General features: G+C 31.9%; 60 protein-coding genes, 4 tRNA genes, 1 other RNA gene and 1 other annotated feature. Of the genes, 56 read left to right on the forward strand and 9 right to left on the reverse strand.

Going from position 1 to position 57,671, the window contains the following annotated elements:
• Positions 1–107 precede the first annotated feature (107 nt).
• From FD06_RS01375 to FD06_RS01400, 6 genes are all read left to right on the forward strand, one after another.
• A tRNA-Thr gene (locus FD06_RS01375) sits at positions 108–180 on the forward strand.
• A 169-nt stretch (positions 181–349) separates the two neighbouring features.
• A complete protein-coding gene (locus FD06_RS01380) occupies positions 350–1,978 on the forward strand; it encodes a peptide MFS transporter (RefSeq protein ID WP_056965718.1) in 1,629 nt (542 codons plus the stop codon).
• 182 nt (positions 1,979–2,160) lie between these two features.
• A tRNA-Tyr gene (locus FD06_RS01385) sits at positions 2,161–2,243 on the forward strand.
• 7 nt (positions 2,244–2,250) lie between these two features.
• Positions 2,251–2,322: transfer RNA gene (locus tag FD06_RS01390), tRNA-Gln, on the forward strand.
• Positions 2,323–2,393: 71 nt separating this feature from the next.
• Positions 2,394–3,179: a pyrroline-5-carboxylate reductase gene (gene proC / locus FD06_RS01395; RefSeq protein ID WP_056965673.1), complete on the forward strand. Its 786-nt coding sequence runs from the start codon at positions 2,394–2,396 to the stop codon at positions 3,177–3,179.
• A 20-nt stretch (positions 3,180–3,199) separates the two neighbouring features.
• A complete protein-coding gene (locus FD06_RS01400; RefSeq protein WP_056965674.1) occupies positions 3,200–3,901 on the forward strand; it encodes a GntR family transcriptional regulator in 702 nt (233 codons plus the stop codon).
• 19 nt (positions 3,902–3,920) lie between these two features.
• Here the strand turns inward: FD06_RS01400 and FD06_RS01405 are convergent, their stop codons facing one another.
• Positions 3,921–4,643: a WecB/TagA/CpsF family glycosyltransferase gene (locus FD06_RS01405; protein ID WP_054657965.1), complete on the reverse strand. Its 723-nt coding sequence runs from the start codon at positions 4,641–4,643 to the stop codon at positions 3,921–3,923.
• 94 nt (positions 4,644–4,737) lie between these two features.
• Here FD06_RS01405 and FD06_RS01410 point away from each other — a divergent pair, with 94 nt between their 5' ends.
• From FD06_RS01410 to FD06_RS01430, 5 genes are all read left to right on the forward strand, one after another.
• Positions 4,738–6,201, forward strand: a complete 1,464-nt coding sequence (locus FD06_RS01410) for a nicotinate phosphoribosyltransferase (protein ID WP_420834746.1) — start codon at positions 4,738–4,740, stop codon at positions 6,199–6,201.
• Between the two features lie 13 nt (positions 6,202–6,214).
• Entirely contained in the window at positions 6,215–7,042 is an 828-nt protein-coding gene (gene nadE, locus FD06_RS01415) for an ammonia-dependent NAD(+) synthetase (RefSeq protein WP_056965675.1), read from the forward strand.
• 94 nt (positions 7,043–7,136) lie between these two features.
• Complete coding sequence (locus FD06_RS01420; protein WP_056965676.1) at positions 7,137–7,571, forward strand: SprT family protein; 435 nt, start codon at positions 7,137–7,139, stop codon at positions 7,569–7,571.
• 9 nt (positions 7,572–7,580) lie between these two features.
• Positions 7,581–8,465 carry a homoserine kinase gene (locus FD06_RS01425; protein ID WP_237757217.1) on the forward strand — a complete coding sequence of 295 codons (885 nt, stop codon included), beginning with the start codon at positions 7,581–7,583 and terminating at the stop codon, positions 8,463–8,465.
• Positions 8,466–8,529: 64 nt separating this feature from the next.
• Positions 8,530–8,615: transfer RNA gene (locus tag FD06_RS01430), tRNA-Leu, on the forward strand.
• Positions 8,616–8,730: 115 nt separating this feature from the next.
• On the opposite strand, the gene FD06_RS01435 is transcribed toward FD06_RS01430, so the two are convergent.
• Entirely contained in the window at positions 8,731–9,837 is a 1,107-nt protein-coding gene (locus tag FD06_RS01435; RefSeq protein WP_056965677.1) for an LCP family protein, read from the reverse strand.
• A gap of 233 nt (positions 9,838–10,070) precedes the next feature.
• Between FD06_RS01435 and FD06_RS01440 the strand changes: the two genes are divergently transcribed.
• Both FD06_RS01440 and FD06_RS01445 read left to right on the forward strand, forming a co-directional pair.
• Positions 10,071–11,018, forward strand: coding sequence for a DMT family transporter (locus tag FD06_RS01440; protein WP_056965678.1), 948 nt, complete (start codon positions 10,071–10,073; stop codon positions 11,016–11,018).
• 41 nt (positions 11,019–11,059) lie between these two features.
• Positions 11,060–11,713 (forward strand): 2,3-bisphosphoglycerate-dependent phosphoglycerate mutase, encoded by a 654-nt coding sequence (locus tag FD06_RS01445; protein ID WP_056965720.1) that lies wholly within the window; start codon positions 11,060–11,062, stop codon positions 11,711–11,713.
• 68 nt (positions 11,714–11,781) lie between these two features.
• Here the strand turns inward: FD06_RS01445 and FD06_RS01450 are convergent, their stop codons facing one another.
• Both FD06_RS01450 and rpiA read right to left on the reverse strand, forming a co-directional pair.
• Positions 11,782–13,128 (reverse strand): C1 family peptidase, encoded by a 1,347-nt coding sequence (locus tag FD06_RS01450; RefSeq protein WP_056965679.1) that lies wholly within the window; start codon positions 13,126–13,128, stop codon positions 11,782–11,784.
• A 114-nt stretch (positions 13,129–13,242) separates the two neighbouring features.
• Positions 13,243–13,926 carry a ribose-5-phosphate isomerase RpiA gene (gene rpiA, locus FD06_RS01455; RefSeq protein WP_056965680.1) on the reverse strand — a complete coding sequence of 228 codons (684 nt, stop codon included), beginning with the start codon at positions 13,924–13,926 and terminating at the stop codon, positions 13,243–13,245.
• 249 nt (positions 13,927–14,175) lie between these two features.
• Here rpiA and FD06_RS01460 point away from each other — a divergent pair, with 249 nt between their 5' ends.
• The 17 genes from FD06_RS01460 to mprF all read left to right on the forward strand — a co-directional run bounded on the left by FD06_RS01460 (position 14,176) and on the right by mprF (position 29,001).
• Complete coding sequence (locus FD06_RS01460; protein ID WP_056965681.1) at positions 14,176–14,712, forward strand: dCTP deaminase/dUTPase family protein; 537 nt, start codon at positions 14,176–14,178, stop codon at positions 14,710–14,712.
• Positions 14,713–14,727: 15 nt separating this feature from the next.
• Positions 14,728–16,107, forward strand: coding sequence for a DNA repair protein RadA (gene radA, locus FD06_RS01465; protein ID WP_056965682.1), 1,380 nt, complete (start codon positions 14,728–14,730; stop codon positions 16,105–16,107).
• A 17-nt stretch (positions 16,108–16,124) separates the two neighbouring features.
• Complete coding sequence (locus FD06_RS01470; RefSeq protein WP_056965683.1) at positions 16,125–17,204, forward strand: PIN/TRAM domain-containing protein; 1,080 nt, start codon at positions 16,125–16,127, stop codon at positions 17,202–17,204.
• A 90-nt stretch (positions 17,205–17,294) separates the two neighbouring features.
• The gene (gene gltX / locus FD06_RS01475) at positions 17,295–18,785 is read left to right on the forward strand and encodes a glutamate--tRNA ligase (RefSeq protein WP_054657961.1); all 1,491 of its coding nucleotides are present in this window, start codon (positions 17,295–17,297) and stop codon (positions 18,783–18,785) included.
• A 127-nt stretch (positions 18,786–18,912) separates the two neighbouring features.
• A complete protein-coding gene (gene cysS, locus FD06_RS01480) occupies positions 18,913–20,319 on the forward strand; it encodes a cysteine--tRNA ligase (protein ID WP_056965684.1) in 1,407 nt (468 codons plus the stop codon).
• Between the two features lie 5 nt (positions 20,320–20,324).
• A complete protein-coding gene (locus FD06_RS01485; protein ID WP_056965685.1) occupies positions 20,325–20,747 on the forward strand; it encodes a Mini-ribonuclease 3 in 423 nt (140 codons plus the stop codon).
• Positions 20,737–21,498 (forward strand): 23S rRNA (guanosine(2251)-2'-O)-methyltransferase RlmB, encoded by a 762-nt coding sequence (gene rlmB / locus FD06_RS01490; protein WP_191980335.1) that lies wholly within the window; start codon positions 20,737–20,739, stop codon positions 21,496–21,498. The genes FD06_RS01485 and rlmB overlap by 11 nt, the downstream gene beginning before the upstream one ends.
• 17 nt (positions 21,499–21,515) lie before the next feature.
• Entirely contained in the window at positions 21,516–22,037 is a 522-nt protein-coding gene (locus FD06_RS01495) for an NYN domain-containing protein (protein ID WP_056965687.1), read from the forward strand.
• A gap of 130 nt (positions 22,038–22,167) precedes the next feature.
• On the forward strand, positions 22,168–22,749 hold the full coding sequence (locus tag FD06_RS01500) for a sigma-70 family RNA polymerase sigma factor (protein ID WP_056965688.1): 582 nt from the start codon (positions 22,168–22,170) through the stop codon (positions 22,747–22,749).
• Between the two features lie 42 nt (positions 22,750–22,791).
• Positions 22,792–22,941, forward strand: a complete 150-nt coding sequence (gene rpmG, locus FD06_RS01505; RefSeq protein WP_056965689.1) for a 50S ribosomal protein L33 — start codon at positions 22,792–22,794, stop codon at positions 22,939–22,941.
• A 21-nt stretch (positions 22,942–22,962) separates the two neighbouring features.
• A complete protein-coding gene (gene secE, locus FD06_RS01510; RefSeq protein WP_056965690.1) occupies positions 22,963–23,136 on the forward strand; it encodes a preprotein translocase subunit SecE in 174 nt (57 codons plus the stop codon).
• A 103-nt stretch (positions 23,137–23,239) separates the two neighbouring features.
• The gene (nusG, locus tag FD06_RS01515; RefSeq protein WP_054657957.1) at positions 23,240–23,785 is read left to right on the forward strand and encodes a transcription termination/antitermination protein NusG; all 546 of its coding nucleotides are present in this window, start codon (positions 23,240–23,242) and stop codon (positions 23,783–23,785) included.
• A gap of 121 nt (positions 23,786–23,906) precedes the next feature.
• Positions 23,907–24,332: a 50S ribosomal protein L11 gene (gene rplK / locus FD06_RS01520; protein WP_054657955.1), complete on the forward strand. Its 426-nt coding sequence runs from the start codon at positions 23,907–23,909 to the stop codon at positions 24,330–24,332.
• 100 nt (positions 24,333–24,432) lie between these two features.
• Positions 24,433–25,125: a 50S ribosomal protein L1 gene (gene rplA / locus FD06_RS01525; RefSeq protein WP_056965691.1), complete on the forward strand. Its 693-nt coding sequence runs from the start codon at positions 24,433–24,435 to the stop codon at positions 25,123–25,125.
• 89 nt (positions 25,126–25,214) lie between these two features.
• Positions 25,215–25,329, forward strand: a sequence feature (ribosomal protein L10 leader region).
• 24 nt (positions 25,330–25,353) lie between these two features.
• Positions 25,354–25,863 (forward strand): 50S ribosomal protein L10, encoded by a 510-nt coding sequence (gene rplJ, locus FD06_RS01530; protein ID WP_054657952.1) that lies wholly within the window; start codon positions 25,354–25,356, stop codon positions 25,861–25,863.
• A 33-nt stretch (positions 25,864–25,896) separates the two neighbouring features.
• The gene (gene rplL, locus FD06_RS01535) at positions 25,897–26,259 is read left to right on the forward strand and encodes a 50S ribosomal protein L7/L12 (protein ID WP_054657949.1); all 363 of its coding nucleotides are present in this window, start codon (positions 25,897–25,899) and stop codon (positions 26,257–26,259) included.
• A 138-nt stretch (positions 26,260–26,397) separates the two neighbouring features.
• Complete coding sequence (gene mprF / locus FD06_RS01540; protein WP_237757218.1) at positions 26,398–29,001, forward strand: bifunctional lysylphosphatidylglycerol flippase/synthetase MprF; 2,604 nt, start codon at positions 26,398–26,400, stop codon at positions 28,999–29,001.
• Between the two features lie 39 nt (positions 29,002–29,040).
• On the opposite strand, the gene nrdF is transcribed toward mprF, so the two are convergent.
• From nrdF to nrdH, 3 genes are all read right to left on the reverse strand, one after another.
• Positions 29,041–30,000: a class 1b ribonucleoside-diphosphate reductase subunit beta gene (gene nrdF, locus FD06_RS01545; protein WP_056965693.1), complete on the reverse strand. Its 960-nt coding sequence runs from the start codon at positions 29,998–30,000 to the stop codon at positions 29,041–29,043.
• Positions 30,001–30,024: 24 nt separating this feature from the next.
• Positions 30,025–32,190: a class 1b ribonucleoside-diphosphate reductase subunit alpha gene (nrdE, locus tag FD06_RS01550; protein WP_056965694.1), complete on the reverse strand. Its 2,166-nt coding sequence runs from the start codon at positions 32,188–32,190 to the stop codon at positions 30,025–30,027.
• Positions 32,191–32,299: 109 nt separating this feature from the next.
• A complete protein-coding gene (gene nrdH / locus FD06_RS01555) occupies positions 32,300–32,524 on the reverse strand; it encodes a glutaredoxin-like protein NrdH (RefSeq protein WP_056965695.1) in 225 nt (74 codons plus the stop codon).
• Between the two features lie 163 nt (positions 32,525–32,687).
• Here nrdH and FD06_RS01560 point away from each other — a divergent pair, with 163 nt between their 5' ends.
• From FD06_RS01560 to tsaD, 16 genes are all read left to right on the forward strand, one after another.
• Positions 32,688–33,299 (forward strand): class I SAM-dependent methyltransferase, encoded by a 612-nt coding sequence (locus FD06_RS01560; RefSeq protein ID WP_056965696.1) that lies wholly within the window; start codon positions 32,688–32,690, stop codon positions 33,297–33,299.
• Positions 33,289–33,789 (forward strand): tRNA adenosine(34) deaminase TadA, encoded by a 501-nt coding sequence (tadA, locus tag FD06_RS01565; RefSeq protein ID WP_420834747.1) that lies wholly within the window; start codon positions 33,289–33,291, stop codon positions 33,787–33,789. Before FD06_RS01560 ends, tadA begins: the two co-directional genes overlap by 11 nt.
• A gap of 36 nt (positions 33,790–33,825) precedes the next feature.
• Positions 33,826–33,924, forward strand: an RNA gene (gene ffs, locus FD06_RS07480) — signal recognition particle sRNA small type.
• Between the two features lie 109 nt (positions 33,925–34,033).
• Positions 34,034–35,746, forward strand: coding sequence for a DNA polymerase III subunit gamma/tau (gene dnaX, locus FD06_RS01570; protein ID WP_056965697.1), 1,713 nt, complete (start codon positions 34,034–34,036; stop codon positions 35,744–35,746).
• A gap of 15 nt (positions 35,747–35,761) precedes the next feature.
• Positions 35,762–36,073, forward strand: coding sequence for a YbaB/EbfC family nucleoid-associated protein (locus FD06_RS01575; RefSeq protein ID WP_054657945.1), 312 nt, complete (start codon positions 35,762–35,764; stop codon positions 36,071–36,073).
• Positions 36,074–36,100: 27 nt separating this feature from the next.
• Positions 36,101–36,700: a recombination mediator RecR gene (gene recR, locus FD06_RS01580; RefSeq protein ID WP_056965698.1), complete on the forward strand. Its 600-nt coding sequence runs from the start codon at positions 36,101–36,103 to the stop codon at positions 36,698–36,700.
• Positions 36,701–36,711: 11 nt separating this feature from the next.
• Complete coding sequence (locus FD06_RS01585) at positions 36,712–36,960, forward strand: YaaL family protein (protein WP_054657943.1); 249 nt, start codon at positions 36,712–36,714, stop codon at positions 36,958–36,960.
• A gap of 72 nt (positions 36,961–37,032) precedes the next feature.
• The gene (gene tmk / locus FD06_RS01590) at positions 37,033–37,677 is read left to right on the forward strand and encodes a dTMP kinase (protein WP_054657941.1); all 645 of its coding nucleotides are present in this window, start codon (positions 37,033–37,035) and stop codon (positions 37,675–37,677) included.
• Positions 37,678–37,687: 10 nt separating this feature from the next.
• The gene (locus FD06_RS01595) at positions 37,688–38,014 is read left to right on the forward strand and encodes a cyclic-di-AMP receptor (RefSeq protein ID WP_056965699.1); all 327 of its coding nucleotides are present in this window, start codon (positions 37,688–37,690) and stop codon (positions 38,012–38,014) included.
• Between the two features lie 11 nt (positions 38,015–38,025).
• On the forward strand, positions 38,026–39,036 hold the full coding sequence (holB, locus tag FD06_RS01600) for a DNA polymerase III subunit delta' (protein WP_056965700.1): 1,011 nt from the start codon (positions 38,026–38,028) through the stop codon (positions 39,034–39,036).
• Positions 39,037–39,067: 31 nt separating this feature from the next.
• Entirely contained in the window at positions 39,068–39,403 is a 336-nt protein-coding gene (locus tag FD06_RS01605) for a DNA replication initiation control protein YabA (protein ID WP_054657933.1), read from the forward strand.
• A 14-nt stretch (positions 39,404–39,417) separates the two neighbouring features.
• Positions 39,418–40,296 carry a 16S rRNA (cytidine(1402)-2'-O)-methyltransferase gene (rsmI, locus tag FD06_RS01610; RefSeq protein WP_056965701.1) on the forward strand — a complete coding sequence of 293 codons (879 nt, stop codon included), beginning with the start codon at positions 39,418–39,420 and terminating at the stop codon, positions 40,294–40,296.
• Positions 40,297–40,317: 21 nt separating this feature from the next.
• Positions 40,318–41,064, forward strand: a complete 747-nt coding sequence (locus tag FD06_RS01615) for an acyl-[acyl-carrier-protein] thioesterase (RefSeq protein WP_056965702.1) — start codon at positions 40,318–40,320, stop codon at positions 41,062–41,064.
• An 85-nt stretch (positions 41,065–41,149) separates the two neighbouring features.
• Positions 41,150–41,881, forward strand: a complete 732-nt coding sequence (tsaB, locus tag FD06_RS01620; protein ID WP_054657931.1) for a tRNA (adenosine(37)-N6)-threonylcarbamoyltransferase complex dimerization subunit type 1 TsaB — start codon at positions 41,150–41,152, stop codon at positions 41,879–41,881.
• Complete coding sequence (gene rimI / locus FD06_RS01625) at positions 41,862–42,461, forward strand: ribosomal protein S18-alanine N-acetyltransferase (RefSeq protein WP_056965703.1); 600 nt, start codon at positions 41,862–41,864, stop codon at positions 42,459–42,461. Before tsaB ends, rimI begins: the two co-directional genes overlap by 20 nt.
• Positions 42,462–42,506: 45 nt before the next feature.
• On the forward strand, positions 42,507–43,511 hold the full coding sequence (gene tsaD, locus FD06_RS01630) for a tRNA (adenosine(37)-N6)-threonylcarbamoyltransferase complex transferase subunit TsaD (protein WP_056965722.1): 1,005 nt from the start codon (positions 42,507–42,509) through the stop codon (positions 43,509–43,511).
• A gap of 19 nt (positions 43,512–43,530) precedes the next feature.
• Here the strand turns inward: tsaD and FD06_RS01635 are convergent, their stop codons facing one another.
• A complete protein-coding gene (locus tag FD06_RS01635; RefSeq protein WP_476726727.1) occupies positions 43,531–45,495 on the reverse strand; it encodes an ABC transporter ATP-binding protein in 1,965 nt (654 codons plus the stop codon).
• 174 nt (positions 45,496–45,669) lie between these two features.
• Here FD06_RS01635 and FD06_RS01640 point away from each other — a divergent pair, with 174 nt between their 5' ends.
• The 4 genes from FD06_RS01640 (at position 45,670) to FD06_RS01655 (ending at position 49,633) form a co-directional block, all read left to right on the forward strand.
• Positions 45,670–46,305, forward strand: a complete 636-nt coding sequence (locus FD06_RS01640) for a redox-sensing transcriptional repressor Rex (protein WP_054657929.1) — start codon at positions 45,670–45,672, stop codon at positions 46,303–46,305.
• A 144-nt stretch (positions 46,306–46,449) separates the two neighbouring features.
• Entirely contained in the window at positions 46,450–46,734 is a 285-nt protein-coding gene (gene groES / locus FD06_RS01645; protein ID WP_056965704.1) for a co-chaperone GroES, read from the forward strand.
• A 50-nt stretch (positions 46,735–46,784) separates the two neighbouring features.
• The gene (groL, locus tag FD06_RS01650; RefSeq protein WP_054657927.1) at positions 46,785–48,407 is read left to right on the forward strand and encodes a chaperonin GroEL; all 1,623 of its coding nucleotides are present in this window, start codon (positions 46,785–46,787) and stop codon (positions 48,405–48,407) included.
• 128 nt (positions 48,408–48,535) lie between these two features.
• Positions 48,536–49,633, forward strand: a complete 1,098-nt coding sequence (locus FD06_RS01655; protein ID WP_054657925.1) for a glycosyltransferase family 4 protein — start codon at positions 48,536–48,538, stop codon at positions 49,631–49,633.
• 21 nt (positions 49,634–49,654) lie between these two features.
• On the opposite strand, the gene FD06_RS01660 is transcribed toward FD06_RS01655, so the two are convergent.
• Positions 49,655–50,296, reverse strand: a complete 642-nt coding sequence (locus tag FD06_RS01660) for a YigZ family protein (protein WP_056965705.1) — start codon at positions 50,294–50,296, stop codon at positions 49,655–49,657.
• Between the two features lie 60 nt (positions 50,297–50,356).
• Here FD06_RS01660 and FD06_RS01665 point away from each other — a divergent pair, with 60 nt between their 5' ends.
• From FD06_RS01665 to FD06_RS01690, 6 genes are all read left to right on the forward strand, one after another.
• Positions 50,357–51,688, forward strand: a complete 1,332-nt coding sequence (locus tag FD06_RS01665) for an ATP-dependent helicase ComFA (protein ID WP_056965706.1) — start codon at positions 50,357–50,359, stop codon at positions 51,686–51,688.
• Positions 51,681–52,367 carry a ComF family protein gene (locus FD06_RS01670; RefSeq protein ID WP_056965707.1) on the forward strand — a complete coding sequence of 229 codons (687 nt, stop codon included), beginning with the start codon at positions 51,681–51,683 and terminating at the stop codon, positions 52,365–52,367. Before FD06_RS01665 ends, FD06_RS01670 begins: the two co-directional genes overlap by 8 nt.
• A gap of 157 nt (positions 52,368–52,524) precedes the next feature.
• Positions 52,525–54,888, forward strand: a complete 2,364-nt coding sequence (gene secA, locus FD06_RS01675; protein ID WP_056965708.1) for a preprotein translocase subunit SecA — start codon at positions 52,525–52,527, stop codon at positions 54,886–54,888.
• Between the two features lie 65 nt (positions 54,889–54,953).
• A protein-coding gene (prfB, locus tag FD06_RS01680) for a peptide chain release factor 2 (RefSeq protein WP_156403070.1) occupies positions 54,954–56,070 on the forward strand; the annotation gives its coding sequence in 2 pieces (ribosomal slippage) (positions 54,954–55,025 and positions 55,027–56,070; 1,116 coding nt in all).
• 20 nt (positions 56,071–56,090) lie between these two features.
• Positions 56,091–57,233, forward strand: coding sequence for a PDZ domain-containing protein (locus tag FD06_RS01685; RefSeq protein ID WP_056965710.1), 1,143 nt, complete (start codon positions 56,091–56,093; stop codon positions 57,231–57,233).
• A 97-nt stretch (positions 57,234–57,330) separates the two neighbouring features.
• The gene (locus tag FD06_RS01690; RefSeq protein ID WP_056965711.1) at positions 57,331–57,648 is read left to right on the forward strand and encodes a PspC domain-containing protein; all 318 of its coding nucleotides are present in this window, start codon (positions 57,331–57,333) and stop codon (positions 57,646–57,648) included.
• Positions 57,649–57,671 lie beyond the last annotated feature (23 nt).

The following is a 57,671-nucleotide window of genomic DNA, read 5'->3' on the forward strand; positions in this document are numbered from 1 at the left end:
AGAGCACCTGACTGTTAATCAGGTTGTCGACGGTTCGAGCCCGCCTGCCGGAGTTATATTTAAATGGAGTGCTGACTTTTTAAGTTAGCACTTTTATAGTATTATTCGCCGGCTTAGCTCAGTTGGTAGAGCATCGGTATCGTAAACCGAGGGTCACAGGTTCAAGTCCTGCAGCCGGCATACTCTTTTTAATAGAAGTACTCATGTTTTTTTAATGTGAGTGCTTTTTTATTTTAATGATTTTATTATCAAATTGATAACAAATTAAAATGAGCGTATAATCGTAATGTAATTCTATTAAAATGATTATTGTTTGGAGGAAATTTTTTTGAATAAAGATTCTAAAAAAATGGATAGTTCATTTTTTGGACAGCCTCAAGGTCTTTCAACCCTGTTTTTTACAGAAATGTGGGAAAGATTTAGTTATTATGGAATGAGAGCGCTTCTAATTTATTACATGTACTATTCTATTGAAGATGGTGGGTTAGGTTTTAGTAAAACTAATGCACTTTCTATAATGTCTATTTATGGTTCTTTAGTTTATTTATCTTCAGTATTTGGAGGATATTTAAGTGACAGAATTTTTGGTAGTAGAAAAACTGTTTTTTATGGTGGAATTCTAATAATGCTAGGACACATAGCATTATCAATTCCAATGGGCGGAATTACATTATTTATGTCCATTGTTTTGATTACTTTTGGAACGGGTCTACTAAAACCAAATGTTTCTGATATGGTTGGAGATTTATACTCTGAAAAAGATCGTCGAAGAGATTCTGGTTTTACTATTTTCGTATTTGGTATTAACTTAGGTTCGTTAATATCTCCTTGGTTAGTTGGTAGTCTTGGATTACAAGTTAATTTCCATCTAGGTTTTTCACTAGCTGCAATTGGAATGTTTTTTGGATTAGTTCAATACTATATTGAAGGTAAAAAAACTTTAAATGCTGACAGTATGTACCCAAGTAACCCTTTGGAACCTAGCGATTTTAAGAAGTTATTTATTAGATGTTTAATTGGATTAGTTGGTTTTGGATTAATTCTAGGATTAATGCTTTCAATGGGTTCTCTTAACATTGAGAACTTCATTACCTTACTAAGTGTAATTGCTATATTAACTCCGATAGTTTACTTTTGCATAATGCTAACCAGTAGCAAAGTTAATAATGTTGAAAAGTCGAGAGTTTGGGCTTATATACCATTATTCATAGCAGCTGTAGTATTTTGGGCAATAGAAGAACAAGGTGCTGTTGTTTTGGCAATGTTTGCTGGGACACAAACGAAAAATGATTTGTTCTTAAGTAAGGGAATAATAATTTCTATTCTATTAATCCTGGCTGTATTAATTTTAATCGGCTATCTTTATGGGAAAAAACGTATTAATAATCAAAAATTATTTAATCTATGCTTAATTATTCCGTTTGCATTAATAATTGCGTTTACCATATTTATTAGCTTACAAAATAATAACGTGTTCCATATCAATATTTTACCTTCTTGGTATCAATCATTAAATCCGTTATTTATAATGTTATACACACCTATATTTGCTATTATTTGGAACAAGCTAAGAGATTCTCAACCAAGTTCGCCATCTAAGTTTGTTATGGGGATGATCATAGCTGGAATTTCATATTTATTTATGGTGATACCTGTTTCATTATTTGGAACTAGTAAGGTTAGCCCACTTTGGCTAATTGGAAGCTGGGCAATTATAGAAATAGCAGAAATGCTTATTTCACCAATTGGATTATCTGTAACTACTAAACTTGCTCCAAAAGCTTTTTCATCTCAAATGATGAGTATGTGGTTTTTAGCTGATGCTGCTGCTCAAGCAATTAACTCTCAAATAGTTAAATACTACACAGGCAATGAAGCTAAATACTTTGCTTTTGTTGGATTGTTCGCAATAGTTTTTGGTCTAATACTTATTTTGTTTGTTAAACCGGTTAAGCGCTTAATGAAGGGTGTAAACTAAAAAAAAATAATTCTTAATTATAAAAAAGTGTTGACATTTATTTTACGATATTATATTATATTAATTGTTGATTAGTTATGAGATTGTTTAACAAATAAGCAGTTAAAAAAAACTTCTTGACAACAATCAATTATTTATGTATAATATTTAATTGTTAATTCGTTATAATTATGAATTATTTCGGAGGGGTAGCGAAGTCTGGCTAAACGCGGCGGACTGTAAATCCGCTCCTTCGGGTTCGGTGGTTCGAATCCACTCCCCTCCATTATTATTGGGCTATGGCCAAGTGGTAAGGCAACAGGTTTTGATCCTGTCATGCGCTGGTTCGAACCCAGCTAGCCCAACTAAATAAAAGCTGATTAATTGTTTACAGTTAATCAGCTTTTTTATTAACCAATTTTATGGAGATGTTAGTATGAATATAGGGTTTATCGGTGTTGGCAATATGGCTAAAGCTATTATTGAAGGCTTAATTAAATCAAATTCTTTTAATAGTAAAAATATTATTGTTCATAGTAGAAATAAAAAAAGTTATGAACAATTTGCTAAACGAAATAATATAACTGTAGTTGATAGTAACATCGAAGTTGTTAAAAAGAGTGAATTTATTTTTATAGCAGTAACACCTAGCGTTGTAAAAAATGTTTTGCTAGAAATTAGGGAACATCTAGTTCCAAACAAAGTATTGATATCTATTGTTTCAGGCTTAAAATTAGATAGGTTAGAAGAGCTTACCGATTATAATCAGCCAATTCTAAGAACCTTGCCTAACATTAATTCATCAATTAATGAAGGATTAACTGTATATAAATCTAATGATAATTTGTCTGGCAAAATGAAAGAAAACAGTTTAAATATTTTAAGTAGTTTTGGTGATATCATAGAATTACCTGAGGATAAATTCGAAATATCTGGAATATTAGGCGGTTGTACACCTGCTTATGCATATTTGTTTATTGATTCTTTAAGTCGTATGGGAGTAAAATATGGCTTAAATAAGAATCAGGCTACAAAAATAGCCGCAAAAGCTATCTTAGGTTCTTCTAAAATGGTTCTTGAATCCAACAAAAATCCTTATAGTTTAATTGATGATGTTTGTTCTCCCGGTGGAGATACGATTAAAGGTTTGTTATCTATGGAAGAAAATGGATTTAAAAAATCTATAAATAATGGGATAGATTCAATTATTAAAGATAAGTAATTTGTTTAAGGAGCTTTTTAATGGGTGTGCCAATTTATATAAAAATACACAATTCAATAAGAAGAAAAGTTGAACAAGGTGAATGGAAAATTGGTAGTCGTCTTCCATCTGAAAGAAAACTATCCGTTCAATTTGGCGTCAGTAGAATGACTTTACGTCAAGCAATTCAGACTTTGGCAGACGAAGGAATTTTGGAACAGCGGGTTGGTTCTGGAACATTTGTCTCTAATCAGAAAGTTCAAGAAAAGATGTCTGGAATAACTAGTTTTACTGATATAATGATAAGCCAGGGGAAAGAACCATCCAGTAAAACAATTTCTTACCATACTTTAGAGCCATCTTTAAGTGAAATGGAAAAGTTAAAAATAAACCAAGATGACAAAGTTTTAAGAATGGAAAGAATTCGTTATGGTGACGATATTCCCATATGTTTTGAAGTAGCTACTATTCCCAGAAAATTTATTCGTGGTTTAAGTAAAAAAGATGTTACAAATTCCTTATATGGTGCTTTGGAGCATAAAAAAAGTTTAATTCCTACTAAAGCTAAGCAAACAGTTTCTGCTAAGTTAGCTTCAGAACAGATATCTGATTATTTGGATATCAAAAAGGGCGATCCAATTTTATTACTCCGTCAAGTAACTTCTTTTCAAAATAATCAACCTTTTGAGTACGTTAGAACTCAATACGTTGGTGAGAGATTTGAATTTTATTTAGAAAAGTAAAAAAGATTGTAATTATTAATTACAATCTTTTTTGTTTTTTTACCAATCTTAAAAATTTAGGAATGGCCATCATTCGACCAATTCGACTAGGCTGCTTTATTAGTCGATATAACCATTCTATATGGTGTTTTATCCAAAATTTAGGTGCTCGCTTAACATTTCCAGATAAAACATCAAAGCTGCCACCTAATCCAATCCAAAGGCTGTTACTAACTTTTCGATACTTATTAATGAATTCTTCTTGTTTAGGTGAACCTAATGCCATAAAAACCATGTCAGGTTTTGATTTCTGAATTGATTTTACTAATTTTATATCGTTTTTAAAGTATCCGTCTTTCATACCTAATATTGTAAGATTAGGATATTGCTCTGCTACTTTATTGCGTAATTTAATGATTACTTCTGGTTTTGATCCAACAAAATAGGCTGATTTGTTGTTTTGGTTTCCCCATTTTAGCATTTCTAAGAAAATATCATATCCTGATATTCTTTCTTTCATAGGCAAATCTAACATTTTAGCTCCTTTGACGATTCCAATCCCATCGGGTACTACAAAGTCAGCACTTTTTACAATGTTCATAAATTTTCGGTCATTTTGCGCATTTACAGCTATTTCTGGATTGGCCGTAACCACAAAAGTATTTTCACGTTCTTCTGTACGTTTTTCTATTAATTCGCAAAAGCTTTTAAAAGAACGATTATAAAATTCAATATTTAAAATTTTAGTGGTGTTATTATTCATTTTGTTTCCTTTCAACTTTCAGTATGATTATTTATTTAATTAATGATAAAATAAAAGACAATAAAAAGCGATACATTAGGAGGAATTAATTATCTTGAGTGCGTCTAACTGCGATAATTTAACAATGCATACTGATGCTTATGAAATCAACATGATGCAAACTTATTTTGAAAAAGGTATTCAAAATAGGCGTGCAGTATTTGAAATGTTTTTTAGGAAAATGCCATTTGAAAATGGGTACGCTATTTTTGCTGGTTTGGAAAGAGTTATTAATTATATTAATAATCTCAATTTTACTGATGATGATATTGAATTTTTACGTTCAACAGGTAACTATTCGGACGAATTCTTAGAATATCTACGTAATTTTTCTTTTAGAGGTAATATTAGATCAGCTTTAGAAGGAGAACTAGTATTTAATAATGAACCTATTATGCAAATTGAAGGTACTGTAGCTGAATGTCAGCTGATTGAAACCGCCTTACTTAACATGGTTAACTACCAAACTTTGATTGCAACCAAAGCATCTAGAATAAGAATGGCTGCTAATTATGATCCTTTATTAGAATTTGGTAGTCGTCGAGCTCAAGAAACATCTGCTGCTATTTGGGGCACTCGCGCTGCTTATATTGGCGGATTCGATTCAACTTCCAATGTTTTGGCTGGTAAGAAATTTGGGATTCCAATTAGTGGAACACATGCACATTCTTTAGTTGAATTGTATGGTGATGATTATGATGCATTTAAAGCTTATGCTGAAACTCATAAGGAATGCGTATTTTTAGTTGATACCTACGATACTATTAAAAGTGGAGTTCCCAGTGCAATTAAAGTAGCTAACGAAATGGGTGATAAAATCCACTTTGCAGGAGTTAGAATTGATTCTGGAGATATGGCTTATTTATCCAAACGAGTTAGAGAAATGCTAGATAATGCAGGATATAAGGATGCTAAAATAATTGCTTCTAATGATTTAGATGAAAAAACCATTACTAGTTTAAAAATGCAAGATGCTAAAATTGATATTTGGGGTGTAGGGACTCAAGTGATTACAGCATTTGATCAACCTGCTCTAGGAGCTGTCTACAAGATGGTTTCTGTTGAAAATAACGATGGTAAAATGATTGATACCATTAAAATATCTAACAATGCTGAAAAAGTTTCGACTCCAGGTAAAAAACAGGTTTGGCGCATTACTGAAAGTGCGGATGGTAAATCTGAAGGTGATTATATTGCTTTAAGTGATGAAAATCCTCAAGCACAAGATAGCATTTATATGTTCCATCCACAATTTACTTATATCAATAAAACAATTACTGACTTCGAAGCTAAACCGCTACTAAAAGATATTTTCAAAAACGGTAAATTAGTTTATAAACAGCCTAAATTATCTGAAATTAAGCAATATTCAGCTAGTGCATTAGCTTCATTATGGCCAGAATATAAACGTGAATTAAACCCACAGGATTATCCAGTTGATTTATCACAAAAATGTTGGGATAACAAAATGGCTATTATTAAAAAGGTTCATAAATTTATTCAAAACTTAGATTATTAAAGAGATGGTTAGAATGCGAGAATTACAAAAAGAAATTATTGAAACATTAAAAGTGAAACCACAAATAGATGCTAAAGCTGAAATCAGAAACAGTATTGATTTTTTGAAAGCTTACCTTAAAAAAAATAAATTTCTAAAAAGTTTGGTGTTAGGCATTTCTGGAGGACAAGATTCTACTTTAGTGGGCAAAATATCACAAATGGCAATTGATGAACTCAGGGATGAAAGTGGCGATAACAATTACCAATTTATTGCAGTGCGTTTGCCATATGGGACACAGGCTGATGAATCTGATGCTATGGATGCAATTAAATTTATGCATGCTGATAAAATTTTGCGAGTCGATATTAAACCCATGGCAGATTCTGCAGTTAATGTTTTAGAATCAGCTGGTGAAAAAATTTCTGATTTTAATAAAGGAAACATTAAGGCTCGTGAGCGTATGATAGTTCAGTATGCTATAGCTGGGGAAGAAAAAGGGGCAGTTTTAGGTACTGACCATGCTGCAGAAGCAATTACAGGTTTTTACACTAAGTATGGTGATGGTGCTGCTGATATAACTCCAATTTGGCGTTTAAATAAGCGTCAGGGCCAACAAATGCTAGAATTGTTAAATGCTCCTAAGCATCTTTATCAAAAAACACCTACTGCTGATTTAGAAGATAATAGACCAGCACTGCCAGATGAAGTAGCGTTGGGTGTAACTTATGATGATATTGATGATTATCTTGAAGGCAAAGAAATATCGGTTAGTGCGGCTAAAAAAATTGAAAATTGGTATGTTAAAACTGAACATAAGCGTCACTTACCAATTAATATTTATGATAGTTTTTGGAAGTAGTTTTAAGTACAAGCAATTTATTTTGCTTGTACTTTTTTAATTTTTTATAGGTCTATTTTACGTAGTTTAATAAAAACAAGAAAGAAATGAAAACATGACGGATGATGAGTTAACTTTACTAGTTCAAAAAATATCTATTAAATATTTCAATAAAAAATTTAAACATCAAGCTTTTTTCAATACTCGACTAAAAACTACTGGAGGCAGGTATAGTTTAAAAGAACATTGGATTGATATAAATCCTAAAATTTTAGAAAAATATTCATGTGAAATTTTGATTGGTGTAATTAAGCACGAACTATGTCATTACCATTTGCATCTTGATGGTTATTCTGGAAAACATAGTAGTAATGAATTTAAAAGTCTATTAAAAAAAGTTGGTGGAAGTCGATATGTACCTATTTTAGAAAAACAAAAGAGTTTAAGATATGTTTGTCAAGATTGTGGTCGAGTTTATATTAGACATAAGAAGATTAATTCTTTAAAATATGTATGTAGTAAGTGCCACGGTAATATAAAGTTATCATGACAAATGGAGATGAATAAATTGGGCAAAGTTATTGTTCGAATTCCAGCTACTTCAGCCAATTTAGGGCCTGGGGTAAATTCTATTGGGATTGCGTTAAAATTATATTACACTGTAATTGTAGAAGAACCAACTAGTGAGTGGAGAGTCAATCATGCTTTGGGAGAACAAATTCCACATGATGAAAATAATCTAATAGTTAAAACTATTTTAAAAATAAATCCAGATATTAAGCCACACCAGTTAACCGTAATGTCAGACATTCCAGTTATGCATGGCCTAGGTTCTAGTACTACAGCTACTGTTGCGGGTATAAAAATTGCTAATGCTTTAGGCAAAATGAATTTATCATTAGATGAACAAATTAATTTAGGCTCTCGAATGGAAAAGCATTCTAATAATGTTGCATCAGCCATTTTAGGTGATTTAACCATTTCTACGTTTGATGGTAATTTAGCTACTACTGTAAAAACTACGATACCTAAAAATATTAAAGCTTTAGTTTCAATAAAAAATAGCTCTAACCAAAGTAAAATAATTGCTGATAACGAAATGATAAGTTATAAAGATGCAGTGAATGCTAGTAGCTTTTCTAACGTTTTTATTGCTGCAATTATGTCTAATGAATGGAGCAAAGCCACTTCGATGATGGAATTAGATCATTTTTATAAATATATTTCATCAGATGATGGTTATAATTTAAATTTAATTAGAAATATTGCACATCGGGTAGGTGTTCACAGTACTTATTTAAGTGGCTTTGGCTCTACGGTTGTTACACTGGGGACTGAATCAGAATTGAATCAAATTAGGGATGCTTTAAGTGATCAAGATTTTAAAGGTAGCTTAAGAATTATAAATATTGATCGAGATGGGGCTCAGGTTAGAGGAGAATGACTTTATAACTATATTATTGCCAATTTGAATTAAATTTGTTATTATATTAAATGTTAGTTGAATTGCGGCCATGGCGGAATTGGCAGACGCGCAAGATTAAGGATCTTGTCGGGAATTATCTCGGTGGAAGTTCGAATCTTCTTGGCCGCATATTCTTATTAGTAAAAAGGTTTCCTAAAATTAATTTTAGGAAACCTTTTTTGCTATGACTTGTATAAAAATAGCCTAAATGATTTTTAAATCATTTAGGCTATTTAATTGTTTATTAATAAGCAGGTTGACTGCTGTAGCTATTTGAATTGTAACTATTGTTTGTAGATGAATTGCTATCAGTGTTATTACTACTGTTTCCACTATCATCAGTTTGTGTTTGAGCTTCAGATAAAGAGCTGAACGTATTTAATCCTAAACTGTTTCTGATGTTATTAGTTATTTTAAGTAACTCGTCATCTGATGGCACTTCATAATCAATGCCATCAAATACTGCATTTTGACCTTGTAAGGTTTCAGATTTGATATGATGAGTAGCATTACCATATCTTTCTCTAATAGCTAACATATCATTAAATTTCATGTCGGTTTTTAAGTTACCTGAAATAGAATTTAAGATTTCTTTATATCTAGGTAGTGAAGAAATATTCATACCCTTCATTACCAATTTTTGTAAGACTTCTCTTTGACGAGCTTGACGTCCATAATCACCTAAAGGATCATCATGTCGCATACGTGAATAATCTAATGCTTGTTTACCGTTTAAAAGAACTTTTTGACCTTTTACAACGTTAGCAGCACCGTAATGGAAAGTTAATTTAGGATTAACTTCAACTCCACCAACTGCATTTACCATTTTTTCAAGACCGCCCATATTTACAATTGCATAAAAATCAATTGGGACATTTAATAGGTTTTGAACAGTTTGTACTGCCGAAGATGGTCCCCCAATAGTATAAGCAGCGTTTATTTTTTCGTATGGTTGTGAGTCTCCAGGAACTGTAACCTTAGTATCTCTTGGGATACTAGTTAAATGAATTGTTTCTTTCTTAGGGTTAACAGTAGCTAAAATTAAAGTATCAGTTCTACCAGTGTCGTGACGACCTAAGGCTCCAGTATCTGTTCCTAGCAATAGGATAGATAAAGGCTTATTTTGCGATATAACACTTGAAACGTTTCTAAGTTTATTGGTATCGCCAGCTTCATAGGCTTTATTAAATGTTTTCTCAGCTTTTTTATAAGCACCATAACCTTTAAATAACCCAAAAATTATTGCTGCTAGTACAATAAAAAATATTATCCACATTGCTTTATGTTTACGTTTTTTATAATGTGTTGAGTTGCTTCGTTTGGTTATTTCTTTTTCGTTATTGTTTTGCATATACATTCCTCGTTCTTATTTTTATATATTGTATGTACCCTAATACAATAATAACAGTAAAGTACGTTATGTTATAATTCAAATGCTACTAACTTTATTGTTATATATCAATAAAAATTATTATTATTTACTTTTTTTTAATTATAACAAATAAGTAGTAGCTTTCAGATACACTATATTATCATTTTTTTATTGTTTTTGCACAATTTATTTAGAAAAGGAGATTTTTTGTTTTGCGAAAAACGTTCTTATACATAATAATTTCAACATTTATGTTTAGTTCTATGGAAATAGCTTTAAAAAGTGCTGGTGGAGCTTTTAATCCTATTCAGTTGAATTTAATTCGATTTTTTATTGGAGGAATAGTCTTAATTCCGTTCACATTTAGTGATAAAGTTAAAAATGGTTTTAAAATAAAAAACTTATTCATATTTATGCTTACCGGATTTTTATGTGTAGTTGTAAGTATGACTTTATTTCAACTGGCAGTAGTTTATGACAAAGCTTCAACGGTAGCTGTATTATTTAGTTGTAATCCCATCTTTGCTATTTTATTTGCCTTATTAATCTTAAGGGAAAAAATTACTAGAGTTAGTTTTATATCACTAATTATTTCCTTGATAGGATTGTTAGTAATTGTTAATCCAGCCAATTTAACTAATCCTTTAGGGTTATCTTTAGCGATTGGATCTGCACTTACTTTTGGTTTATATAGTATTGTTACTAGATGGGGTTCTTTTGTGACTGGTTATGGTGGATTAAAAATGACTTGTTATACGTTTTTAGTTGGATCAGCTGAACTTTTAATTTTAATTTCTTGTTCACATATTAATTTTATATCTAGTAAAATGTCTAAAGTGGCTTGGCTAAAAGATTTTGCTAGCATGCCGATAATTCAAAATGTTAATTTACACTATTTTTGGATTCTATTTTTCGTTAGTGTATGTGTCACTGGTGGGGGATTTGCATTTTATTTCTTAACAATGGATTTATCCGGAGTTTCAATGGCATCTTTAGTATTTTTTATTAAACCCGGCCTAGCTCCAATATTAGCTATGATATTAATTGGTGAGCATATTACTTTGAATACAGTTATTGGAATTATTATAATTCTAATTGGTTCAGTCATAACATTTGTGGGTAACCAGATTGAAACAAAAAATTCAGGAATGAAAGTTTAAATTCTTTTAAAGAAGATGATTTATTGGTCAAATTAGTTATTATGAGGCATGGACAAAGTCTAGCTAACAAAAATAATATATTTACAGGCTGGAATGATGTTCCATTGACTGCTGAAGGTGAGTTACAAGCTCATTTAGCTGGTAAAAAATTATTCGATGAACATATCCATTTTGAAGATGTTCACACTTCATTGCTATTACGAGCCATTAAAACGGCTAACATTGTTTTATCAGAAATTAATCAGCTTTACATTAGAGAACATAAGTCTTGGCGGTTAAATGAACGACATTACGGTAACTTAAGAGGTAAAAACAAACAGGATATTAAAAATAAATATGGTACAGATAAATTCAATGCTTGGCGTCGAGGATTTTACGGACTTCCGCCATTGCTAAAAGCATCTGACGCGATTAATAATTATTGCAACTGTGGAATAACTGAGCCACTAGGCGAAAGTTTATCGATGGCATATCAAAGATTAATTTCTTATTGGACTGATTCGATAGCACCAAATTTAATGAATAATCATAATCAATTGATTGTTGCACATGGTTCTACTTTACGAGCTTTAATAAAATTTTTAGAAGTAATTCCTGACGAAAAAATTAATCAAGTAGAGGTTCCAAATAGTCAGCCAATTGTTTACACATTTGATAGAAATTTAAAAATATTAGATAAAAAAATAATAATATAGCAAAGTAAAAAAGCGTGGATATAATCCACGCTTTTTACTGCTTGATAAACTACAGGTACAATTATAAATTATTTTTCATTAAAAGCCAAAGTTCCCATTGGATCCCAAGGGTCTAATAAGACTGGTTTTTCGCTTTGTGCCTTTTGTAAAGCGTCTGATAAATATTTTTTATTTATGACAACTTGGTATGCAAATTTTTTAAACCAAGAGTGGCTCATTACAAAATAGCCCTTAGTACCAACTTTGTCTCCCCAGCTATTTTCAACTTTCCACTTAGTTGGTTGACCGTCAACAATGTCTACACCAGTTAAAACCATTGCATGGTCCATAACACTTTGTCCGTAATCTAATTGTTCAGCTTTAGTTAATGATAAATCTACGTCAAACATTTCATCTTCTACAAATAAATTATCATCTAGAATTCCGTTTTTACGGTCTGATTTTTGGACTACGTCGCTACCGAACCAAACACTTTCACCATTTTCAAGTTGTTTAACGGCTAACTTAGTGAATTCATCAATATCTAAGTTTAAGTGTTTAACTTGTCTACCATCTACCACATTACCTAACATATCAACTGTGTATGTTTTGTTATATGGTTTGTCATCTGTAGGTGAGTTAATGATTGATACGTAGTCATCTAGATTTACATTTACATATTTATCGAAGAATAACTTTGGAGTTAAGTTTTTATCAATATGATAGTTTTTGTCTTTATCGCGGTATTCAAAGTCAAATTCCTTAACTGGTTCACCCAATGCGTATACCAACATTCTGTAAATTTCGTTAAGCATTTCGTCTTTCTTAGCCTCGATGTCTTTATCATCAGCATCTTCACTAATCATTTTTCTTAAAACTGAAGCATCTTTTCTTAGTTTTAAGTTTAAAACTGCGTTTAGTGAGCTAGAATCATTACTGTTTGCTGTTTCAGGCATAGCTGATTTAGGCGCAACACCATATTTATCAACAATTGCACATAGCATATCCCATTGGCCACCATCTTGTTGAGGTGTTTCCATTAACCAAGCAACTTTTCTGGAAGTAAGAGGTTGATCAGCTGTTTTTAGAACATTTTCTAAGAACCAGTTGGATTTTTCAAATTTATCCCAGAAGAAAGTATAACTTTGTGAAAGTTCAAAGTCACCTTTAATGTTAAATACGTCAGCTAAATGGTGTCTCATTGTATTTAAAGCAGCAAAAATCCAGCAACGTCCACTGCGTTTTTGATTAGCAACTGCACCAGTATCTAATTCAACTGAAAATACAGGATCCATTTTGCCTTGAGCTTTGAAATCAGTGGATGCATTTGCAATACCATCATGACTAATTGCTCTTTGAAGTACTTTAGCTTCTTTTCTTTCATTAAGATTATTTTGATATTTTTGCACATCATCTAAACTAATACTTTTTCCCATGAAAATTCCTCCTTAGTTATTCTAATATTGTACATCATATCTCTAATATTACCAATAAAAAAAGCACTGAAATATAGATATATCACAGTGCTTGTAATTAGAGAAAAATTAAAATTATCTTGCTTTGAATGTTTTAGGGCCTTCACTTGTACCGGCTATTACTACATCTACAATATCCAAGAATAATCCATGTTCTACAATTCCAGTCATATTGTTTAATACTTTTTCTAATTCGTGTGGGTGTTCAATATATCCTAAGTTTAAATCAATAATGTAATTATCAGCGTGAGTCAAAACGTGTTGTCCCTTAGCGTTAGTTCTAAATTTAGGGTTAAAGCCCATCTTATCTAATCTTTTAAGCAGGTGGGTACTACCATAGGGAGTTACTTCCAACGGTAGTGGAAATGATCCTAAGTTTTTAGCCATTTTAGTATCGTCTACTATCCATAAATTTTTATCAGAGTTGATAGCAACAATTTTTTCTCTTAGATGAGCAATTCCGCCACCTTTAATGCCTTGAAAGTTTTCATCAATTTGATCAGCACCATCAATAGTTAAATCAATGTGATCAACGTCATCGATACTTCTGACCTCAATACCTAGGTCACGGGCTCTTTTAGCTGAACGGTTAGATGTTGGAACACCAATTATTCTCAAGTTTTCATTTACAACCCTTGCACCCAGTGCATCTAAAAGATATTTAACAGTGGAACCAGTGCCTAAACCAACGGTCATTCCATCTTTGATATATTTAACAGCCTCTTGACCAGCTATCTTTTTCATTGATTCTTTATCCATAGCATAAATTTCTCCTCTATATATTTTAAATACGTCTGAGTGTGTTATAAATTAAATGTTAGATATAGTATAAAAAAATTTCTTAATTTAGTATAATCCTTAATAATTAAAACATATATTTAAACCCATTACTATAATTTTCTATGCTTAATAAGTGTTTGTCAAATAAAAAAACGTATTTATGTAACAAGATATTTGTTTTAAAATAGCATATGATATTAATAAAATTTTTTGCTTAGGATGTGGATTATGAAACGTGGATTTGAAGTAGTCTCAAAGTATAAAGAACAAGGTATTAATTTGCCTCGTAGAGCAACACAACAATCAGCTGGATATGATTTTGAAAGTGCTAGCGATTTTGTACTGCCATCAATTTGGAAACTTGGCTTTTTAAAAGTTTTATGGGCATTAAAACATCAAAAATCAGTTTCAGATGATAATATGGAAAAAGCACAGAAAATTATTAAGCCTTTGTTAGTTCCAACAGGAATTAAAGCTTATATGCAACCAGGTGAAGTTTTAATTATTGCCAACCGTTCTAGCGGACCACTTAAAAGAAATATGATTTTACCAAATGGAATTGGTGTTATCGACGCAGATTATTATAATAACGATAAAAATGAAGGCGAGATATACATTCAATTAATGAACTTTGGTTTAACTGATCGTAAAATTAAAAAAGGCGAGAGAATTGGACAAGGTATATTTATGCCATTCTTAACTGTGGATAATGAAGAAACGATAAAGACTAAGCGTAATGGTGGCTTTGGATCATCAGGAAAATAAGAAAGGGGCATTTAATTGGCTAAATTAAAAACCCAATTTGTTTGTCAAGACTGTGGCTACATTTCACCAAAGTATTTAGGTCGATGTCCTAATTGTTCAAAGTGGAATACGTTCGTAGAAGAAAAAGTTCAAAGTAGTAATAATCAGAGAACTAAATCTTTTAGTGTTTCTGGTTCCAACGGTAGCCGTATAAAACCAGAATTGATTGGAAACGTTAAAGCACAAGATGAGCCTAGAATAAAAACTGAATCTGAAGAGTTTAACCGTGTTTTAGGTGGAGGAGTTGTGCCAGGCTCGTTAGTTTTAATTGGTGGTGATCCTGGAATTGGTAAATCAACATTACTATTGCAGATTTCAGGCCAATTAAGTCAAAAAAAGCAAAAAGTTCTTTATGTTTCTGGAGAAGAAAGTGCTAATCAAATTAAAATGCGCGCTGATCGTTTGGTTGTTGATAACTCACAAGTCTATATTTATCCAGAAACTGATATGCAACTAATTCGTACAGCCATTGATGATATAAAACCTGATATCGTAGTGGTGGATTCTATTCAGACTATTCAAGAACCAGAAGTTGACTCTAATATTGGATCAATTGGTCAAGTTAGGGCAATCACAGCTGAATTAATGAATATTGCTAAAAGTAATGCAATTACAGTATTTGTAGTTGGTCACGTGACTAAAGGTGGAGCAATTGCAGGACCTAAAACACTAGAACATATGGTTGATACTGTATTATATTTTGAAGGTGACATGCACCATTCTTATCGAATTTTGCGTGCGGTAAAAAATCGTTTTGGCTCTACTGATGAGCTAGGAATATTTGAAATGCGTGGCGAAGGTTTGATTGAAGTATCTAACCCGTCGGAAGTATTTTTAGAAGAACGTTTAAAGAATGCTACTGGTTCAGCAATTGTGGTTTCAATGGAAGGAACCAGGCCGATTTTGGTAGAAATTCAAGCATTGATTACTCAGTCAGTTTTTGGAAATGCTCAACGAACTGCGACAGGACTGGACCGCAATCGAGTTGCCTTATTAATGGCAGTGTTAGAAAAACGAGCGGGCCTAATGCTACAAAATCAAGATGCTTATTTAAAAGCTGCAGGTGGTGTAAAATTAAACGAGCCGGCAATTGATTTATCAGTTGCAGTAAGTATTGCATCTAGTTATAAAAACGTAGGAACTAATGCTACCGATTGCTATATTGGAGAGATTGGATTAACCGGCGAAATTAGAAGAGTTAGTCGGATTGAGTCGAGAGTGGCAGAAGCAAAGAAATTAGGCTTTAAACGAGTGTTATTACCTAAAAATAATTTAAATGGTTGGGATTATCCTAAAGATATTGAAATTGTAGGAGTTTCAACTTTGTCGGAGGCTTTAAAAGTTGCAATAGGATAGAAAGGAGTTAAATAGGGATGAAATCTTTAAATCGAACCAGAATTATCCAATCGATTTTAATAATAATTGGTGGAGCGATTGGAATTGTTTATCTTCCAGACCTATGGTTTGTAACCAATTTATATAATATTAAATTCTTGAATAATATTTTTACTGACTTTATTTTGGGATGCTTGATTTTCTTAGGATTGTCTTTTCTACTAACTAATCAAATTAAAAATATGTTAGATAGGACTGAAAAATATTTATCAAGAAAAAGTCCTTTATATTTACTAATGGGCGTTATCGGAATGATATTGGGATTAGTATTAGCAATTTTAATTTCTATCGTTTTATTTAGATCTCAAACATTCTTAATTAATACCATTATTCCAATTTTGTTAATGCTATTTTTAGGATATTTTGGATTTATTTTAGGAACGACTAGAATTAACGATTGGGGAAAACTATTTCACTTTAGTATTAAAAGAAATAATTCCAATAATGTTTCTAACTCTAAAAATAACAATTATAAAATATTAGATACTAATATTTTAATTGATGGTCGAATTTATGACCTAGTTAAAACTGGGTTTTTGGAAGGCACATTAGTTGTACCAAATTTTGTTTTATACGAGTTACAGTACATTGCTGATTCTAGTGATAGTGTAAAACGAGTTAGAGGACGAAGAGGTTTAGACATTTTAAATAAACTACAAAGCGAAAAAATTATGCCCATTGAGATGTATGATAAAGATTATAAGCAAATCTCAGAAGTCGACAGCAAGTTAATTCAATTAGCTAAAGATATTAACGGTGTAATTGTTACTAATGATTATAATCTCAATAAAGTTATTTCATTTCAAAATGTAAATGTTTTAAACATTAACGCTTTGTCTAATGCTCTGAAACAAAAAGTAATACCAGGGGAATCGATGCAAGTTACAGTTGTTAAAAAAGGAACTGAAAGACGTCAAGGGGTTGCTTATTTAGACGATGGAACGATGGTAGTTGTGGAAGGTGGTCGTGACCACATGAATCAACTATTAGATGTTACAGTTACTAGCGCTTTACAAACAGATGCTGGTAAAATGATATTTGCGAAAATTGATAAATAATAGTTTACGAACACTTTATTTTTACATTTTTTCATTGTAAACTTATATTGATATTAAAGTTTAAATTTTATTAAAAGAGGAGAATACGCATTGGCTAAGAACTCTATTCGTGTTAGATATGCACCAAGTCCTACAGGACATTTACATATCGGTAACGCAAGAACTGCTATTTTTAATTACTTATTTGCAAGACATAATAAGGGAAAGTTCATAATTCGTATAGAAGATACCGATACTAAACGAAATGTAGCTGATGGTGAAAAAAGTCAACTAGATAATCTGAAATGGTTAGGATTAGACTGGGACGAAGGTCCTGACAAACCAGGTGAATATGGACCATACAGACAATCTGAAAGAAAGTCTATTTATACTCCATTAATTCAACAATTATTAGATGAAGATAAAGCTTACTATTCATACCGTACAGAAGAAGAATTAACAGCTGATCGTGAAGAACAACGTGCACGTGGTGTTATGCCTCACTATGAATATGAATATGCTGGTATGACTGATGAAGAAATTAAACAATCAATGGCTGAATCAGAAGCTAAAGGTTTAAAACCAGTTATTCGTTTTAGAGTACCTAAGAATACTGAATATGCTTGGGATGACATTGTAAAAGGACATGTTTCATTTAATTCTGATACAATTGGTGGCGATTTTGTCATCGTTAAACGTGACGGAATGCCAACCTACAACTTTGCTGTAATTGTTGATGACCATGAAATGAAGATTTCACATGTATTCCGTGGCGATGATCACGTTGCTAATACTCCTAAACAACTAATGATGTACGAAGCTTTCGGTTGGGAAGCACCTAAATTTGGTCATATGAGTTTAATTACTAGTGCTGATACTGGTAAAAAGTTGAGTAAACGTGATGAATCGATTATTCAATTTATTGAACAATATAGAGATTTAGGTTACTTACCAGATGCTATGTTCAACTTTATTACATTACTTGGTTGGTCTCCTAAGGGTGAAGATGAAATTTTCTCTAAACAACAATTCATTAAAATGTATGATGAAAATCGTTTGAGTAAATCACCTGCTAACTTTGATAACAAGAAGCTAGAATGGATTAATAATCAATATGTTAAATCTAGTGATGAAGATGTTGTTATGGACTTGGCATTACGTCAACTTATTGCAAAGGGTAATTTACCTAAACAACCAGATGCTAAAACAATTGAATGGGCTCGTAAGTTAGTTAACGTTTATAAACAACAAATGAGTTATATGGCACAAATCAACGAAATGGCTAGTGTGTTCTTTAATGAACCGGAACAAATTGATGGTGAATCATTGGAAGAAATCGACAATGATACTGCTCCTGTAGTATTAAAAGAATTTTCCGAACGCATTAGCAAAATTGATATTTTTGATAAGACAGAAATTCTAAGTACTATCAAATCTATTCAAAAAGACACAGGCATTAAAGGTCGTAAATTATGGATGCCAATTAGAATTGCGGTTACTCATGAAATGCACGGACCTGAACTTCCTGAATCTATTGAATTGATTGGAAGACAAAAAGCTTTGGAACATATTGATCAAACTTTAAAACAAATTAATAAATAATAATTAATAAATACATTAATTGGACTGGTTCATTTGAGCCAGTCCTTTTATTATTCCTTAAAATAAATACTTAAATTATGATAAAATAAAGTGAATTGCAACATTAACAGAATTAGAGGTGCCCAATTTGCTACGTATATATAATACATTAACTAGAAAAAAGGAAAATTTTGAACCAATTCATCAAAGAATTGTTAATATGTATGTTTGTGGGCCCACAGTCTACAACTATATTCATATTGGTAATGCTAGAAGTGTTGTCGCATTTGATACGATTAGAAAGTATTTGGAGTATTGTGGATATCAAGTAAACTATGTTTCTAATTTCACTGATGTAGATGACAAAATTATAAAAGCAGCAAATGAACAAAATATCAGTGTTAAAGCATTAACCGATAAATATATAAATGCTTATAATGAAGACGTTAAAGCACTTAATGTGAAACCTGCTAGCAATAATCCTAGAGCTACTGAAAATATTGATGATATTATCGAATTTATTAAAGTACTAATTAAAAATGGTTTTGCTTATGAGAATAAGGGCAATGTTTATTATCGTGCCAGAAAATTTAAATCATATGGTTTATTAGCTCACGAAAGTATTGACGATTTAGAAGCGGGTGCTAGCGAACACGTTAACCAGGAAGAATTAGCTTTAAAAGAAGACCCTGTTGACTTTGTTTTATGGAAACCGGCCAAACCAGGTGAAATCTCATGGAAGTCGCCTTGGGGAAATGGTCGTCCTGGCTGGCATATTGAATGTTCAGTAATGGCTACTAAGTACTTAGGTAATACCATTGATATTCATGGTGGCGGTGAAGATTTAGAATTTCCACATCATGAGAATGAAAGAGCACAAAGTGAGGCTAAAACAGGCACAACTTTTGTAAAGTATTGGATGCATAATGGATTTGTTACGGTTGGTGACGAAAATGAAAAGATGAGTAAATCACTAGGAAATTTTGTAACTGTTCATGAATTAGTTAAAAAAGTTGATGCACAAGTTATTAGATTTTTAATGTCGACTACGCAATATCGAAGACCTATTCAATATAATCAAAAGAACTTATCGGTTGCTGCTAATAATTTGAAGAAAATACAAACTGCTTACAATAATTTGTCTTATCGATTAGATACTGCTGATGACTTTAATGACCCTAAAGTGGACCAAGAAGTTAGACAAATTCAGGCAGATTTTCAAGATGCAATGGATGATGATTTTAATGTTCAAAATGGAATTGCTCAAGTATATGAACTAGCTAAGTTGGGTAATGTCTATTCTGAAAGAGAGTATGTATTTAAAGATACTATCAAGTTAATTCTTAAAAAGTTATCTACCATGGCTAGCATTTTTGGAGTTAAATTACAATTCGAAGCTTTAAATGACGAAAAAGTTGAACGCTTAATTGAAGAAAGAAACCAAGCTCGAAAAGACCGTAACTTTGCTCGTAGTGATGAAATTCGAGAAGATTTAAAATCTAAGGGAATTATTCTTGAAGATACTGCTCAAGGAACACGTTTTAGAAGGGAATAATATAAATGATAGAAGAACAAGAAGTTGATTATAATCAACTAAATGCAATTGCTCTGGCTTACTTAGGGGATTCTATTTATGAGGTATATGTTAGAAAGCATTTATTAGGAATTGGTTTGACTAAACCTAACCACTTACAAAAAACTGCTCGTAAATATGTTTCTGCCAAGGCTCAGGCGGCTTTAATTGATTTAATGCTAAATGATAAAAAGTTAACTGATGATGAAATATCAGTTTTTAAACGTGGTCGCAACGCTAAAAGTTATACACACGCCAAAAATACTAGTGTAATTACTTATCGTATTTCAACTGGATTTGAAGCTTTAATGGGATACTTATCTTTAAGTCATCAACAAGATCGTTTAGATGAGTTATGCTATTGGTGTATTGAACAAATAGATGCAGGGAGAACAAAATATGAAAAATAATGATAGTGACCAAAGTGATTTTATAATTGGACGTCATCCCGTAGTTTCGGCACTACGTGGTAAACAAGAAATAAATAAAGTATTTTTACAAAATGGAATAAAAAAAGATGAGAAATCAATTTCTGAAATAATTAAATTAGCCAAGCAAAAGAAGTTAGTTATTTCGGTTGTACCTAAACAAAAGTTGGATATATTGTCTGATCATCAAAATCACCAAGGAGTAGTATTGTCAGTGTCGCCATATAAATATGCTACTTTAGACGATATCTTTGAGAATGCTAAAAATAGAAATGAAGAACCTTTCTTTCTAATCTTGGATAATATAGAAGACCCTCACAACTTAGGTTCGATTATTAGAACTGCTGATGCTAGTGGTGTAAATGGGGTTATAATTCCCAAACATCGTGCTGTGGGAATTACTTCAACGGTTGCCAAAACGTCAGCCGGCGCCATTGAAAGAGTTCCAGTGGTTAGGGTTACTAACTTAATCAATACAGCCAAGTATTTAAAAGATAATGGGGTTTGGATTTTCGGTACGGATATGAATGGAACCGATTATCGTAGATGGGATGGTAAAGGTTCATCAGCTATTGTTATTGGTAATGAAGGTAAGGGAATCTCACCATTACTTAAAAAGAATGTTGATCAAATGCTAACAATTCCTATGGTAGGTCAAGTACAAAGCCTTAATGCTAGTGTGGCCGCTAGTTTATTGATGTATCAAGGTTACAGTTCCAGAAATCCCCTTTAGTTAGGTGGTGTTATTCATTGAAAAAGCAGCTTTTGGTTATTGATGGATACAATGTTATTGGTAACTGGCCACATTTGAATCAAATGAAACTTGATAATCGTTTGGCTGATGCAAGGGACGAATTATTAAAGGAAATTTCTGAATATAAAAAATATCGTGAATTAAACATCATTGTGATTTTTGATGCGATGTACGTCCCTGGACTTTCAAGAAAAGATAAGCACTATAACTTAGATGTAATCTGGACAAATAAGAATGAAACTGCGGATTCATATATTGAATCTTTTGTTAGAAAGAAGCAATCTAGATTTTTACAGGTGGTAGTGGTAACTTCAGACCAAGCAGAACAGTGGACTGTATTTTCAGCAGGAGCGTTAAGATTACCAGCTAGAGAATTGTTGCGGGATATTCAAAGAGCTAAGACAGAAATTCAACATGATGTGAAGAGCTATAAAAATCAGGGCAAAGTCATTCGAAATACTATTCCCCCTGAGCAAATGATGGTTTTAGAAAAATTAAGAGATGATTTATCTAAATAATAAGTTATAAATATATTTATATAAATATATTGGTATACCGTCTAATTTATATAGTGGGAACTTATGTTCGCTTGAATGGGGTACGTTATTCATTTAGTTTATAACCTTATAAAAGTTCATGAGGTGAATGATGTACTATAAAAGTGAATCGTATCTAATAGACAAAAATTTAATAAAGCGAATTAAAATGCATGATGAGGATGCAATTAATGAATTATTTGAGAAGTATAGACCTTTGGTTAATAAACTTTGGGCTACTTATTATTTACATGGCTTTGACGTTGATGATTGGTATCAAGAAGCCATCATAGTTATGTTAAATTCAGTTAAAAGATACGATGTTGAAAAAATGGTTAATTTTGGCGTTTTTTTTAAAATGAGTCTTAAAAACAAATGCTTTGATCTTATAAGAAGAAGTAATGCACAAAAAAGAATTCCAGTTACTATGCAAACATCATTTAACAGTAATGAAAAATTCTTATCAGACACAATGTCTGATGCTTTAGCGGTTTGCCCAGAAAGCCAAATTATTTTGCAAGAAAAAATATTGAAACTCTTGAAAGTTTGCTCTGATTTTGAACAAAAAACTTTGGTTGCATTGTTTAGTAAAAAAGATTTTTCTGAAATAGCTTTAGAAAATAATTGTAAAGAATCTAAAGTTAGTAATGCTTTTGAGAGATGCCGTGTTAAATTTAATAAATTGACGTTATGAGTACTTTAATGGTAATATCTTGGTTGATTGGATGTGTGATTTATGGCTCAACAAAAAATTGTTTTAGCTTGCTCTAAGTGTGGTTCAAGAAACTATATTACATCTGCTAAAATTGATAGAGATAAACGTTTTGCTATAAAAAAATTTTGTAAACATTGTGGAGTTTCTACTCTACATTTAGAAACAAAATGATTTTAAGGAGAAATAAATAATATGAAACTATTTGGCTTTTTTAGAAATGTAGGATCTGAAATGAAAAAAGTTGTTTGGCCAAATGCTAAACAAACTAAAACAGATACTTCGACTGTTATTGGTATGTCGATTATGTTTGCAATCTTTTTTGCAGTTGTTGATTTACTAGTGCAATACGCATTGCATCTACTTTAATATTGATAATTAATATAAATTAATATAATATGTATTTAGAGACATAGGGAACTTCGTTAGTTACGAAGTTTTTTTATTTTGGATTGTAAAGGGAGTAATTAATATGGAATCAAATGAAAAACAATGGTATGTAATTCATACTTATTCAGGTTATGAAAATAAAGTTAAAATGAATTTGGAATCTAGAAAAGAATCTATGGGAATGCAAGACTATATTTTCAGTGTAGTGGTTCCTGAAACTGAAGAGCATGAAGTTAAAAATGGTAAAGATAAAGTTAAGATGGATAAAACTTTTCCTGGATATGTACTGGTTGAAATGGTAATGACTGACCAAGCATGGTACATCGTTAGAAATACTCCTGGTGTTACAGGTTTCATCGGTTCACATGGTCAAGGTAGTAAGCCAACCCCATTGTTGCCAGATGAAGTAGAACTAATTTTGAGTCGCTTAGGAGTTGCTAAGAAACGTCAAAAGTTAGATGCTGAAGTTGGCGATTCAGTAACTGTTACTGAAGGTGCATTTGCTGGATTAGTTGGAAAAATTACTGAAAAGAACGATGAAAAAGGTAAGCTAAAAGTTATTGTTGATATGTTTGGTAGAGAAACTAGTGCAGAATTAGATTTTGACCAAGTACAAATAATTCAATAAAAATGGTTGTACATTTCAGCATAAGATGATATATTATATTAGTATGTTTGTGCATACTAAGTGGGAGGAGAAATATTAATCTCCAATTTTTACCACACACAGACTTAAGGAGGTATATCTCGTGGCTAAAAAAGTAGCTAACGTAGTTAAATTACAAATCCCTGCGGCTAAAGCAACACCCGCTCCTCCAGTTGGACCTGCATTGGGTCAAGCTGGTATTAACATTATGGGATTTACAAAAGAATTTAATGCTCGTACTGCAGATCAAGCAGGAATGCTTATCCCAGTTGTAATTACCGTATACGAAGATCGTTCATTTGATTTCATCACTAAGACACCACCTGCTTCAATTTTATTGAAGAAGGCTGCTGGTGTAGAACACGGTTCCGGTGAACCAAATACTAAGAAGGTTGCTAGTGTAACTAAAGACCAAGTTAAAGAAATTGCCGAAACTAAAATGAAAGATCTTAACGCAGCTGATGTTGAAGCCGCAATGCGTATGATCGAAGGTACTGCACGTAGTATGGGATTCACTGTTGAAGGTTAATCTTATATTTTTCTAAAGTAGTACCATAATGTACGTTTCTCGTACATTATGTGGGAGGTTTATCCGTTACAACCACAATTGCAAGGAGGAAAAGACACAGATGGCTCAAAAAAGAGGTAAAAAATACCAAGATGCTCTTAAACAAGTAGACCGTACAAAGGAATACTCTGTTGAAGAAGCAGTTGAACTAGTTAAAAAAATTGATTACGCTAAGTTTGACTCAACTGTAGAAGTTGTTTTCAACTTAAACGTTGACACAAAACAAGCTGACCAACAATTACGTGGTGCTGTTGTTTTACCAAATGGTACAGGTAAAGACCAAAAGGTAATTGTTTTTGCTAAAGGTGATAAAGCTAAAGAAGCAGAAGCTGCTGGCGCAGACGTTGTTGGTGAAGCTGACTTAGCTGAAAAAATTCAAGATGGATGGTTAGACTTTGATGTTGCTATTGCAACTCCAGACATGATGGCTCAAGTTGGACGTCTAGGACGTGTCCTTGGACCTAAAGGTTTGATGCCTAACCCTAAGACTGGAACAGTTACTATGGATGTAGCTAAAGCTGTTTCAGACTCAAAATCAGGTAAGGTTACTTACCGTACTGACCGTGATGGTAACGTTGCAGTTATCATTGGTAAATCATCATTTGATGCTGATAAATTAGTTGGAAACTTCAAAGCAATTGAAGAATTAATTGTTAAGAATCGTCCAGCTTCAGTACGTGGTACTTACATTTCTAACTTATCAATCTCTACAACATTTGGCCCTGGGGTTAAAGTTGCTTTGGATTCATTCTAGAGATAATTGATTAAAATTGGAATTTAATTAATATAAAAATCCCTAATTGACCATATTCAATTTATATGGTAAATTAATACTGCTAATTAAATATGTGTTTCAGTCTACCTAAGACTCAGGTGAGTTTTGCTCTTAATATCCTGACGAGGAGAATTTAATATTCTCTCTATGTTTTGGTAGGCATAGGGATTTTTTATTAAATCCCAAAAAATTTGGGAGGTGAAACTAATGCCAAAAAAAGATGTAATTGATGCTAAAGCAAAAAAAGTTGATGTAGTTACTAAACAATTTAAAGACGCTGTTTCAGCTATTGTTGTTAACTACCGTGGTTTAAGTGTTGCTGAAGTAACTGATTTACGTAAACAATTGCGTGATGCAGGCGTACAATTCAATGTTGTTAAAAATAATATTGTTAAACGTGCTGCCGATGCAACTGGTTATGAAGGTCTTGACGAAGTATTTAGTGGTCCTACTGCTGTTGCTTTCTCAAACGAAGACCCTGTTGCTCCTGCAAAGATCTTAAAGAAATTTGCTGATAATACTGATGCCGTTGAAATCAAGGGTGGTATTATCGAAGATAAGATTGCTACATTGGATGAAATTAATACATTCGCTACATTACCTAGTCGTGAAGAATTACTTTCAACTCTTGCAAACATCTTACAAGACCCTGTCCGCAAGTTTGCTCTTGCTGTTAAGGCTGTTTCAGAAAAAGATAACGATGGCGACGCTGCCTAAATAAAAAATTATTCCAAATTGGAGGAAATTAAAATGGCTTTTGATAAAGATAACATTATTGAACAAATTAAAGACGCTTCAATTACTGACTTAAACGACTTAGTTAAGGCAATTGAAGAAGAATTCGACGTTTCAGCTGCAGCTGCTGCTCCAGTTGCTGGTGGTGCTGATGCAGGTGCTGCTAAAGATTCATTCACTGTTGAATTGACAGCTTCAGGTGACCAAAAGGTTAAAGCAATCAAGGTTGTTCGTGAAATCACTGGTTTAGGATTAAAAGATTCTAAAGACCTTGTTGACAAAGCACCTTCAGTTATTAAAGAAGACGTTAAAGAAGACGAAGCTAACGACATCAAAGAAAAACTTGAAGCAGTTGGCGCAACTGTTACAGTTAAATAATTGTAACTTTGAAAAAGGTATGTGGCTATATAGCTGCATGCCTTTTTTGTTTTATTTAAATATTTATTCAATGGGTTGTTTATTATAATGTAAATTGAGATAATTAAAATATTATTGAAATACATGGAGGCTATTATTTTGAAAGCTTTATTACAAAAACTATGGGACTTTTTCAATAGACATATTAATGTTTTTAAAGTTCTATTTGTTTTATTTGTTTTAGGAATCGTAATCCATGTTGGTATTAGTGAGGGCAGTGAGATTAGTGGAAAAGAGATGGCAAAAAGTTTTGCCACTCAAACTCCGTTATCATTAATAAGCATGACTATATTAGGATTTATAGCTGTAACGCCAATGTTGATTTATGACTTTACCATAGTTGATTTTTTACCTGGTAAGTTTAGTCCTTGGTATATAATCAAAACTGGTTGGATTACCAATACATTGACTAATATTGCTGGATTTGGTGGAGTATTGGGAGCTAGTTTGAGAGCTAGTTTTTATAGTAAAAATGCAAGTCGCAAACAAATCCTATATGCTATTTCTAAAATAGTTATTTTTTTAGAAGCAGGCTTATCTAGTTACTGTTGGATAGCTTTAATTATGATGTGGATTTTTGGATTTGGTGCCAATAGTAATGACTGGTGGTGGTGGTTTTTTGTTGTAGGTGGAGGACTATATTTCCCTATATTATTTATATTTATTCGAAAAACTAATACTGAATTTTTTAAAGATATGACTAAAAAATTAGAAATTCAACTAATCGTTGGATCTTTGCTTGAATGGGCTGGTTGTGCTTCATTATTTATAATAATTGGTGCTTTTATGCATCAAAGTATTAATCTTGTAGCCGTTTTGCCTGTTTTCATAGTTGCTAACGTAGTAGGTGTTTTCACTTTAATTCCTGGAGGATTAGGTAGTTTTGACGGAACTATGTTAACTGGACTACTGTTTTTAGGAGTATCACCTAGTGATGCGTTAGTTTGGCTGTTATTATATCGAGCATTTTACTACATTTTCCCTGTTATTTTAGGAATAATATTTTTTGCTTTTGATTTACTTCAGAGATTTAATAAGTTTTTGGACAACATTCCAAAAGCTATATTCCAGAAACTTTCACACCTATTTATAACCATATTTATGTACTTTACAGGGATAATGATGATTTTGTTAGTCGTTATGCCAAATCAGGTTTTATTTAATCGATTCTATCTATTTTTAGAGCCATACAGTTTTTACTTTTTAAGTCAGTTATCTAATATAATATTTGCATTTCTTTTAATTGGCTTAGCGAGAGGTTTTGCATCCAAGGTTAAAAAAGCATACTGGCCAACAGTTGTTGTTATTCTTATTTCGATGGTAAACACGTTGTGGAAAGAGGATTTTCCAATAAATATGTGTGTATTTTTTGGAATTGTAGTAATTGCTTTATGGTTATCTTATGGGGTTTTATATCGTGATAAGTTGTCTTGTCCTTGGGGCCAAATGATTTTTGATATTTGCATATTCGGATTTACCTTTGTGATGTATGGAATTGTTGGAATATATACTAGTTTTAAATTTAGATCATTTCATTTTTTTAGTTCCTACTCATTTCCATCTACTCAAGTGTGGTTTTCAGGCTTCTTAGCCTTAATTCTTTCTTTATTAATATCAATTTTGATATATCGTTATTTATCATATAAAAAAGTAGATTGGTTGGATCAACCATTCGATGCTAGTAGGGTACATGATGTTATTGTTAAATTTGGTGGCAATGAAGTAAGTCACTTAGCTTACGTTAGAGATAAAAACATTTATTTCTATAACGAAGATGGACAAGATCAAATATTTTTTATGTACAAACAACGAGCTAATAAAATTATTATTATGGGTGAGCCAATTGGAAATCAAGATAAGCTAGAACCTGCGATTGATGATTTTATTAACCGAGCTGATAATATTGGATTATCGTTAGTATTTTATGAAGTAGGGGAAAAATTAACGATGATTTTGCATGAAAAAGGCTTTAGTTTTACCAAAGCAGGTGAAGAAGGACACGTGAACATCGAAGAATTCTCACTAGTTGGTAAAAAGCATCGTGGTGAAAGAGCTTTGATGCATAAGTTTGAACGTGACCAATATGAATTTGAAATTATCAATCCACCGTTTTCCGATAGCTTTTTAAATAAATTAAAAGGTGTTTCTGATGAATGGTTAAAAGGTAATCCAGAAAAAGGATTTTCTTTAGGATACTTTGATAGGTACTATTTAAATCAGGCTCCGATAGCTATTATGAAAGATAAAGATGCAAAAATCATTGCATTTGCGAATATTATGCCGACTGGTGATTATGAAATGACATCTATTGACTTAATGCGTTCAAGTAATGATGCACCTTCAGGAATTATGGATGGCTTGTTTATAAATCTATTTAACCATGTTAAAGAACAAGGATATAAATACTTTAATTTAGGAATGGCACCACTTTCTAACGTTGGTGAATCTAAGTATAGTTTCATCGATGAAAAAATTGCTAATTTAATTTATAAATATGGGACTGCATTTTATAGTTTCCAAGGTTTAAGAACTTACAAAGAAAAGTATGTTGACGCTTGGGCACCTAAGTACATTGCTTATAGAAGGGGCAATTCGCTTGTATTTACAATGCTACAATTACTAAAATTAGTGAATGAAAAAATGAATTTTAAAAATGCTAAAAGTAGCAAAATTAAAATGATTATAAATAAATTTAAGAGATAATATAAAAAGGATTGATGACTAAATCATCAATCCTTTTTATTATTTACCAATATTATAATCGTCATTATTCATAGCTTCAACTTCACCTAAGCGATATCCATTACCAACTTGTGAGAAAAAGTCATGATTTGCAGTAGATGTAGAAATACCATTCATAACAATTGGATCTACATCCTCGTGTGTATCGGCAAACATTGGGTCTTGGCCTAGGTTCATTAAAGCCTTGTTTGCATTGTATCTGATAAAGGTTAAAACATTGTCAGTCCAACCAATTTTGTCGTATAACAAGTGTGTATATTTTTCTTCATTTTCGTACAATTCATATAAGAAACTATACATCCAGTCTTTAAGTTTTTGTTGTTCATTAGTACTTAATTTATTAAACGCAATTTGAAATTTATATCCAATATAAGTTCCATGAACAGATTCATCACGTAAAATTAATTTAATAATTTCAGCCACATTAGGTAACTTATTATGTCCTAAATACCATAAAGGCGTAAAAAATCCAGAATAGAATAGGAAAGTTTCTAGAAAGACACTAGAGATTTTTTTCTTTAAAGGATTACCATCGTCATGATATAACGTGTAAATTTTTTTAGCTTTATTTTGAAGGAACTCTTCAGAATCACTCCATTTAAAAATTTCTTCAATTTCATCGGGAGTATTTAAAGTTGAAAAAATTGATGAATAACTTTTGGCATGCACTGATTCCATAAATTGAATATTATTTAAAACGGCATTTTCATGTGGAGTAATTGCGTCTTTACGTAAGGCAGCCATTCCATCCTGAGATTGTAGGGTATCTAGCAATGTTAATCCACCGAAGACGTGACCTACTACCCATTTATGATCATCATCTAACGAACGCCAATCGTGCAAATCATTTGATAATGGGATACGTGTATCTAACCAAAATTGTTCAGTTAATTTTTCCCAAGTAGCTTTATCTATTTCATCGTTAATCGAATTCCAATTTATTGCTTTATAATTGTCCATTAATTTAGCTCCTAACTAATTAGTTTAAATTGAGCAACTTTCACATTCGTTTACGCCGACTTCTTGATTGTCATCAGTATAAGTTCTAACGTAGTAAAGTGATTTAATACCTTTGTAGTGAGCGTAGTTTCTTAAAATAGTTAAATCACGAGTCGTCATTTTATCTGTACGACCATTTTTCCATTCATACAAGTTATCTTGAATTGTTGAACGCATAAATAAAGTTAGACTCATACTTTGATCAACATGTTTTTGAGCGGCCGCGTAGGTGTCGATAACTTTACGCATGTCGGTATCATATGCTGACTTGTAGTAAGGAATCGTTTCATTTGATAGGTAAGGTGCTGGATAATAAATTTTACCAGTCTTAGCTTCATATCTTTCTTCAATTCGACTAATAATAGGGTGTAGACTAGCAGTTGTATCGTTAATGTATGATATAGACCCATTTGGGGCTACAGCTAGTCTGTTTTGATTATATAGACCGTATTCCATTACATCATTTTTTAATTGTTCCCAATCTTTTTCTGATGGAATAAAAATATTTTTAAATAGTTCTTGAACACGTTTATTTTGAGGAGCCCAGTCTTCTTGAATATATTTATCGAAATATGAACCGTCAGCATATTTACTGTTTTCAAAATTATGGAATGTTTCTTTACGCTCTTTAGCAATCTTATTAGATGTTTTTAATGTCCAGTAATTTAACAACATAAAGTATACACCAGTAAATTCAATTGCTTCTGGTGAACCATATTCAATTTGATTTTTAGCTAAGAAACTGTGTAGTCCCATACCACCTAGGCCAATACTATGAGCAAGGTGATTACCATGTTGAATTGAAGGAACAACATCAATGTTAGAATTATCAGAAACAAAAGTTAATGCTCTAACCATTGCATCAACAGATTTACCAAAGTCTGGTGAATCCATTAAATTAACAATGTTTGTGGAACCTAAATTACATGAAACATCAGTACCTAATTCAGAATAATGTTGTTGATTATCCACTGTTGATGGCGTTTGAACTTGCATAATTTCTGAACATAAATTGCTCATCACAATTTTACCATCAATCGGATTCACTTTGTTAGCAGTATCGATATTTATTATATATGGATATCCTGATTCTTGTTGTAACTTAGAAATTTCAGTTTCTAATTCTCGAGCCTTGATCTTAGTTTTTTTAATGTTTTCATTATTAACCATGTTGTCATACTCTTTAGTAATATCGACATATGAGAATGGTTCACCATAGATAGCTTCAACATCATATGGACTAAATAAGTACATATCTTCATTATTTTTGCACAATTCGTAGAACTTATCTGGAACCGTTACACCTAATGAAAGTGTTTTAACTCGAATCTTTTCATCAGCATTTTCTTTCTTAGCCGCTAAAAAGTCGATAATATCTGGATGAAATACGCTCAGATAAACGACTCCGGCTCCTTGACGTTGACCTAGTTGGTTAGAGTATGAAAAACTATCTTCCAATAGTTTCATCACTGGAACTACACCTGATGCAGCACCTTCAATATGTTTGATAGGGTCACCAGCAGCACGTAAATTAGACAGATTAATTCCTACACCACCACCAATTCTAGAAAGTTGCAATGCTGAGTTGATGGTTCTACCAATTGTATTCATGTTGTCAGTAGTTTGAATTAGAAAACATGATACGAATTCACCACGTCTTTTTCGTCCGGCATTTAAAAAACTTGGTGTTGCCGGTTGGTATCTTTGGTGAACGATTTCATCTGCTAAATTCATGGCAAGTTCTTCATTACCGTTAGCAAAGTAAAGTGCATTCATCGCTACACGATCAATAAATTGTTCTAGATAGTAGTTGTTATCGTTAGTTTTAAGTGCATATTGTGCATAAAATTTGTATGCAGCCATAAAAGACTTAAAGTGAAAGTTTTGTTCTTTCAAATATTGATACAATTTTTCAATGAAATTAAAATCATATTTTTCAATAAATTCTGATTCAATATAATCATTATCAATTAGAAAACTAATTCTTTCTTTAAGTGATGAAAATGTTTTTAAATTGGCTTGAACATTTTCTTTTAAGAATGCTTCTAGAGCTTCTTTGTCTTTGTTTAGTTGGATTTTACCGTTCTTTGGGATGTTAATTTCGTTATTTAAATCGTAATAAGTTACATTTTTTAAGTCTTTTAATGACATTAATTCACACTCTCCTAACAATAATTGTCAATAAAATTGGCGAGACCATAGTAAAAGGTTTCGCCAAAGTGATAAGATATATAGTATAATTAGTTCCTTTAATAAACGATTATGCTAATTGAGATAGTTTATCTGGTCTAAAACCTGAAATTTCAAATTCATTAGCTTCAACTACTGGTAAGGACATAAAGCCTTTTTCTTTTAGATAGTCGATATATTCAGGTTCTTCATTGATGTTTTTTTCAATAAATTCAACGTTGTGTTCTTCAAGGAATTTTTTAGTCATTTTGCATTGAATACAATTGTTTTTCGAATAAACAGTAACTTTTTCCATGGTTAAATCTTCCTCTTTTATTTAAAATATATATATAAGTTTACACCACAAAAATAAAAAATCAAATAAAAATACACTACATTTTGTGTTTAAAATCCATCCAAACACTACCAGTAGTGTATATAAAAATATTTAAAAAAATTAAAAAGCGAGTGATTCAAAAATGAACGACTTTTATTATACACCCAACCCAGAGGCTGTCCATAAAATTCAAAAATGGAATTTTGAATTATTAGGTAATCAAATTTCTTTTACCACTGATAATGGGGTTTTTTCTAAAAAACGAGTAGATTATGGTTCCGTAGTGTTAATAAACGCATTTAATATAAACAAAATTCCTGCCGGTAAAATTTTAGACTTAGGTTGTGGATATGGTCCAGTAGGAATTGCATTGGCTAAAAAGTATACTGAACGTAAATTTGATTTAGTAGATGTTAACAATCGAGCACTTGCATTGGCTGAAAATAATGCTAAAAATAATGGAGTAAGCGCACAACTTTCTATATACAGTTCTAATATATATGAAAATGTTAAAGAAAATTTTGCAGCAATAATAGTTAATCCGCCCGTTAGAGCAGGCAAAGAAGTGGTCAATAACATGTTGAGTGAAGCAAAGGAACACTTAGTGCTTGGTGGGACTTTAACTGCCGTGTTGCAAAAAAAGCAAGGTGCTCCCTCTGCTAAAAAGTTAATGAAAAATACTTTTGGTAATTGCGAAATTATTAAAAAAGATAAGGGTTATTATATTTTAGAGAGTATTTACAATGGCAAATAGTGATATGGCATTTTCAAAATTAGATTATTTTTTCATGCATCAGGCATTGTTAGAAGCCGCAAAAGCATATGCGATTGATGAGGTTCCAATCGGTGCGGTGATTGTCAAAGATGATAAAGTTATTGCGACTGGATTCAACCTTCGTGAACATAGTCAAAAATCAACTGATCATGCTGAAATTTTAGCGATTGAACAGGCTTGTAGTCATTTAAATAGTTGGCGTTTAGCAGGATGTACATTATACGTTACTATAGAGCCATGTTTAATGTGTGCAGGAGCAATCATTAATTCGCGAATTGATCGAGTTGTATATGGAGCTCCAGACTTAAAAGCTGGGGGAGTAGACAGCCTTTATAATGTATTGAATGACGATCGTTTAAATCATCAAGTTATTGTTCAGTCAGGTTTACTATCTGATGAAGCGGCTAATAATATGAAATCTTTTTTTAAGGCAGCTCGAAAAAGGAAGAAAAAGCGTTCTAAGTACTAGACATATTTACTAAAATGAGTTAATATAGTTGTTGCCGAAAGGTCTTGAAGCAAAGAAGTGCTTACGAACCGTGTCAGATTCGAAAGAAAGCAGCACTAAGTATCCTATTTCTTGTGCTTCTCGTAATTAGATTTTTAACTCTTAGTCAATTGCTGGCTAAGAGTTTTTTATTTTAATGGAAAATAGTCAATCTTGACGGTATAATTATATGTATTAATAAATAATGTTGGAAAGGAATTTTTGCATGAGTTATCAGGCTTTATACAGAGTTTGGCGTCCTCAAAAGTTTAATGATTTGATTGGTCAGGGCATTATAACTAAAACTTTGAAAAATGCCCTAATTACTAATCAAATTAGTCATGCTTATTTGTTTGCTGGGCCTCGCGGAACTGGTAAGACATCTGCAGCTAAAATTTTTGCTAAAGCCATCAATTGTCCAAATCAAAAAGATGGTGAACCATGCAACGATTGCTTTATTTGTAAAAGTATTACTGATGGTAGTTTGAATGATGTGATTGAAATTGATGCAGCTTCTAATAATGGGGTTGAAGAGATAAGAAATATTCGGGACAAAGCTAAATATGCACCTACTGAGTCCAAATATAAAGTATATATTATTGATGAAGTGCATATGCTTTCAACAGGGGCTTTTAACGCTTTATTAAAAACTTTGGAAGAACCACCTGAACATGTAATCTTTATTTTAGCAACTACTGAGCCACAAAAAATTCCAGCAACTATCATTTCAAGAGTTCAAAGATTCGATTTTAAACGAATTAAATCTGATGATATTTTAAGTCGTATGGAATATATACTTAATGAAAAACATCTTGAATACGAAGACAAAGCGCTAAAGTTGATTGCTAAATCAGCTGAAGGTGGAATGCGTGATGCATTAAGTATTTTAGATCAAGCGCTATCGTTTGGTATGGATAAAGTTACGTATGAAAATGCTTTAGAGGTAACCGGTAGTGTTGATAAAAAGTTAATCAATCAATACTTAAACCAAGTTGTAGGAAATAATATTAAAACTGCCTTGATTAGCGTTAGAGAATTGGTAAATAACGGTAAAGATGCCAATCGGTTCATCGAAGATATTTTAGATTATTGTCAGAATATTTTGCTTTATAAACAAGTACCTGAGATGTTAAAATCAATTGAGTTAGATATTTTAGATGATAATTTTGAAGATACTGCTAAAAATATTGATTCAGATATGTTATATAATATGATTATTGAACTCAATGATGTCCAAAATCAAATGCGTTTTTCTTCGCATCCTGACATATATTTAGAAGTTTTAACGGTTAAATTATCATCTATATGTCAAACTAGCCATGTAGCTTCAAATAATGAATCTAATCAGGATTTATTGGAGAAAATTGAGCACTTACAACAAGAGATAAACGATTTAAAGTCTACAAATAATGTATCTAAAAATGTTCCTGATGATAAAGCATCAATTTCTAGTTCTGAAATTAAAAATACCTCTAATGCTAAGTCAGCACCGATTAAAATTAATATGAGTGATGTCTATCAAGTTTTAGATAATGCAACTAGAAATGATTTAAATAACTTAAACAATGCTTGGGATGAGTTATTACAATCACTTGATGTGACGCAACGGGCAGTTATGCATGTTTCCAAACCAGTAGCTGCTAGTCCTAAGGGAGCTGTCATAGCTTTTGAATATGCTTTCTTATGTCAGCGGGCTAATTCTGATACTAATCTGGTAGATTCTTTAGAGAATAATTTAGATCGAATTGTAGGGTATGTACCTCATATGATTTTTGTGCCGAATGATAAATGGCCAGAAATTAGAAGTAATTACATTAAACAAAATAAATCAAGTCAATCTGAGATGGTTCAAGACGCTAAGCCAAAGAAAAGTTCAAATTTAGCTGATAAAGCTACTAAATTATTTGGCAATGATGTTGTGAATATTCAAAATGACTAAAAGGAGATAATTATTATGATGAACGGTATGAACATGAACAAAATGATGAAACAAGTTAAACAAATGCAAAAGAAAATGGGTGCTGACCAAGAAGAATTAAACAAAAAAGAATTTACCGGAGTTTCACCAGAAGATATGGTTAAAGTTGTTTTTACTGGTGACCGCAAAATGAAAGATATGCAAATTAATAGTGAAGCTATTGACCCAGACGACCCTGATATGCTTTCTGATTTAGTAATCAGTGCAGTTAATGATGCTTTAGCTAAAGTTGATAAGGAAACTTCAGAAACAATGGGTAAATACACTAAAGGTATTCCAGGAATGTAATTTTTTAAATTAAAGAAGGAAATATTTATGCAATATCCAGAGCCAATTGCTAAACTAATTGATAGTTACATGCGTTTGCCAGGGATTGGTCGTAAAACTGCAATTAGACTAGCGTATTTTACGGTTACGATGAATAAAGACGATGTTAGTATGTTTGCCAATGCATTAAAAGAAACTAAACAACTTCTTAAATATTGCTCAATTTGTGGTGACTTAACTGACGAAAATCCTTGTGCTATTTGTCAAGATGGTCAAAGAAATCAAAGTGAACTATTAGTGGTTGAACAACCTAAAGATGTTATGGTTATGGAAAATATGAAAAACTATCATGGTCTATATCACGTTTTGCATGGAGTTTTATCACCAATGGATGGTAAAGGTCCAGAAGAACTAAACATAAAATCATTGCTAAAAAGATTACAAAGTAACGAAAACATCAAAGAAGTTATTGTAGCCACTAATGCTACGCCTGAGGGTGAAGCAACGGCAATGTATTTAGCTAAGTTGATTAAACCGGCCGGAATTAAAGTGACTCGATTGGCACATGGATTGTCAGTTGGTAGCGATATTGAATACGCTGATGAAATGACCCTTTCTAGAGCCGTTTCAGGTCGTACGGAAATGTAGGGGTGTTCATAATGCTTGGAATCGTTAGAAAAAAGAATAACTTTAGAAAGCAGTACGATGAATTTTTACTAAATTCAATAGATCGAGCTAAGTCTAACTGGGATCATGCACGTGAAACTGAAGAAGCCATTTCGGAAACTGATGGTGAAATCACATCACAAACCCAGCTAGCTAGACAGAAATACTTATTTTTATATCAAGAAGCTAGAGTTAGGGATGTTCGTAATAACCATTTTCAATCGTCTGTTTTTGACTACTAGCTAAATAGTGTCTTAATTCTTATAGAATTTTGACACTTTTTATTTATATTATTATTTTGATAGGAGATTAATATGCGAGGTAAATTTATTACTTTTGAAGGACCAGATGGCGCTGGTAAAACGACTGTTATGAATGAAGTTTTAAAGTTTTTGAATAAAAAATTATCAGATGACATTGTTTTTAGTCGTGAACCAGGTGGAAATAATATTTCTGAACAAATCCGTAATATTATTTTAAATCCGGAAAACAAAGAGATGGATTATCGAACCGAGGCTTTATTATACGCTGCATCTAGAAGACAAAATATTGTTCAAAACATTTTACCTTCACTAGAACAAGGAAAATTAGTGCTGTGTGATAGGTTCTTAGATAGTTCGATAGCATATCAAGGTGGCGGTCGTGGAATTGGTGAAGACTTAGTTTTACAAATGAATCAATTTGCTACGGAAGGCTTCTTACCGGATTTAACTGTGTATTTTGATATACCAGTATCTGTAGGTTTAGAAAGAATTGCTCATAATCGTCGTGAAAGTGAAATTGACAGGTTAGATCAAGAAACTAAGGCATTTCATGAAAGAGTTCATACGGCTTACAAGCAGATTATAAATAACGATTCTGGTAGAATAAGAGTTATTGATGCTACACAACCAGTTGATAAAGTAGTAGCAGACACATTAAAAATTATTCAAGATTTCTATACTAAATATTTTGACTAGGAGTGAAAATATGAAATTAATTATCGCAATTGTTCAAAATAAAGATGCTTCTAAATTACAAGCAGCATTCGTTAAAAATAATATTCCTGAAACTAAGCTATCGACTACTGGTGGATTTTTAAGAGCCGGTAATACGACTTATATGATTGGAATTAAAGATGAGCGAGTTAAAGAAGTTTTAGACATTATAAAAAATATTTCTAGAACTAGAGAACAATATATGACACCACCAGTTAATTTAGATGGGGGTATTTCTGATGCTTCATATCCAGTGAAAGTTCAAGTAGGTGGTGCTACAGTAATGGTGCTACCAATGGATAACTTTTACCAATTTTAATGGAGTTTAATATGTCTGATAACATTTTTTTAGATGAAGCGATTAAAAAACAACCAGGTATAACGCAACATTTCTTTGATATGGTTAACAATAATGATTTATCGCATGCTTATTTACTTAATGGTAATTCTGGGGTGGGCAAAAAAGCTACAGCTATGAGCGCTACAATGGCTTTGTTTTGCAAAAATAAAACAAATGAAAAGCCATGTGGTGAATGCAATGAGTGTCGTAGAATTACTGAAGGTCAGCACCCAGATGTGGTTTTTATACAACCAGATGGGCAAAGTATTAAGGTAGATCAAGTTAGAACTTTAAAGGCTGAATTTTCTAAGCGTGGAGTGGAAGGTAGACTAAAAGTTTTTATTATTGTAGCTGCTGAAAAAATGACTGATAATGCTGCTAATAGTTTACTTAAGTTTATTGAAGAGCCCAGTGGCGACGTAGTTTCATTTTTGCTCAGTACTAATAAAAATTTAATACTACCTACAATTATTTCTAGAACTCAAGTTATCGATTTTCCAGCGTTAAGTAACCATTTTTTTGATACAGAATTGAGTAATATTAAAGTTAACCCAAATGATTTCAACTTATTGAAGTCATTAACTAATAGCCTAGAAACAGCTATTAATTTAATGGATGACGATTGGTTTGATAAAGCAAAGTTAGCTGTAGAAAAATGGTTTAATTATCTTTATAAAAAAGATTATTGTGCTTTCACAACTATTCAGATTGAAATTATGCCCTTAATTAAGGATAAAGATAATAAACAAAACATTATCAATATGATGCTTCAAATATGGCGAGATATGTTAAGTATTAAATACTTAAATTCACCCAAGGACGAAATAGATTTTGTGGATGATTTTAACAATATTAATCATTTTGTTGATAATATTACTTCTGTAAAGCTTATTTCAATCATTCAAATTATGTTAGAATGTAACAATAAAATGGCCATTAATTTAAACTTTCAAAATATTTTAGAATCAACTACGTTAAAAATATTGTCTAAATTAAAATAATATTTAGTTTTATAAATTGGGGTGAATTTGATTGGATAAACGTGAACTGTATGATGGTTTTAAAAACATGGAAGCACAAACCCAATTAATGTTGAGTAAGTTTTCTGAGCTCAGAGAGGGCATGACTGAAATTATGGAAAAAAACTCTGAGTTAGAAATTGAAAATCAGCATTTAAGAGAACTAATAAACGAGCAAAAAGATAATGATGGTGAAGATAATGGCGAGCCACATTTATCAAAATCTAGAAAAAATCTAGAAAAATTATACAATGAAGGATTTCATGTTTGTAACCAATTTTATGGTAAACATCGTGACGAAAACGACAGTTGTATTTTTTGTACAGAAATAATATATCGAGAAGGATAGCTGAGGTGTAAATTGTGAAAACACAAAGCAGTTTTGCTAAAAGTGTTGATAGCGGTAAATTATATTTAGTTCCAACACCAATTGGAAATCTTGATGATATGACTTTTCGCGCCATTAAAATACTTAAAGCAGTTGATTTAATAGCTGCCGAGGATACTAGGCACACTCAACAGTTGTTAAATCATTTTGAAATTGAAAATAAAAAAATTAGCTTTCATGAGCATAATACTCAAGAAAGAATTCCACTATTGGTTGAAAAGTTAAAGAATGGTGAAAATATAGCTCAAGTTAGTGATGCGGGGATGCCTTCAATCAGCGACCCGGGAAAAGAATTAGTTAAAGCTTGTATTGATTCGGATATACCAGTAGTTCCACTACCAGGGGCTAATGCAGGCTTAACTGCCTTAGTAGCTTCCGGATTAGCTCCACAACCATTTTATTTCTATGGGTTTTTAAATCGTAAAAAGAGTGAGCAAGTAGACGAGCTAAAAGATTTGAACCGTTTAAAGAGTACTTTTATTATTTATGAATCACCATATCGTCTGAAAAAAACATTAGCAAACATGTGTGAAGTGTTAGGCGAATCTAGAAAAGCAGTAGTTTGTAGAGAATTGACTAAAAAATTTGAAGAATTTAATCGTGGAACTTTGTCAGAACTTTTAAAATGGTCCACAGAAAACACTCCCAGAGGCGAATTCTTAATAATAGTAGAGGGAAATCCTAATGATGTCGAAGAAAATAATCAAGATGATTTCTTGAAATCGATGTCTACAACTGAACAAGTTGATTACTTTATATCAAATGGCACGAAAACTAATGACGCTATTAAAAAAGTTGCCAAATTACATGGTGTTAAAAAACAAGAAATATATAATATTTACCATCAAATTTAGCATTGTAAAGAAGGTTTTAAATTGACGATTCCTGATAAGTATAGTGAAAAACATCGTGTAACTTATTATGAAGCAGATTTTACTAGAAGAATGACTTTGGCGATGATGCTAGACATCGTTATTTTGGCTTCCGAAGATCAAAGTGAAAAGCTAAATGTTGGTTCTGACACAGTTAAAAAATTAAACATGGGTTGGGTCGTTATTCAATACTCAATTGATATAACTAAAATGCCTCGTGTAAACGAAATTATTACTTTAGAAACCGAATCTAAATATTACAATAAATTTTTTGCATACCGTGAATTTTGGATTAGAGATAATCAAGGTAATGTATGTGTTCACATGACTAGTAGATGGGTCGTGATGGATTACGAAACTAGAAAAATGACCAAAATTCCACATGAAATCGTAGAACCTTATCATGCTGAAAAAGTGGTCAATATTCCGAAATTACCCAGGCCTGCTAAAATAAATGAAACAACTGAAAAGGTTATTAGTCAAAGTTATCGAGTGAGATACTTAGACATTGATTCTAATCAACACGTCAATAACGCACATTATCTAGATTGGATGGTTGATGTCTTATCACCTGAATTTCTTAATAATTATACGGCTAAGCATATTGACTTAAGATACGAAAATGAAGTTAAGTATGGTCATGATGTAGAAAGTAAGGTTTCTTTTGAAAATGATGATGACAATTTAATTTCCAAGCATGAAATTTATAGCAATGGCAAACGTTCAGCTAGTGCTAATATTACCTGGTAAATAGTGAAACTATTCTTTAGTTTCACTATTTTTTTGTTATAATTTAGAAGTTAAGAAATTTCATTTTAGGGAGATATCAAAAAATATGAAAGTTTTGGCACTGGATACATCAAACCGGCCATTAACCGTTGCTATTGTTGAAGATAATCAAATTTTAGCAACTGAAACTACTACAGTTCATCAAAAACATGCCGAGTTTTTAATGCCTGTTATTGAAGATATGTTTAACAAGTGTGACTTGAAACCCAATGATATAGATAGAATTGTAGTTTCTAGCGGACCAGGTTCTTATACTGGAATTAGAATTGCAACTGCGACCGCTAAAACATTAGCATTTACTTTAAATAAAGAATTAGTCGGAGTTTCTAGTTTATGTACGCTGGCATTAAATTGTGAGCAAGAAAATATGCTAGTGATGCCGATTTTTAACGCTAGAAATAATAACGCTTTTACTGGTCTTTATAGAATAGTCGACGGTCAACCAGTTAGTATGATAGAAGATTGTCATACTGACTTTGATCAATGGCTTGATAGGATTAAACATAATTTTGATAATGAACAAATTTGTTTAGTAGGTGACTATTCGGTGTTTTTAGATGAAATCACGGAAAAGTTAGGTAAAAATTTCTATGAACTTAAGTTTGATAACAATTTACCTAAAGCAGTAAAACTTGCTAAGTATGGTCAAACATTAAGTCCTGTTGATAATATAGACAATTTTGTGCCTAGATATTTAAGACTTACTAAGGCTGAATCTGATTGGCAAAAACTACATCCAGAAGAGGTAAATCAATCATATGTTCAAAAAAATGATTAAATGGTTTAAAGATAAATTATTTAATAATCAAAATAAATTAAGAATTAGTGATTTAAATGTTAAAAATCATACGGTCATGATAAACAAGCAACATTACTTTTTGGCTAAGGCAATGGTTACTGATATACCAGAAATCTTAGAAATAGAAAAGAAAGTATATAACGGTAACACACCGTGGTCTTCTGAGGCATTTATTAGTGAATTTCAAAGAATGACCGATCGTTATTATTTAGTAATTCGCTATCATGATAAACTGGTTGCTTTTGCAGGTTGTTCATTTAATGATAAAAAATTAGATTGTCATGTTACCAATGTGGCAGTAGACCCGGATTTTCAAAGCCGCGGTTTGGGGTATTTTTTAATTACTAAAATTATTAAGAAAGCTCGTCAAATGGAGTTTAAGAGTATGTCATTAGAAGTTAGAATTTCTAATTTTCATGCCCAAAGACTATATGAAGATTTAGGTTTTAAGAAAAAAGATATCAAGAAAGCTTATTATGATGGTGACCATGAAGATGCTATCGATATGAAATTAGATTTAGTATCCTTAGATTCTTCGCCAACTAATTTTGGAATGTAGTAATTTTTATAGAAATGAAGTGTTTTTTTGAAAAGAAATTTAATAATGTCCTTTGAATCTAGTTGTGATGAAACTAGTGTTGCAATTATTGAAGATGGTAATAAAATTTTGTCTAACATTGTCGCTACCCAAATTAATAGTCATAAAAGATTTGGTGGTGTAGTTCCTGAAGTCGCAAGTCGCCACCACATTGAAGAAATAACTATTTGTATTGGCGATGCAATGAAAAAAGCTAACGTTACTTATGATGATTTAACAGCAGTTGCCGTAACTTATGGTCCTGGGTTAGTAGGGGCTTTATTAATTGGAGTGACGGCTGCAAAAGCAGTGGCGTGGGCTCATAACTTACCTTTAATCCCAGTGAATCATATTGCTGGACACATTAGTGCGGCAGCATTTGTAAAACCCATTGAATATCCTGCTTTAGCGTTAGTCGTTTCCGGTGGTCATACTGAACTAGTTTTAATGCCTGAAGAAGGCGAATTTAAAATTATTGGTGAGACTAGGGATGATGCTGCTGGTGAAGCCTATGATAAAGTTGGTCGCGTTTTAGGATTATCTTATCCAGCAGGACCAGTTGTGGATGAGATGGCGGCTGATGGGAAAGATACTTTTAATTTCCCTAGAGCAATGGAAAAAGATGATAACTATGACTTTAGCTTTAGTGGATTAAAAAGTGCCTTTATCAATACGGTTCATCATGCTGACCAAGTTAATGAGACTTTAGACAAAAATGATTTAGCTGCTAGTTTTCAAAGTGCAGTAGTTGATGTTTTAGTTGATAAGACATTAAAAGCTTTGAAGGAATTTCCAGTAAAACAATTAATTTTGGCTGGTGGAGTGGCTGCTAATAAAGGTTTGAGGAATGCATTAGAAAATAGTATTAAACAAACTGAATTAGTGAAAGCACCAATAAAACTTTGTGGTGATAATGCAGCGATGATTGGTGCAGCAGCCTATGTACTAAATAAAAAGCATAAATATGCTGGCACTGAACTAAATGCTGACCCTAGTTTAGAATTTGATTGGTTAGAAGATGCTGAAAAATAGAAAAAGCAGAATGATTTAATCATTCTGCTTTTTCTATTTCTTCGATGCTAATTAAACAGTTTTCCCATTTATTCTCTAATGAAGTAATCTCAATATTAAGATTATCTATTTTATTCTGTAAATCATTTAGTTTATTTATATTAGAAATATTTTCGGGATTAGTCATGTCTTGCTGTAGATCATTTTTAGTTTCTTCGAGTTCGTTTAATTGATGTTCAATTTTTTCTGAATCACGCTTTAACTTACGAAGTTTCTTTTGTTCTTCTTTATCCATAAGATAAGCTTTTTTGGTGGAACTTTCGTTTTTTGATTGTTCAAAAGCATTTTTATCGTTACTTTTTTGCGCTAGTAGTTCTTTTTCTTCTGCTTTTTTATCTAAATAATAATCATAGTTTCCCAAGTAATTTTTGGAATTATGATTAGCAATTTCGACTATTGAAGTGGCCATTTTATTTATGAAATATCGATCATGTGAGATAAATAAAATAGTGCCTTCAAAAAACTCTAATGCTTTTTCTAAAACTTCGCGACTATCGATATCCAAGTGATTGGTTGGCTCATCTAAAATCAAAAAATTGTCGTGATGCATGGATAATTTAGTTAATAATAGTCTTGCTTTTTCACCGCCTGACAATTTCTTTACGTTTTTTTCGACATCTTCACCTGAAAAAAGGAAACTGCCTAAAACGGTTCTGATTTTATTTTCAGGGACTGTAGGGTAATCATCCCAAAGCTCATGTAAAACATCTTTTTCACCGTGTAATAGTTTTTGGTGTTGATCATAATATCCAATGCTTACACCAGCACCAAAAATTATTTCGCCATTAATTTTGGTAATTTGACCAACAATGGTTTTTAAAATGGTTGATTTTCCAGAACCATTTGGTCCAATGATGGCGATTCTTTGATGTCTTTTTATTTCCATATTTATATTTTTCAAGAGGGGAGTACGACTATATCCGACATCTAAGTTTTTAATGTTTAATACATTATTACCACTTTGACGATTTATATTAAATTTAAATCGAGCAGATTTATCGTTACTGTTGGGTTTATCCATCCTGTCCATTTTTTCTAATTGTTTTCTTCTAGATTGTGCTCTCTTAGTAGTAGAAGCTCTAACAATATTTTTATTAACGAATTCTTGCATTGATTTAATTTCTTTTTGCTGTTTTTCAAATTGTTTAAATTGTTGCTGTTGTCTAGCTATTTTTTCTTTTGTGAAGTAAGTATAATTTCCGTTATAATATTCTAAATTACCATTGGTCATTTCATAAACTTCAGTGACTACTTTGTCCATGAAATAACGATCATGTGAGATTATTAATAAAGCACCGTCATAGCTTTTTAAATAAGTTTCTAACCAATTGATAGTTTTAACATCAATATGGTTAGTTGGTTCATCTAAAATGAGTAAGTCATTTTTTTCTAATAGTAACTTAGCCATTGCTAATTGTGTTTGTTGCCCGCCAGATAGTCGATTTATCTTTTTATTATAAGTTTCTTCACCAAAACCGAATCCGTGTAGAACTGAACGAATTTCGGCTTTATATCCAAACCCATTTTTTCGTTCAAAATCTGCTTGCATTTTAGCGTATAAATTAGTGATTCGATTAAATTCTTGTTCGTTATTAATAATATTAATATCCGAAATTTTATTTTCTAAATTATGAATGTTTTTTTCTTCTGCTTTTAAGTCTTCAAAAACATTTTCCATTTCTTCTATAATATTTTTATCAGAATTTAATCCACTATTTTGCTGAAGATATCCGATAGATAAATTTTTGTTTTTAATAATTTGGCCATCATCGATGCTTTGTAGACCCATAATCATTTTAACTAGCGTAGATTTACCAACTCCATTGCGGCCAACCAACGCAATTTTACTATTTTCTTGAATGTTTAAATTTACTTTTGTGAAAATATCTTTTCCTAAAAATCTTTTTGTGACGTTTTTTATTTGTAATATATTGATATTGATCACCTTCTTTAATCGTTATGAAAACAAGCACTAGAGGCTAGTCTATCATAATTAGTTCATTATATAAAATTGATTGAATTGCAATATTGGTTGATAACTATTTCACAAAGTATAATATTGTGATAGAATAAAAATCGTACCTTTTATAATCTGAGTAACAAATCTGGAGGGAAAAAATTGGTAAGTACTAAAATTCCTCGTGCAACTGCCAAACGTTTACCGATATATTATCGATATTTAAGCATTTTACACGATTCTGATCAAAAAAGAGTTTCATCTAGTAGCTTTGCTGAAGCTGTTCAAGTCGATTCGGCAACTATCAGAAGAGATTTATCTTATTTTGGTGCCTTAGGTAAACGTGGATATGGATATGACGTTGATAATCTATTAAACTTTTTCAAAAAAATTCTAAATCAAGATCATTTAACTAGTGTTGGATTAGTTGGTTTAGGAAATTTAGGACATGCTTTACTTAATTTTAATTTTCACAAAGATAGTAATGTGAGAATATCTGCAGCTTTTGATGTCCATGAAGACATGATTAATACCGTGCAAGACGGCGTACCAGTTTATTCAGTTGACGATTTACAAAAACAATTGGAAGAACAACAAATTAAAGTTTTAATTTTGACAGTACCAAGTAGTGTTGCTCAAGACATTTGTGATCAAGCGATTAAGGGTGGAGTAAAGGGAATTATGAATTTTACTTCCAGAAGATTAGTTGCTCCCGATGATGTTAGAGTACAAAATGTTGACTTAACTAATGAATTGCAAACTTTAATATACTTTATTGAACATTATTCTAAAGAATAAAAAGCACTCTTTTTAGGAGTGCTTTTTTTACGTCAAAATTCTTGCAATTAGTTATAAAAAAATATATATTAGTTATTGTAGATTAGCACTTGAAACTATTGAGTGCTAAAAATAGCTAATTATGATTAATTTGGAGGGATAACATTGCTAAAACCATTAGGTGACCGTGTTGTTATTGAAACACAATATGAAGAAGAAAAAACTGTCGGTGGAATTGTCCTAGCTAACAATGCTAAGGAAAAGCCACAAACTGGTAAGGTTGTTGCTGTCGGAGATGGAAGAACTCTTGATAATGGTAACATCTTAAAACCATCAGTCAAAGAAGGAGATACTATTCTTTTTGATAAGTATGCTGGTACATCAGTTGATTACGACGGTAAATCATACTTAGTTTTACATGATAAAGATATTGTTGCAATTATTGACTAATAAAATGAAATTAAGAACTAGAGTTACTATAAATTTATGAGGTGATAGATATGGCTAAAGAAGTTAAATTTTCTGAAGATGCAAGACATGCCATGCTTAGAGGTGTAGATAAATTAGCTAACACTGTTAAAACTACTTTAGGACCTAAAGGCCGCAACGTAGTTTTAGAAGAAAGTGCCGGTAGTCCAAATATAACTAATGATGGTGTAACAATTGCTAAGTCCATTGACTTACCCGACCATTTTGAAAATATGGGTGCTAAATTAGTTTCAGAAGTAGCATCTAAAACTGATGATATTGCTGGTGATGGAACCACTACTGCAACAGTTTTAACTCAAGCCATTGTTAATGAAGGTATGAAGAATGTTACGGCTGGTGCTAACCCAGTTGGAGTTCGTCGTGGAATTGAAAAGGCTACTGAAGTAGCGGTAGAAGCTTTGCATAAAATGTCACACGATGTTAAGAACAAAAATGATATTGCCCAAATTGCATCTATTTCTGCAGCTAATAAAGAAGTAGGTGATCTAATTGCTGATGCTATGGAAAAAGTTGGCAATGATGGAGTTATCACTGTTGAAGACTCACGTGGTGTAAATACTACTATGGATGTTGTTGAAGGGATGCAATTTGATCGTGGATACATGTCACAATACATGGTTACTGATTCCGACAAAATGGAAGCTAACTTAGACAATCCATATATTTTAGTTACCGATAAAAAGATTAACAACATTCAAGATATCTTACCATTGTTACAATCAGTGGTAGAACAAGGTCGTTCATTATTGATTATTGCTGATGATATTGGTGGTGAAGCATTGCCAACATTAGTATTGAACAAAATGCGTGGAACATTCAATGTAGTTGCTGTTAAAGCTCCTGGATTTGGTGATCGTCGTAAAGCTCAACTACAAGATATTTCTACTTTAACTGGTGCTACTTTAATTACCGATGATTTAGGATTGAACTTAAAAGATGTTAAGGTTGAACAATTAGGTCAAGCTAACAAAGTAAATGTTACTAAAGATGACACTACTATTGTTCAAGGTTCAGGTGACAAAGCTAAAATTGCTGAACGTGTAAACGAAATTAAAAACCAATTGGAAGCAACTACTTCTGACTTTGATCGTGATAAATTAAGAGAACGTTTAGCTAAATTAGCTGGTGGTGTCGCTGTTATTCGTGTCGGTGCTGCTACAGAAACGGAATTAAAAGAACGTAAGTATAGAATTGAAGATGCACTAAACTCAACTAGAGCTGCCGTTGAAGAAGGTTTTGTTCCTGGTGGTGGAACTGCATTCATCAATGTTCTTAAAGATATTGATGCAATTGAAGCTGAAGGCGATGTTGCTACAGGTGTTAAAATTGTACGCCGTGCTTTGGAAGCCCCAGTTAGACAAATTGCTCATAATGCCGGAATTGATGGTTCCGTAGTTGTTGAACATTTGAAGAATGAAAAACCAGGTGTTGGTTACAATGCAGCTGAAGACAAGTATGAAGATATGGTGGCTGCTGGAGTTGTTGACCCAACCAAGGTATCTCGCTCAGCTATTCAAAACGCTGCTTCAGTATCTGCTTTATTATTAACAACGGAAGCAGTAGTTGCTGAAAAACCTGAAAAGAATGATGCTCCACAAATGCCTACACAACCAGGTATGGGTGGAATGATGTAATTTATCATTAATTTTATGAAAAGACTCCTTTTGCTTAAGGAGTCTTTTTATTATGCTTTAGTACCTTGTCTTTATTAAGCTGGGTTTGTATAATTAGTTTAGTCTAATTAAGAGAGGATAAATCATTAATGTTAAAACTTGAAATAATTGTATGGTTATTTGCAACAATGATTATATCTGCAGTAATTACGCCATTTATTAGAAAGTTGGCATTTCGATGGGGAGCAGTTGATGACCCTAATAAAAGGAGAGTAAATAAAATTCCAATGCCTACTTTAGGTGGATTAGCAATTTTTATTGCATATACAATTGCTACAATGTTTCTCTTACGGAATCAAATGCCTACTCAATCTCTATATGGTATTTTTGCGGGTGAGTTAATTATTATTTTAACTGGTGTTATCGATGATATTTATGTTTTAAAACCACGCCAAAAAGTTTTAGGAATTAGTTTAGCTGCTTTAGCTGTGTACTTTTTAGGTAATGTTCAAATGAATACGATTGGTTTACCATTTTTAGGTAATATAGGGTTAGGTTGGCTTAGCTTACCTATTACATGGATATGGATATTAGCTATCACGAACGCCGTAAACTTAATTGATGGATTAGATGGATTGGCTACTGGAGTAGCAGTTATCGCCTTAACGACAATGGGAATAACTGGAATGTTCTTTTTAAATGTAGGTAATACATATGTATCTATTATGATTTTTGCGTTAGTAGCTTCTTGTTTAGGATTTTTACCATATAACTTTTTCCCAGCTAGGATTTATTTAGGAGACACGGGGTCATTATTTATTGGTTTTATGATTTCGGTATTTTCTCTAAATGGTTTGAAGAATGCGACGTTCATAACCGTTATTATCCCAGTTATCATTTTGGGAGTTCCAATTACCGATACAGTTTATGCAATTTTAAGAAGAATGTTAAACAAGCAACCTATATCACATGCGGATAAACATCATTTACATCACCGCTTGATGCAAATCGGTTTAACCCATCGTCAAACAGTATTAGTGATATATGGAATTGCTTTAATTTTCTCGTTTATTTCGTTACTTTATCCCATCTCTAATTTATGGGGAACAATCTTGTTAACGGTAGCAACTTTGTTAGGATTAGAACTTTTTGTAGAAGCAATCGGATTAGTTGGCAAGAATCGTCAACCGTTATTGAATGCAATTAAAACAGTTGTTAAAAATAATACAAGTAAAGATAACCATTAAAAAAGACTGAACTAAATTAGCTCAGTCTTTTTTATAATCAACTTCAAAATATTGATCATCGCCAATATTAAAAGATACCTTATCGGATAGTAAGTTTATTATCTTTTTCTGAAATTCTTTGATAGATTCCTTGTTAACTGATACAGAAACCATAACCTGACTGGTATATTTAGTTTCAATTATATTAACGTTATTCTCGGTCAAATGATAATTTAACTTATCAAAGAGATTATAATCTACAACAATATCTATTTTAGTCTGTAAAATTTTATTAACGATACCTATTTTTTCAATAGTAGAAGAGGTAGCGTTGCTGTAAGCTCTGATTAAACCACCGGCACCTAACTTAATACCACCAAAATATCTAGTTACTACAGCTACTACATTGTGTATTTCATTTAATTTCATTGCTTCTAAGATGGGCACTCCAGCAGTTCCAGTAGGTTCACCATTATCACTGGCCCTTTGAATATGGTCATCTTTACCTAAGATATAGGCATAACAATTGTGGGTGGCCTTTTTGTGCTTTTCTTTTATCGTATTTATAAAATTGTTAGCTTCATCTTCATCTTTAATTCGAGCAATATTACAGATGAATTGTGACTTTTTGATAATTATTTCATGCTCACCATTTTGTTTAATGGTTAAATATTTATTTGTCATTATTTCACCAACTTTGATTTTTTAGGTTTGTTTTTACGTAAATGTTATGGGTGATAATCATTGATTGAAAATATGGAATTATTATACGGACGTCAAATAACGCAAGATAACATAGACTTTACCATGATTAGTGAAAATCTATTAAGCAAAAGGGTTGCTATTAAAGTGAACCGTAAAAATATTTACTGTTATCGCTGTGGACAATATAGTGATAAAGAATCTTCCAATTTACGTACAATCTTTTATTGTCGAAAATGCATTAATTTGGGTAGGTTGACTAGTGACAATTTATTATATACTTTACCAGAACAAAACTCTTTTGAACCAAACGATAATCCATCATCTTGGCAAGGGAAACTTACTACGCTACAAGCTAAATGTTCAGATAAGATATGCAATGTATTTGCTAATAAACAACGTCATTTATTGTGGGCAGTTACAGGTGCCGGAAAAACTGAAATGCTTTTTAAGGGCATTGCTTGGGGAATCCAAAATAATCTTCGAATAGCAATTGCATCACCTAGAATTGATGTATGTGTAGAACTTTTTCCGAGAATTCAAGCAGCGTTTAAAAACACTGAAATTCTTTTATTACATGGCAGAGATGATACGCCATATGCATATCGACAGCTAACGATTTGTACAACTCATCAACTACTAAAATTTTATCATGCTTTTGACATATTGATAATTGATGAGGTTGACTCTTTTCCGTTTGTCCAAGATGGCGGATTGCAATTTGCCGCTAAGAATGCTACTAAAAAAATTAGTAGTACCCTATATTTAACTGCAACGCCTAGTGATGAATTATTGAGTGATATTCGTAGAAAAAAATTATCGGTTAGCTATTTGCCAATACGTTATCATCGTCATTTGTTACCGATTATTCAAAATCATGTTATTTTAAATTTAAGTAAGCAATTTGATAAAAACATTCTAAACTCTAGAATTATAAAATTAATCAGCAATAAAATTATAAGTAAACAACGGTTCTTATTATTCATGCCAAGGGTAGCCGATTTAACCATAATGTCTGACATTTTATCTAATCATTTTGACCGTCATTTATGGAAAACAGTTTATTCAGAAGACGTTGATAGACTTAAAAAAGTTCAATCAATGCGTGAAAATGAGATTTTATTTTTAATTACTACAACTATTTTAGAACGTGGGGTAACTTTTCCTGGAATTGATGTTATAGTTTTTAATGCTGACCATGATAATTTTTCAACTTCTGCTTTGGTGCAAATTGCTGGCAGAGTAGGTAGAAATAGTGACCGTCCTAATGGAAATGTTGATTTTTTGATCAACTGTAAAACTAGAAGCATTTTGAATGCAGTTAAACAAATTAAATACATGAATAAATTAGGAAGTAGGATAAAAGATGAGTAATAATTTGTGCCTTTTATGTAACAAATCATTAATTCAGTCGCTGTCTTTAGATTTTTTAATGTCACTAAAAAGTTGTAAAGTTGATTATATTTGTCATGATTGTCAAGAAAATTTTAAATTAATTAGTGGTAATGGTTTTTGTAATTATTGTGGTCGTCTAGGTACTTTTAAAATAAACATCTGCAATGATTGTGTTAAGTGGAATCAAAAGGGATGGTCATGGTTTAAAAGTCGCAGCATGTATGTTTATAATGACTTTATGAGTGAATATATGAAAAAATATAAGTTTAATGGTGATTATTATTTGAGAAAAATATTTTCAGATGAATTTTTTCATTCTTTATGTAAAAAACAACTTATTGTACCAATTCCAGTTAGTCATGAAACTATGAAAACGAGAAAATTTAATCAAGTACATGGATTGATTGAGCATTTAAAATTTGAAGATATTTTGTCGGTGAATAGTAAAAAAGAGATGCAATCTCACCACAATAAAAGTGAGCGAATGACCATGAAACAAGTATTTGGGATAGACAGTAAATTCAAAAAATTAATTGTTGGAAAACACATTACAATTGTAGATGATGTTTATACTACTGGGACTACAATTAGATTAGCAGCAATGGTTTTAAAAGAAAATGGAGCTAAAAGTGTTTCTGGTTTTACATTAGCCAGATAATTAGTTATATTTAAATATGTTGTATATTGGCAATGGTGCCAATTCTGTTTTTAAAATTAACTTTAAAATGTTAAAATAATAATACATTATAAAATCGAGATTTAACAATTTAGATTTACATTAAAACCTAATTTAAAGTATGGAAGGGAAAATATTAATGCCTAATATTCTAAAAAAATGGGTCGAAAGCGATAAAAGCGAAGTTAAAAGACTTAGCAAAATTGCTGATAAGGTCGGTAGTTACGACGAAGAATACAGCAAGTTAAGTGATGAAGAACTTCAAGCTAAAACCCCTGAATTTAAACAACGTTATCAAAATGGTGAATCACTAGATGATTTACTACCAGAAGCATTTGCAGTTGCTAGAGAAGGAGCTAAGCGAGTTCTTGGATTAAAGCCATTCCATGTACAAATCATGGGTGGAATTGTTTTACACGAAGGTAACATTGCTGAGATGAAAACTGGTGAAGGTAAAACTTTAACTGCTACGATGCCAGTATATTTAAATGCACTATCCAGTAAAGGAGTTCACGTTGTTACAGTTAACGAATATCTTTCACAACGTGATGCTACCCAAATGGGTGAACTTTATAACTGGTTAGGTTTATCAGTTGGAGTTAACTTATCTACTAAGAGTCCAGAAGAAAAGCGTGAAGCATATAATGCTGATATCACATACTCTACTAACAGTGAAATTGGTTTTGACTACTTACGTGATAACATGGTTGTCTACAAAGAAGAAATGGTACAAAGACCATTAAACTTTGCCATTGTCGATGAAGTAGATTCTATTTTAATTGATGAAGCTAGAACACCATTGATTATTTCTGGTCAAGCTAAGGGTTCAAATGAACTTTACAAGCAAGCAGATAAATTTGCTAAAACATTGCATGAAAAAGATGACTTTAAGATTGATTTGGAAACTAAGACGGTTTCATTAAATGATAACGGAATTAAAAAAGCTGAAAAGTACTTCAATCTTAAAAATCTTTACGATACAGATAACACAGCTCTAACTCATCATTTGGATCAAGCGCTACGTGCTAACTTTATTATGTTAAATGATAAGGATTATGTGGTTCAAGATGGAGAAGTCTTAATTGTTGATTCATTTACAGGACGTGTTATGGAAGGACGTCGTTTCTCTGATGGTTTACACCAAGCCATTGAAGCTAAAGAGGGCGTTGAAATTCAAGAAGAAAGTCAAACTATGGCTAACATTACCTACCAAAATATGTTTAGAATGTACCATAAGTTAGCTGGTATGACTGGTACAGCTAAGACTGAAGCTGAAGAATTCCGTGAAATTTACAATATGGAAGTTATTACAATTCCTACTAATAAACCGGTAGTTAGAATTGATGAATCTGATGTATTGTATCCAACTTTGGAATCAAAATTTGATGCTGTAGTTGAGAAAGTGAAAGAGTTACATGCTAAAGGTCAACCAATTTTACTAGGTACAGTTGCAGTTGAAACCTCTGAATACTTATCAAAACGTTTAGACCAAGAAAATGTTCCTCACGTTGTTTTAAACGCTAAAAATCACTCTAAAGAAGCAGATATTGTTGCTAACGCTGGTCAAAAGGGTGCTGTTACCATTGCTACTAATATGGCTGGTCGTGGAACTGATATTAAATTAGGACCGGGCGTAGTTGAAGCTGGTGGACTAGCAGTGATTGGTACAGAACGACATGAATCTAGACGTATTGATAATCAACTTCGTGGACGTTCTGGTCGTCAAGGAGATCCAGGTTGGTCACAATTCTATCTATCACTTGAAGATGACTTGATGAAACGTTTTGGTTCTGAAAGGATTAAAAACTTCTTACAAAGTATGAAAGTAGAAGGCGAGTCAGCTGTAATTAGAAGTAAGTTAATTACTAAACAAGTTGAATCAGCACAAAAACGTGTTGAAGGTAATAACTATGATTCTAGAAAACAAGTCTTACAATATGATGACGTTATGCGTCAACAACGTGATGTTATTTATAAAGAAAGATATCAAGTTATTAGTGAAGACAAGTCATTAAAATGGGTAATTGTACCAATGATTAAACGTACAGTTGATCGTATTGTTAACTTGCATACACAAGGTGACAAGAAGGACTGGGACTTAGGTACAATCTTAGATTTTGCAATTAGTGTTATTACTAGTCCTGATAATATTGGTTTAGATGACCTAAAAGATAAATCTGCTGATGAAATTAAGGAACTACTAATTAACTTAGCCGATGGCATTTATGAAGATAAAGAAAAACAATTATATGACCCATCACAAATGTTAGAATTTGAAAAAGTTGTTTTACTAAGAGTTGTCGATTCACATTGGACTAACCATATTGATGCTATGGATCAATTACGTCAATCAATCGGATTACGTGGATATGGACAATTAAATCCACTGGTTGAATATCAACGTGAAGGTTACAAGATGTTTGAAGAAATGATAGCAGACATTGAATATGATACTTCTAGATTATTCATGAAAGCTGAAATCAGACAAAATATGGAAAGATAATAAAAAACGGAACTTCGACTTATGTTTGTCGTTCCGTTTTTTGTAAATAAAGGATTGGTACTTTAATGGAATTAAATGAAGCAGAAAACGAATTAATCGACATAAAAAAAGCCATGGATGGCTTTAGGAGGTCACTTTGACTTCGATAATTTATCTGAAAATATTGAAATAAATGAAATGAAAATGACCGAGCCAGGTTTTTGGGATGACCAAATAAAAGCTAAAAAATTGATCGATGAAAATAATAAACTAAAAGCTAAGTTGGAAAGCTTTAACAACTTAGTTAATCAAGTAGAAGATTTGGAAGTTAGTTTAGAACTGTGTAGAGAAGACGGCGATCCTGATTTGGTCAATGATTTTCAAAATGCCTTGATGGAAACCAAACAACATTTAGATAAGTATCGATTAAATATGTTATTAAATGGCAAATACGATGGGAATAACGCTATTTTAGAAATTCATCCAGGAGCCGGTGGAACTGAGTCACAAGACTGGGGTTCTATGCTTTTACGAATGTATACTAGATGGGCTGAACAAAATGATTTTAAAGTTCAAATGTTGAATTATCAGGTTGGTGATGTTGCTGGAATTAATTCTGCAACTTTAATGATTTCTGGTGAGAATGCTTATGGATATTTAAAATCTGAAAAGGGTGTGCACCGATTAGTAAGACTTTCACCATTTGATTCTGCTGGTCGTCGCCATACATCTTTTGCTTCAGTTGATGTAATGCCGGAACTAGATGAAACGGTAAATATTGACATTAATCCAGCGGATTTAAGAATTGATGTTTTTAGAGCTAGTGGTGCTGGAGGACAACATGTTAATAAAACTTCTTCAGCAGTTCGAATAACGCATGAGCCGACTGGAATTGTGGTATCTAGTCAAGCGCAAAGATCACAATTACAAAACCGCCAGACTGCTATGAATATGCTTAAATCTAAGCTCTATGAATTGGAAGAAGATAAAAAAGCTAAACAAAAGGCTGCCTTAGAAGGTCAACAAATGGATATTGGATGGGGTTCACAAATTCGTTCTTATGTATTTCATCCATATTCAATGGTTAAAGACCATCGAACTAATTATGAAACTGCTAAGGTTCAATCCGTAATGGATGGAGAATTAAATCCATTTATTAATGCTTACTTGCAGTGGAAATTAAGTCAAAATAATCCTAAATAATAGTCTCGAGGTACTAAATCATGAATATATTAATTGCCTTTTTAGTTTTCTTTTGTCAGCCAGTGTTATGGATAGGTTTAATTCGTAATTATCTTAATTATAGAAAAAGAATTAATCGCGAAAGAAGTCTATTTAATACGGCTATTTATCGTTCTAATAATGAATTTAGACATTTTATAGTTAGTTTTATATTGTTAGGTATTTTATCCTCAATAATTTCTGTATTACTAGGAATAATATTGCCAACTAATTTTATCGTATTGTACGAAATTTTATTGTTGATTAACTTATTGTTAATTCCTACGCATTTAATGCCAATTACAATTACTTTTATTAGTTCAATTGTTTATATGTTATTTGGCAATGTTGATTATTTAAATCAATATTTAAGCTTGAATTTAAATATGAACAAAACTAATAACCAAAATTTGTTAGCATTTATAACCGTTATTTTGATTATTAGCAGCTTGTATTATAAATGGTTTGGTGGAAAAATGAATTCTCCACAAATTTATTATAACCAACGAAATACTAAAAAAGTTTTCTATATTTTTAAAGAATTAGGAATAGTGCCCATGTTAATCTTAGTTCCGGGAAATTTATTTAGTAGTATTCCATACTGGCCAGTTTTTAATGTTGGCAATGAAAAATATAGTTTCTTATTTTTACCAGTTTTATTAGGTATGAAATTTAAATTTTTCAACCATATTCCTCAAAAATATTTAAAATTGTTAAGTAAATTTCTTATTAAAATAAGCGCAATAGGAATTATTTTAACGATTTTAAGTTATTATTTTAGTTTTATAACTTTATATGGAGTATGCTTACTTGCAGTTATCTTTTTAGTTACAATGTTTATATTCAGATTAAAAGATAACAAGAATGATACACCATTTGCTGAAGCTGTTAATGGTATCAGAGTTTTAGCTGTTGAAAAAGATACTCCTGCAAGTAATATGGATATTTCAATTGGTGACATTATTACTGAAGTTAATGATGTTGCGGTGAAATCAGAAAGTGAATTTTATCAGGCATTATTGAAGCATCCCACTTATTGTCGAATTAAATTAACTACGCCTAATAATGTAATCAAACTAACTGAAACAGCAATATATAATGATACACCACACGAATTAGGTATCGTTATGTTTAAAAAAGTCTAAATAATTGTAAATATTATTTCAAATTTAAATCGTCAGATAATACAATTATGTCTGACGATTTTATAATATAATAAATACAAAAAATGAGGTGCTATTTATGAATAACGATAAAAGAAAAATGACTAAATCAGTTAACGATAAAATATTAACTGGTACTTTAGGTGGATTTGCCGAATATTTTGGTTGGAATGCTACACTAGTTAGAATTGCTTTTGTGATTTTATCTATATATCCCGGCCACTTTGTTATAGGTGCTTTTATATATATAGCTATGATGGTTATTATTCCAAGCAAAAATAGTTATTCAGGATTTAATGGATTTGGTGGGTTTAATCAAGATTCACACGATAGTTCTGAGCATAGTAACGGTCGTAAGGTAATTCATGATGTTGAAGAACATGATAAAAAAGACTAATAAAACTTTTAACGTAAAGAAGT

Origin of the sequence: Apilactobacillus ozensis DSM 23829 = JCM 17196 (assembly GCF_001435995.1) — a bacterium.
Classification (GTDB): Bacteria; Bacillota; Bacilli; order Lactobacillales; family Lactobacillaceae; genus Apilactobacillus; species Apilactobacillus ozensis.

Coding starts and splice junctions, on each gene's coding strand:
- FD06_RS01685 (WP_056965710.1), top strand. CDS start 56,091: ATGAATATATTAATTGCCTTTTTAGTTTTCTTTTGTCAGCCAGTGTTA.
- FD06_RS01595 (WP_056965699.1), top strand. CDS start 37,688: ATGAAATTAATTATCGCAATTGTTCAAAATAAAGATGCTTCTAAATTA.
- rplA (WP_056965691.1), top strand. CDS start 24,433: ATGGCTCAAAAAAGAGGTAAAAAATACCAAGATGCTCTTAAACAAGTA.
- holB (WP_056965700.1), top strand. CDS start 38,026: ATGTCTGATAACATTTTTTTAGATGAAGCGATTAAAAAACAACCAGGT.
- tsaD (WP_056965722.1), top strand. CDS start 42,507: ATGTCCTTTGAATCTAGTTGTGATGAAACTAGTGTTGCAATTATTGAA.
- rplL (WP_054657949.1), top strand. CDS start 25,897: ATGGCTTTTGATAAAGATAACATTATTGAACAAATTAAAGACGCTTCA.
- FD06_RS01425 (WP_237757217.1), top strand. CDS start 7,581: ATGAATAAATTGGGCAAAGTTATTGTTCGAATTCCAGCTACTTCAGCC.
- FD06_RS01405 (WP_054657965.1), bottom strand. CDS start 4,643: ATGAATAATAACACCACTAAAATTTTAAATATTGAATTTTATAATCGT.
- secE (WP_056965690.1), top strand. CDS start 22,963: ATGAAACTATTTGGCTTTTTTAGAAATGTAGGATCTGAAATGAAAAAA.
- FD06_RS01560 (WP_056965696.1), top strand. CDS start 32,688: ATGAACGACTTTTATTATACACCCAACCCAGAGGCTGTCCATAAAATT.
- FD06_RS01575 (WP_054657945.1), top strand. CDS start 35,762: ATGATGAACGGTATGAACATGAACAAAATGATGAAACAAGTTAAACAA.
- recR (WP_056965698.1), top strand. CDS start 36,101: ATGCAATATCCAGAGCCAATTGCTAAACTAATTGATAGTTACATGCGT.
- FD06_RS01470 (WP_056965683.1), top strand. CDS start 16,125: ATGAAATCTTTAAATCGAACCAGAATTATCCAATCGATTTTAATAATA.
- FD06_RS01445 (WP_056965720.1), top strand. CDS start 11,060: ATGAGGCATGGACAAAGTCTAGCTAACAAAAATAATATATTTACAGGC.
- FD06_RS01585 (WP_054657943.1), top strand. CDS start 36,712: ATGCTTGGAATCGTTAGAAAAAAGAATAACTTTAGAAAGCAGTACGAT.
- FD06_RS01670 (WP_056965707.1), top strand. CDS start 51,681: ATGAGTAATAATTTGTGCCTTTTATGTAACAAATCATTAATTCAGTCG.
- FD06_RS01435 (WP_056965677.1), bottom strand. CDS start 9,837: ATGCAAAACAATAACGAAAAAGAAATAACCAAACGAAGCAACTCAACA.
- FD06_RS01400 (WP_056965674.1), top strand. CDS start 3,200: ATGGGTGTGCCAATTTATATAAAAATACACAATTCAATAAGAAGAAAA.
- FD06_RS01655 (WP_054657925.1), top strand. CDS start 48,536: ATGTTAAAACTTGAAATAATTGTATGGTTATTTGCAACAATGATTATA.
- rlmB (WP_191980335.1), top strand. CDS start 20,737: ATGAAAAATAATGATAGTGACCAAAGTGATTTTATAATTGGACGTCAT.
- tsaB (WP_054657931.1), top strand. CDS start 41,150: ATGAAAGTTTTGGCACTGGATACATCAAACCGGCCATTAACCGTTGCT.
- FD06_RS01380 (WP_056965718.1), top strand. CDS start 350: ATGGATAGTTCATTTTTTGGACAGCCTCAAGGTCTTTCAACCCTGTTT.
- proC (WP_056965673.1), top strand. CDS start 2,394: ATGAATATAGGGTTTATCGGTGTTGGCAATATGGCTAAAGCTATTATT.
- FD06_RS01420 (WP_056965676.1), top strand. CDS start 7,137: ATGACGGATGATGAGTTAACTTTACTAGTTCAAAAAATATCTATTAAA.
- FD06_RS01690 (WP_056965711.1), top strand. CDS start 57,331: ATGAATAACGATAAAAGAAAAATGACTAAATCAGTTAACGATAAAATA.
- rpiA (WP_056965680.1), bottom strand. CDS start 13,926: ATGGATAAAGAATCAATGAAAAAGATAGCTGGTCAAGAGGCTGTTAAA.
- rplJ (WP_054657952.1), top strand. CDS start 25,354: ATGCCAAAAAAAGATGTAATTGATGCTAAAGCAAAAAAAGTTGATGTA.
- FD06_RS01485 (WP_056965685.1), top strand. CDS start 20,325: ATGATAGAAGAACAAGAAGTTGATTATAATCAACTAAATGCAATTGCT.
- rimI (WP_056965703.1), top strand. CDS start 41,862: ATGTTCAAAAAAATGATTAAATGGTTTAAAGATAAATTATTTAATAAT.
- FD06_RS01660 (WP_056965705.1), bottom strand. CDS start 50,296: ATGACAAATAAATATTTAACCATTAAACAAAATGGTGAGCATGAAATA.
- nadE (WP_056965675.1), top strand. CDS start 6,215: ATGCGAGAATTACAAAAAGAAATTATTGAAACATTAAAAGTGAAACCA.
- FD06_RS01450 (WP_056965679.1), bottom strand. CDS start 13,128: ATGGGAAAAAGTATTAGTTTAGATGATGTGCAAAAATATCAAAATAAT.
- nrdF (WP_056965693.1), bottom strand. CDS start 30,000: ATGGACAATTATAAAGCAATAAATTGGAATTCGATTAACGATGAAATA.
- nrdE (WP_056965694.1), bottom strand. CDS start 32,190: ATGTCATTAAAAGACTTAAAAAATGTAACTTATTACGATTTAAATAAC.
- nusG (WP_054657957.1), top strand. CDS start 23,240: ATGGAATCAAATGAAAAACAATGGTATGTAATTCATACTTATTCAGGT.
- FD06_RS01500 (WP_056965688.1), top strand. CDS start 22,168: ATGTACTATAAAAGTGAATCGTATCTAATAGACAAAAATTTAATAAAG.
- groL (WP_054657927.1), top strand. CDS start 46,785: ATGGCTAAAGAAGTTAAATTTTCTGAAGATGCAAGACATGCCATGCTT.
- nrdH (WP_056965695.1), bottom strand. CDS start 32,524: ATGGAAAAAGTTACTGTTTATTCGAAAAACAATTGTATTCAATGCAAA.
- secA (WP_056965708.1), top strand. CDS start 52,525: ATGCCTAATATTCTAAAAAAATGGGTCGAAAGCGATAAAAGCGAAGTT.
- dnaX (WP_056965697.1), top strand. CDS start 34,034: ATGAGTTATCAGGCTTTATACAGAGTTTGGCGTCCTCAAAAGTTTAAT.
- tmk (WP_054657941.1), top strand. CDS start 37,033: ATGCGAGGTAAATTTATTACTTTTGAAGGACCAGATGGCGCTGGTAAA.
- rpmG (WP_056965689.1), top strand. CDS start 22,792: ATGGCTCAACAAAAAATTGTTTTAGCTTGCTCTAAGTGTGGTTCAAGA.
- tadA (WP_420834747.1), top strand. CDS start 33,289: ATGGCAAATAGTGATATGGCATTTTCAAAATTAGATTATTTTTTCATG.
- FD06_RS01460 (WP_056965681.1), top strand. CDS start 14,176: ATGAAACGTGGATTTGAAGTAGTCTCAAAGTATAAAGAACAAGGTATT.